Below are 54,449 nucleotides of genomic sequence, written 5' to 3' on the forward strand. Positions count from 1 at the left end.
GGGAGAGTAGGACACCGCCGGACAAACATTACGAAGAGCCGCCCACCACGTGGGCGGCTCTTCGACTTTAACAACCACACACCAACCCAAGCCGCTGCGGCGGAGCGGGAGTGCGTGGCACCGATGAGGGCCGCCTCGCGTGCGAGCGCCGGCCGCTCGTCCTGGGTGATCAGGTCCGCGGGGAGAGACCCGCAGTACGGTTGAGTCTGACGAGACTCCCAATGACAGGAACAGCGTGAGCGATTCGAGGCAGGACTCGGCCGACCAGAACCGACCCGATCGGGCCAAGCAGGGCGACAGCGCCCGGGGTGCATCAGGCGCCCGGAAGACGACGAGGTCTTCGGGCGAGCGGGCATCCGGCGGCGACCGGGGCGGGAAGCGCTCGTACGAGCAGCGTGACGACCGGAAGCCGTACGGGGACCGCGACCAGAAGCGTTCATACGGCTCGCGTGACGATCGCAAGCCCTACGGCGACAAGAAGCCGTACGGCGACCGCGATGCCCAGCGCTCGCACGGCTCGCGTGATGACCGCAAGCCGTACGGGGACCGCGACCAGAAGCGTTCGTACGGCTCGCGTGACGATCGCAGGCCCTACGGCGACAAGAAGCCGTACGGCGACCGCGATGCCCAGCGCTCGCACGGCTCGCGTGATGACCGCAAGCCGTACGGCGACAAGAAGCCGTACGGCGACCGCGACGCCCAGCGCTCGCACGGTTCCCGTGACGACCGGAAGTCCTACGGCGACCGGAAGCCGTACGGCGACCGCGACGCCCAGCGCTCGCACGGTTCCCGTGACGACCGGAAGTCCTACGGCGACCGGAAGCCTTACGGCGACCGCGACGCCCAGCGCTCGCACGGCTCGCGTGACGACCGCAAGCCCTACGGCGACCGGAAGCCTTACGGCGACAAGAAGCCGTACGGTGACCGCGACGGCCAGCGCTCCTACGGTGACCGGAAGCCCTACGGCGACCGTGGCGGACGTGACGACCGCAAGCCCTACGGCGACCGCCGGGATGCGTCGCGTTCGGGCGGTCGTCACGACGCTGAGGCGCCGCGGGAGCGGTACGGAGCGGCAGACCTGGCCGTTCGTCCGCGCCACGACGACCCCTTCGTTCCCGAGCGCATCGACGCGCGCGATCTCGACAAGGGCGCCCGCGCCGAGCTGAAGACGCTCAGCAAGGAGAACGCCGACTGGGTCGCACGGCACCTCGTCGCGGCATCCGAGCTGCTCGAGACCGACCCCGAACTGGCGCACCGTCACGCGACCTCTGCGGCCCGTCGTGCCGGCCGCATCGCCGTCGTGCGCGAGACGCTCGCGATCACCGCGTACGCGACGGGCGACTTCGCCCTGGCGCTTCGCGAGCTCCGCACGTACCGGCGCATCTCGGGCAGCAACGACCAGCTGCCGCTGATGGTCGACAGCGAACGCGGCGTCGGGCGGCCCGACCGGGCGCTCGAGGTCGGTCGTGCCGTCGACCGCAGCGAGCTGCCGGCCGCGGTGCAGGTCGGTCTCGCGATCGCCATGTCCGGTGCGCGCCTCGACCTCGAGCAGCCCGAGCTCGCGCTCTCCGAGCTCGAGATCCCGCAGCTCGACCCCGACCGCGCGTTCTCGTACAGCCCTGCCCTCTTCTCGGCGTACGCCGAGGTGCTGGAGGAGCTCGGCCGCGGGGCCGAGGCCGCCGACTGGCGCGCCCGCGCCGCCCGCGCCGAAGCGGCACTCGGCGGCCCGGCCGAGGCCGAGCTGATCGAGATCTTCGAGCTCGAGGACGACGAGGCGGAGTCGGCGGTCGCGGCGGACGAGCCGTCGACCGAGCGCCTGGACACGGCTCTCCCCGAAGGGGAGGGCGCGGCCGGGGAGCTCGAGGAGACGGCCGAGGCGCCCGAGCTCGCGGAGCTCGAGGATCCGGGCGCGGTGCTCGAGGACGACGTGGCCGCGGTGCTCGCCGAGGGCGAGGCGCTCGAAGCCGAGGCGAAGTCGGACGGGGGCGACGCCGGTGGCGCTGTTCCGCGCGAAGACTGAGCCGGTGACGCCGCTCGACGGCGTCGACGCGGTGTTCGCCGACCTCGACGGTGTCGTCTACGCGGGCGCCGGGGCGATCCCGCACGCGGTCGAGAGCCTCAATCGGGTCAAGCACGATCGCGCGCTCGGCTACATCACGAACAACGCCTCCCGCAGCGATGCCTCCGTCGCCGGGCACCTCGCCGAGCTCGGTCTCGACGTCGTGCCCGAGGAGGTCGTCACGTCGCCGCAGGCCGCGATGCAGCTGCTCGGCGGCCAGGTCGCCCCCGGTGCGCTCGTGATGGTCGTCGGCGGCGAGGGCATCGAGGTCGAGCTGCGCAAGCGCGGGTACCGGGTGACCCGGTCGGCCGATGACGCGCCCGACGCGGTCGTGCAGGGCTTCACGCCAGAGATCGGCTGGAAGGAGCTGGCGGAGGCGGCGTTCGCGCTCAACGCGCACGGCGGTCCGGATGCCGCGACGCCGGGCATCCCGTGGATCGCCACCAACATGGACTGGACGATCCCGGTCGCCCGTGGCATCGCTCCGGGCAACGGCACCCTCGTGTCGGCTGTGCACACCGCGGTGGGGCGCTTCCCGCTCGTCGCGGGCAAGCCCGAGACCCCGATCTTCGAGGAGGCCCGCCGGCGATTCGACGCAGCGACGCCGCTCGTGGTCGGCGATCGGCTCGACACCGACATCCTCGGTGCGAACCGCGCCGGCATGGCCAGCGCCATCGTGCTGACCGGCATCGACCGGGCGAAGCAACTGCTCGCGGCCGACGCCAAGAGCCGTCCCGACTTCATCCTCGCCGACCTCCGCGGACTGCACGAGCCGTACCCGGCGGTCGAGCAACGCCGGGGCGGTGCGATCCGCGTGCGCGAGGCGAAGGTCGTGGTCGAGGGCACCCGCGTCGAGATCCTGTCGGAGGGCGGCGACGCGCTCGACCTCCTGCGGGCAGCCTGCGCAGCGATCTGGGGCTCCGGAATCGCGATCCACGCACTCGACGTGCCGACGCGCCTGTACGCGTGATGATCGCCCCGGTGTGGGCGGCCCGGGGTACCGTGGACTCGTGAGCACTGACGACGACACCGACTTCGGCGCCGACGAGCCGGCCGTCGCCCTCGGCGAGGAGGCACGGGCGGCCCTGTCCGAGATCGACGACCTGCCGCTCGCCGAGCGGGCGCCCGCGTTCGACGCGCTCGCCGCGCGACTGCGCGAGGAGCTCGAGCAGTCCGACCCGTCGCGGGTCGCACCCCGGTGATGACCGAACAACGCCTCGACGCCGCACTCGCGAGCCGTGGCCTCGCCCGATCGCGCACGCACGCTGCGACGCTCATCGCCGGCGGGCTCGTCACGGTCGACGGCAGGCCGGTCGTGAAGCCCTCGGCGAAGGTCTCGCCCGAAGCCGCGCTCGAGGTCGCGGCATCCGACCACTACGTGAGCCGCGCCGCGCACAAGCTCATCGCCGCGCTCGACGGGTTCGGGGTCGAACCCGGGGGTCGGGTGGCACTCGACGCCGGTGCGTCGACCGGCGGGTTCAGCCAGGTGCTGCTCGAGCGCGGTGCGCGCACCGTGCTCGCGGTCGACGTCGGGCACGGTCAGCTCGCTCCCGAGCTCGCCGACGCCGCCGGCCTCGTCCTCGTCGAGGGGTGCAACGTGCGCCACCTGACCGCCGAGTCGCTCGCGTCGGCCACGGGTGTCGCCGAGCGTCCCTCGCTGGTCACGGCCGACCTCTCGTTCATCTCGCTCACGACCGTGCTGCCCGCGCTCCGCGAGACGGCGGCGCCCGACGCCGACTTCGTGCTCCTCGTGAAGCCGCAGTTCGAAGTCGGCCGCGGGGGAGTGCGCGAGGGCATCGTGCACGACGCCGCGCTCCGCTCCGAGGCGGTGATGAACGTGCTGTGGGCGGCGCACGACCTCGGACTGCGCACGGCGGGCGTCTCCTCCTCCCCAATCGCCGGGTCGCACGGCAATCGCGAGTTCCTCGTGCATCTCAGCGCTGCGGCCGGGTCCGATCCGTCAGAATGGTCGAGTCGGGTCGACGAGCTGACAGGAGGAGCGCACGGGTGAACGACGCACGCCATTTCCTCGTGGTCTCGCACACCGGCCGACAGGCTGCGCTCGAAGCGACGGGCGAGGTGTGCACCCAGTTGCTCGACGCCGGCGCGATCCCGGTGATCGCCGCCGAGCACTGGGACGACGTGCACAGCTTCGTCCCTGCGCTCAACGGCGGCGTGGTCCGCTTCGAGGACATCGACCCCGGTCTCATCGAACTCGTCATCGTCCTCGGGGGCGACGGCACCATCCTGCGGGCGGCCGAGCTGATCCGCGACTCGCCCGTCCCGCTGCTCGGGGTCAACCTCGGCCACGTCGGCTTCCTTGCCGAGAGCGAACGCGACGATCTCGGCTACACGGTCTCCCGCGCGCTGGCGCGCGACTACACGGTCGAGGAGCGCATGACGCTCTCGGTGCGCGCCAAGGTGGGCGAGGAGGTCGTGTACGAGAGCTGGGCGCTCAACGAGGCGACGGTCGAGAAGGCCGAGCGCGAGCGCATGCTCGAGGTGGTCATCGAGGTCGATCGTCGGCCGCTCTCCTCGTTCGGCTGCGACGGGGTGGTGATGTCGACGCCGACCGGCTCGACCGCGTACTCGTTCTCGGCGGGCGGCCCGGTCGTGTGGCCGAGCCTCGAGGCGCTGCTGCTCGTTCCGCTCAGCGCCCACGCGCTCTTCGCGCGCCCGCTCGTCGTGGGGGCCGACTCCTCCCTGGCCGTCGAGATCCTGCAGCGCACCGAGACCTCGGCGGTCATCTGGTGCGACGGGCGACGCACCTTCGACCTGCCGCCGGGGGCGCGGGTGATCGTCCGCAAGTCCGACGTGCCGGTGCGACTGGCGCGCCTCCACGAGGCACCCTTCACCGATCGGCTCGTCAACAAGTTCCAACTGCCCGTCACGGGCTGGAGGGGGCCCGCAGGCCGTGAATGAGGTTTCGATGAGCGAGGGTGCCCGATGATCGAAGAACTGGGCATCCGAGACCTCGGCGTGATCGCCGAGGCGACGCTGCCGCTCGGCGCGGGCTTCACCGCGGTCACGGGCGAGACGGGTGCCGGCAAGACGATGGTCGTGACCGCGCTCGGCCTCCTGCTCGGCGCCAGGTCCGATGCCGGCGCGGTGCGCTCCGGCGCGAAGCAGGCCTGGGTCGAAGGCCGCTGGCTCGTCGCCGACGAGGGCGCCATCGCCGAGCGCGTCGCCGACACCGGGGGCGAGATCGAGGCCGGCGAACTGCTGCTCGGCCGCTCGGTGTCGTCCGAGGGGCGCAGTCGCGCGGTGGTCGGCGGTCGCAGCGCCCCCGTCGGCGTACTGGCCGAGCTCGGCGACGAGCTCGTCGTGGTGCACGGCCAGGCCGACCAGCAGCGGCTGCGTTCAGCCGTCGCGCAGCGCGAGGCGCTCGACCGCTTCGCGGGGCCGAGCCTCGCGGCGACGCTCGACCAGTACCGCGCGGTGTTCGAGTCGTGGCGTGCCGACGCCGCCGAGCTCGCCCGGCTCCGCGACGAGCACGACGCCCGGGCGCGCGAGGCCGAAGCGCTGCGCGCCGACCTCGACGAGATCGAGGCGGCCGACCCGCAGCCCGGCGAGGACGCCGAGCTCTCCGGGCGCGCCGATCGGCTGTCGAATCTCGAAGAGCTCCGGCTCGAGGCCGCGCAGGCCCGCGTGCTGCTCTCCGCCGACGAGGTCGTCGACGACGCCCCCGACGCGGTGACGCTCGTCGAGGCGGCCAGGCGCCACCTCGACCGGGTCGTCGCCCATGACGCTGCGCTCGCACCGATCGCCGAGATCCTGGCGAACGCCGGGTTCCTGCTCGCCGATGCGTCCGCCGAGCTCGCGGGGTACCTCGCGGGCCTCGACGCCGACGGTGCTCGCGAGCTCGAGGTCGTGCAGGAGCGACGCGCCCTGCTCGGCGCGCTCATCCGCCGGCACGGGGGCGAACTCGACGAGGTCCTGGCGTTCCGCCGCGACGGCGGTCTGCGGCTCGTCGAGCTCGACGGCGACGACGACCGCATCGCCGTGCTCGAGGCCGCGGTCGAGGCGTCGGCCGCCGAGGTCGATCGGCTCGCCGGCCTGATCACCGAGCAGCGCACGGAGGCCGCGGCGCGGCTCGCCGAGGCGGTCACGCGCGAGCTCGCCGCCCTCGCCATGCCCGACGCCGTGCTCACGGTGAGCGTGGAGCCGGGGGTCGAGCCGACGGCGCACGGGCGCGACCAGGTCGCGATCCTGCTGAGCCCGCATCCCGGCGCCGAGCCGCGATCGGTCTCCCGCGGCGCGTCCGGCGGCGAGCTCTCGCGGGTCATGCTCGCGATCGAGGTCGTCATCGCCGGCACCGACCCGGTGCCGACCTTCGTGTTCGACGAGGTCGACGCGGGTGTGGGCGGTGCTGCGGCGATCGAGATCGGTCGGCGACTCGCCCGGCTCGCCGAGCGCTCCCAGGTCATCGTCGTCACGCACCTCGCGCAGGTCGCCGCGTTCGCGTCGAACCACCTGAGCGTCGTGAAGGGCACCGACGGCGCGGTGACCGCGTCCAGCGTGAAGCAGCTCGTCGGAGCAGAACGAGAAGCCGAGATGGCGCGCCTGCTCTCGGGTCTGGCCGATTCCGAGAGCGGGCTCGCGCACGCGCGCGAACTGCTCGAGATCGCCTCGGAGCGTGCGGCCTGAGCGGGCCGCCGTGCAGCGGCAAACGACGGAGCCGGAGCGGCTTCGAACGAACGAAGGGGGAACGCGTGGGGCAGTCCGGGTCGACGGGTCAGGAACGTGGGTTAGAATATAAGCCCGTGGTGGATGAACGCGGAACAGCGCAGAGCGCAGACAACAACGACACGACCAAGCACATCTTCGTGACCGGTGGTGTCGTTTCTTCATTGGGCAAGGGACTCACCGCCGCGAGCCTGGGCAATCTGCTGACGGCCCGGGGGCTCCGGGTGGTCATGCAGAAGCTCGACCCGTATCTCAACGTCGATCCCGGAACGATGAACCCGTTCCAGCACGGCGAGGTCTTCGTGACCGACGACGGCGCCGAGACCGACCTCGACATCGGGCACTACGAGCGATTCCTCGACATCGATCTGAGCCAGGCGGCGAACGTCACCACCGGTCAGATCTACTCGACGGTCATCGCGAAGGAGCGCCGCGGCGAGTACCTCGGCGACACGGTCCAGGTGATCCCGCACATCACCGACGAGATCAAGCGGCGCATGCGCCTGCAGGCGACCGAGACCCCGAAGCCCGACGTGATCATCACCGAGATCGGCGGCACGGTCGGCGACATCGAGTCGCAGCCGTTCATCGAGTCGGCCCGCCAGGTGCGTCACGAGCTCGGGCGCAAGAACGTGTTCTTCGTGCACGTCTCGCTGGTGCCCTTCATGGGCGCCTCGGGCGAGCAGAAGACGAAGCCGACGCAGCACTCGGTCGCCGCGCTCCGCTCCATCGGCATCCAGCCCGACGCGCTCGTGCTGCGCAGCGACCGCCCGGTCACCGAGGCGAACAAGCGCAAGATCGCGCTCATGTGCGACGTCGACGAGGGTGCCGTCGTGAACGCCGTCGACGTGCCGTCGATCTACGAGATCCCGACGATGCTGCACGAGCAGGGCCTCGACGCCTACATCATCGACGCCCTCGGCCTCGACGAGAAGTCGAACGCGGTCGACTGGTCGGGGTGGAGCGATCTCCTGCGCGTGGTGCACGACCCGAAGCACGAGGTCACGATCGGCCTCGTCGGCAAGTACATCGACCTGCCCGACGCGTACCTCTCGGTCACCGAGGCGCTGCGCGCCGGCGGCTTCGCGAACGACGCGAAGGTCAAGATCGAGTGGATCCCGTCCGACGAGTGCAAGACGCCCGAAGGGGCGCAGAAGCACCTCGCCCATCTCGACGGCATCTGCGTGCCCGGCGGCTTCGGCGTGCGCGGCATCGAGGGCAAGCTCGGCGCGCTCCACTTCGCGCGTGAGAACGGCCTTCCGGTGCTCGGCCTCTGCCTCGGCCTCCAGTGCATGGTGATCGAGTACTCGCGCAACATGGCAGGGCTGCCCGGCGCCTCGTCGAGCGAGTTCGACCCCGACACGCAGTTCCCCGTCATCGCGACGATGGAGGAGCAGGTCGAGATCATCGCCGGCGGTGACCTCGGCGGCACGATGCGCCTCGGGCTCTACCCGGCGACGCTCGGGGAAGGCACTATCGCCGCCGAGCTCTACGGCTCGACCGACGTCAGCGAGCGCCACCGTCACCGCTACGAGGTGAACAACGCGTACCGCGACCGCATCGCCGAGGCCGGCCTCGTGTTCTCGGGCCTCTCGCCCGACCGCAACCTCGTCGAGTTCGTCGAGCTGCCGCGCGAGGTGCACCCGTTCTACGTGGGCACCCAGGCGCACCCCGAGCTGCGCAGCCGTCCGAACGACGCGCACCCGCTCTTCCGCGGACTCGTGGGGGCGGCGATCGAGCGCCAGCAGGCGAGCCGGCTGTTCGACGTCAACAATGGCTGAATCCCCTGACACGGTCGTCGGCGAGCAGGGCGAGCTGCTGGCCGACGACCGCGTCGCCCTCCCGATCGTCTCGAGCGAGCGGGTCTTCGAAGGCCGGGTGTGGAACATCCGGCGCGAGGGCTTCGAGCTCGCCGGCGAGGAGATCGTCCGGGAGTTCATGAACCACACCGGCGCCGTCGGCGTGCTCGCCATCGACGAGCACGACCGAGTGCTGCTGATCAAGCAGTACCGCCATCCCATCCGCATGCGCGACTGGGAGATCCCCGCCGGGCTGCTCGACGTCGAGGGGGAGTCCCCGCTCGTCGGCGCGCAGCGCGAGCTGGCCGAAGAGGCCGACCTCGTGGCATCCGAGTGGGCGGTGCTCGCCGACTTCGCACCGTCGCCCGGAGGCAGCGATGAGGTGATCCGCGTGTACCTCGCCCGGGGACTGCGGGCCGCGCCCGAGGTGTTCGCACGCGAGGCCGAGGAGGCCGAGCTGGAGGTGCGCTGGGTGCCGCTCGACGACTGCGTCGACGCGGTGCTCGCCCGGCGCATCCACAACGGGCCCCTCTCGATCGCCGTGCTCGCGGCCCACGCGGCTCGCGCCCGCGGGTGGCGGGGGCTCGGCGAAGCCGAGGCGCCGTGGCCGAGCCGCACCGCCCCGGTGCGGGGCGCGACGGGGTCATGACGACGGCCGCGCTCGTCGACGGGTACCTGCGGCACCTGACCGTCGAGCGCGGACTCGCGCGGAACACGATCGCGTCGTACCGCCGCGACCTCGCGATCTACGCCGACTGGCTCGAAGCCCGCGGCGCGGAGCCGGGCCGGGTGAGCGAGGGAGACCTCGCCGACTTCGTCCGCTTCCTCGGCGCCGACCGCGAGCCCGTGCTCGCGACCTCGTCGATCGCCCGCGTGCTCTCGGCGGTTCGGGGGCTCCACCGCTTCCTCGCCGAGGAGGGCGAGATCCCGGCCGACGTGTCGAAGGAGCTCCGGCCGCCGAAGCTGCCGACGCGGCTGCCGAAGGCGATCCCCGTCGAGGACGTCGAGGCGCTCATCGCCGCCGCCGGCGGGGAGGAGCCGGTCGAGCTGCGCGACCAGGCGCTCCTGGAGCTGCTCTACGCGACGGGCGCCCGCGTCTCCGAGGCGGTGTCGCTGAACGTCGACGACCTCATCGACGACGAGGTCGTGCGACTGTTCGGCAAGGGCGGCAAGCAGCGCGTCGTCCCGCTCGGCAGCTACGCCCGGCGCGCGGTCGACGCGTACCTCGTGCGCGCGAGGCCGCTCTTCTCCGCGCGCGGGCAGGCGACGCCGGCGCTCTTCCTCGGCGTCCGAGGCCGTCGCATGTCGAGGCAGGCGGCGTGGGACGCGATCACCGCGGCCGCCGAGAAGGCCGGCCTCGAGGCATCCGTCTCGCCGCACACCCTGCGTCACTCGTTCGCGACCCACCTCCTCGAGGGGGGCGCCGACGTCCGCGTCGTGCAGGAGCTCCTGGGGCACTCCTCGGTCGCGACGACGCAGATCTACACGCTCGTCACAGCCGATACACTCCGGGAGATGTACACGGCAGCACACCCGCGTGCTCGCTAGAATCGACCAAGCCCGAATCGACCAGGCACCGCGCCGCCCCAGGAGAGAAGACGACACGTGACGCAGCACCAGCAGGACTCGGCGGTCGGAACCACCTCGCCCGGGCCCGAGCTCGGTCCGACCGGTCGACCTCATCGCGAGTTCCCCGATCCTGCGCCGCTCGCCTCGCACGGCCCCGCGCGCATCGTCGCACTCTGCAACCAGAAGGGCGGCGTCGGCAAGACCACGACCACGATCAACCTCGGCGCGACGCTCGCCGAGTACGGTCGCCGCGTGCTCGCGATCGACTTCGACCCCCAGGGTGCGCTCTCGGCCGGCCTCGGCGTGCAGACGCACGACGTGCCGACGATCTACGACCTCCTGCTCTCGCGCCAGTTCGAGCCGAAGGACGCGATCCAGCACACGAGCGTCGACGGGCTCGACGTCATCCCCGCGAACATCGACCTCTCGGCGGCCGAGGTACACCTCGTCACCGAGGTCGCCCGTGAGCAGATCCTGGCGAGCGTGCTCCGCCGCGTCTCCGCCGACTACGACGTCATCCTCATCGACTGCCAGCCCTCGCTCGGCCTGCTCACCGTCAACGCGCTGACGGCGAGCCACGGCGTCATCATCCCGCTCGAGTGCGAGTTCTTCGCGCTGCGCGGCGTGGCGCTGCTCATCGAGACCATCGACAAGGTGCGCGATCGCCTCAACCCGGCGATCGAGCTCGACGGCATCCTCGCCACGATGTACGACGCGCGAACGCTGCACTCGCGCGAGGTGCTCGAGCGCGTCGTCGACGCGTTCGGCGACAAGGTGCTCGAGACGGTGATCACGCGCACGGTGAAGTTCCCCGACGCGACGGTCGCGGCGACGCCCATCACCGAGTTCGCTCCCGAGCACCAGGCGTCGAAGGCGTACCGGCAGCTCGCCAGGGAGCTGGTGTTCCGTGGCGCGGTCGCCTGAGGCGTCGGCCTCAGCGCACGAGCCGGTGACGGATGCCCCGGAGGGCGGCTCGGAGCCTGGGTTCCGCGTCGCGCTCACCAACTTCGAGGGCCCGTTCGACCTGCTGCTCTCGCTCATCGCGAAGCACGAGCTCGACATCACCGAGGTGTCGCTGTCGAAGGTCACCGACGAGTTCATCTCGTACCTGAAGGGCCTCGACTCCGAGGAGGAGCTCGATCGGGCGAGCGAGTTCCTCGTGGTCGCGGCGACGCTGCTCGACCTCAAGGTCGCGGGGCTCCTGCCGCAGGGCGAGCTCGTCGACGCCGAGGACGTTGCGCTGCTCGAGGCCCGCGACCTGCTCTTCGCCCGCCTGCTCCAGTACCGCGCCTTCAAGGAGGCCGCCCGCTGGTTCAGCGTCAACCTCGAGGCCGAGTCGTCGCGCCACGCCCGCACGGTGCGACTCGAGGAGCAGTTCCGCCAGCGCGCGCCCGAGCTCGTGTGGTCGCTCTCGGCTGAAGACTTCGCCGCACTCGCGACATTCGCGTTGACGCCGCGCGAGATCCCCGTCGTGGGGCTCGACCACCTGCACGCGCCGCTCGTGTCGATCCGCGAGCAGGCGGCGCACGTCGTCGCCATCCTGCGCCGGGGCGAGCCGGTGACCTTCCGACAGCTGATCGCCGGAGTGGGGCAGCCGGGCGTCGTGGTCGCCCGCTTCCTCGCGGTGCTCGAACTGTACCGGCACGCCGCAATCGGCTTCGACCAGCTCGAGCCGCTCGGCGAGCTGACCCTGCACTGGGCCGCCGAGAGCTGGTCCGACGCGAACCTCGAGAGCCTGGGGGCCGACTATGACGAATGACGCCGACACCGTGGAGGCGTTCGAGCCGCTCGACGAGACCGTCGACGGCGTCGAGGCCGGCCACCCGGCGGAGGCCGCTGCGGACGCCGCGGGCACCGGCGACGACGCCGGCGGTCCCGAGCTCTCGGTCGCGACCCCGCTCGACGTGCCGGGGCAGCCCCGGCTCGACCTCGACCGGGCGATCGAGGCGATCCTCTTCATCGCCGACGAGCCCCAGAGCGTCGTGCACCTCGCGGCGGCGGTCGCACGCCCGGTCGCCGAGGTTCGGGCGTCGATCGCCCGCCTGCGCGCCGACTACGACGGCGACGCCGTCTCAGGAGAGCCGCGCACCGACGTGGCGGCCGACGAGGGAGCTGCACGCAGCATCCGTCGCGGGTTCGAGCTTCGCGAGGTGGGCGGCGGCTGGCGCTTCTACGTGCGCGCCGACTACGACGCGCTGGTGACCTCGTTCGTCGTCACGCAGTCGTCGACGAGGCTCTCCCAGGCGGCGCTCGAGACGCTGTCGGTGATCGCGTACAAGCAGCCGATCTCGCGTTCGCAGGTCGCGTCGATCCGCGCGGTGAACGTCGACTCCGTCGTCCGCACGCTGCTCGGCCGCGGGCTCGTCACCGAGGTGTCGAGCGACCCCGAGACCGGCGCCATCCTCTACGGGACCACCGAGCTGCTGCTCACGAACCTCGGCATCAACTCGCTCGACGAACTGCCGCCGATCTCGCCGTTGCTCGACGACGGCCAGGAGGGATTCGACCTTGACCGATGAACGAGGCGCCGTGAACGACGGCGCGGATGCCACGCGGCAGCGCCTGCAGAAGGTGCTCGCCGCGGCCGGCGTGGCCTCCCGCCGCGTCGTCGAGGAGTACATCGTGCAGGGGCGCATCGAGGTGAACGGCGAAGTCGTCACCGAGCTCGGCACGCGCGTCGACCCCGCGACCGACCTCGTCTCGGTCGACGGCGTCGCCGTGCAGCTCGACACGGCGAAGCGCTACTACATGCTGAACAAGCCGACCGGGGTGGTCTCGTCGATGCGCGACGAGCAGGGCCGGCCCGACCTGCGGCGCTTCACCGACGAGCTCGACGAGCGCGTCTACAACGTCGGGCGGCTCGACGCCGAGACGAGCGGGCTGCTCGTACTGACGAACGACGGCGAGCTCGCGCACGTGCTCGCGCACCCCTCGTTCGGCGTCGAGAAGACCTACATCGCGAAGGTGCGTGGGCGGGTGACGGCGCAGACCCTCCAGCAGCTGAAGAACGGCATCGTGCTCGACGACGGCCCGATCAAGGCCGACCGCGCCCGTCTGCTGCAGGCGCAGGGCGATTCGCGGCACTCGATGGTCGAGCTCACGCTGCACTCGGGAAAGAACCGCATCGTGCGCCGCATGCTGCAGGCCGTCGGCCACCCCGTCGTCGAGCTCGTCCGCCGTCAGTTCGGTCCGCTGCACCTCGGTACACTGAGGGCCGGCCAGCTGCGCGAGCTGACCAAGACCGAGCGAGGCCAGCTGCTCACCATCGCCCGCGATGCGAAGGCCCCCCGCGGCGAGTCCCGAGCCGACGAGGAGAACTGAGATGGTCGAGTCACGGCTGACCGGTCCCGTGCGCGTCGTCGGCGCGGGCCTGCTCGGCACGAGCGTCGCGCTCGGGCTGCGGGCGCGCGGCATCGACGTGGTCCTCGCCGACGCCTCGCCGACGCACGTGGCGCTCGCCGTCGACCTGGGCGCCGGTCGCCCGGCCGAGCCGGGCGACGCCCCCCAGCTCGTCGTCGTGGCCGTGCCGCCCGACGTGACCGCGCGCGTCGTCGCCGACGAGCTCGCCGCCTTCCCCGACGCCATCGTGACGGATGTCGCGAGCGTGAAGGGCGGGATCCTCGCGGAGCTCGAGGCCGCGGGCGCCGACGTCGGGCGCTACATCGGCTCGCACCCGCTCGCCGGGCGCGAGCGCGGCGGCCCGCTGGCCGCGCGCGCCGATCTCTTCGTCGGGCGGCCATGGGTCGTCGCCGCGCACGACGCGATCAGCTACCAGCGGGCGGGCGCCATCGACGACCTCATCCTCGATCTCGGCGCCACCCTCGTCGAGATGACCCCCGACGAGCACGACCGCGGCGTGGCGCTGATCTCGCACGTGCCCCAGGTCGTGTCGAGCGTGATGGCGCGCCGGTTCATCGACGCCCCGAACGCCGCGCTCGGCCTCGCCGGTCAGGGCGTGCGCGACGTCACCCGGATCGCGGCGAGCGACCCCGACCTCTGGGTGCAGATCCTCGGCGCGAACGCAGCCCCCGTGCGCGACATCCTCGTCGCCGTGCGCGACGACCTCGACCGCTTCATCGACGCACTCGGCGACCCCGTCGCGCCGGGAGCCCGGCGGCGCGTCGCCGAGGAGCTCACGGGCGGCAACACCGGCGTCGCCCGGCTTCCCGGCAAGCACGGCACCGACAAGCGCTTCACGACCGTCATCGTCATGGTCGACGACCGGCCCGGACAGCTCGCCCGGCTGCTCGCCGAGATCGGCGAGATCGGCGTCAACCTCGAAGACCTCCGGCTCGAGCACTCGCCCGGCCGCCAGGTCGGCCTCGCCGAGGTGCAGGTCGTGCCCGAAGCCGCCGAACGACTGACCAACGAGCTGGCCGAACGCGGCTGGCGCATCGCCGGCTGAGCCGGCCCGAGACGCACAACAATCTGGAGGCATTCCGTGCAGTTCCCCTTCGTCGTGGCCGTCGACGGCCCAGCAGGCAGCGGCAAGTCGAGCGTGTCGAAGGCCGTCGCCCGGCGCCTCGGCTACGGGTTCCTCGACACGGGCGCCGCCTATCGCGCCCTCGCGTGGCACGCCGAGGCCGGGGGAGTCGACCCCGAGGACGCGGCCTCCGTGATCTCGTGCCTCGCGAGCTTCGACTACCGGATCGGCACCGATCCCTCGGGCTACCGCGTGCACGTCGGCGCGACCGACGTCACCGACGCCATCCGCGACCCGCAGATCTCGTCGGTCGTGAGCCTCGTGGCCCGTGTGCCCGAGGTGCGCACCCACCTCATCGAGCTGTTCCGCTCGATCATCGCCGCCGAGGCGCGCCCCGGCATCGTCGTCGAGGGGCGCGACATCACGACGGTCGTCGCCCCCGATGCGCCGGTGCGCCTCCTGCTCACCGCCTCCGAAGAGGTGCGGATGTCGCGGCGCGCCGCCGAGCTCACCGGCCACGATGCCGGCAAGACCGGCGAGCAGCTGCGCGCACGCGACCGGGCCGACTCGAAGGTCGTCGACTTCACGAACGCCGCCGAGGGCGTCACCGTCGTGGACTCGACCGAGCTGGACTTCGAGCAGACGGTCGATGCGGTGATCGCGGTCGTCGAGGCGGGCGCCGCCGCCTGACCGCGGTGCTGCGGCCCGGGGCGGGCGTCGCGGCATCCGATCTTCACAGCATTCATACGGCAGACTGGGAGTCGCGCGCATTCGCGCCCACGACGTTCTGCAGGAGACAATTCATGACCGATCAGCGCGACGAGTACGACGACGTCGCCGACGACCTGGCCGAGCGACTCTCGGTCGTCGACGACGACCTCGCCGAGCAGCGGGCCGCAGCGCTCCGCTCCGGCCTCAGCGACTACGAGCTCGACGAGGACGACCTCGAGGTCCTCGAGATCTCCGAGGGCGGCGAGGAGGGCATCCGCTACCTCCCCGCGCTGCCGGTGATCGCGATCGTCGGCCGGCCGAACGTCGGCAAGTCGGCGCTCGTGAACCGCATCCTCGGCCGCCGCGAGGCCGTCGTCGAAGACACCCCCGGTGTGACGCGCGACCGCGTCTCGTACAAGGGCGAGTGGCTCGACCGTCGCTTCACGCTCGTCGACACCGGCGGCTGGGAGCCCGACGCGAAGGGCATCGACGCCTCGGTGGCCGCGCAGGCCGAGGTCGCGATCGACCTCAGCGACGTCGTGCTGTTCGTCGTCGACGCGATGGTCGGCGCCACCTCCACCGACGAGCACGTGGTCCGTCTGCTCCGCAAGACGAAGAAGCCGGTGTTCCTCGTCGCCAACAAGGTCGACGACGCCCGCCAGGAGGCGGAGGCGACGGCGCTCTGGAACCTCGGCCTCGGCGAGCCGTACCCGGTCTCGGCCCTGCACGGCCGCGGCGTCGCCGACATGCTCGAGGCGGTCTTCGAAGTGCTGCCGCAGGTCTCGGCCGTCGCGAAGGAGGAGTTCGGCGGGCCCCGCCGCGTCGCCATCCTCGGCCGCCCGAACGTCGGCAAGAGCTCGCTGCTCAACAAGGCCGCCGGTGAAGAGCGCGTCGTCGTGAACGAGCTCGCGGGCACCACCCGCGACCCGGTCGACGAGCAGATCGAGCTCGGCGGCAAGATCTGGCGCTTCGTCGACACCGCCGGCATCCGCCGTCGCGTGCACCTGCAGCAGGGCGCCGACTTCTACGCGTCCCTGCGCACCCAGGCGGCGCTCGAGAAGGCCGAGGTCGCGGTCGTGCTGCTGGACGTCTCGCAGCCGATCTCCGAGCAGGACGTGCGCATCATCGACCTCGTGCTCGAGTCGGGCCGCGCACTCGTGCTCGCGTACAACAAGTGGGACCTCCTCGACGACGACCGACGTCGCTACCTCGAGCGCGAGATCGAGCAGGACCTGCACCACGTCGCCTGGGCACCCCGCGTGAATATCTCGGCGCGCACCGGACGTCACCTCGAGAAGCTCGTGCCCGCCCTCGAGACGGCCCTCGAGTCGTGGGACACCCGCATCCCGACGGGCAAGTTCAACGCGTTCCTCACCGAGCTCACGCAGGAGCACCCGCACCCCGTGCGCGGCGGCAAGCAGCCCCGCATCCTGTTCGGCACGCAGGCGGCGAGCCGCCCGCCGACATTCGTGCTCTTCACCACCGGGTTCCTCGACCCGGGCTACCGCCGCTTCATCCAGCGGCGACTGCGCGAGATCTACGGCTTCGAGGGTTCGCCCATCGTCGTCAACATGCGCGTGCGCGAGAAGCGCCAGCGCTGACCGACCCGAGCGGGCGGGCGAGTGATCGCCCGCCCGCTCGCGTCTCCGCGTGGCGCGGTCTCGACCGAGGAGCTTGCAGTCGAGGCGAAGCTCCCAGCTGAACGGAGTCGGTGTTGGAGATCACGATCCGGGTGAAGCCCGGCAGCCGCAGAGGTCCGCACGTCGAGGCGACGCCCGACGATCCGGTCGCCTCGCTCACGGTGTTCGTCCGTGAGCGTGCGGTGGACGGCGCGGCGAACGCGGGCGTGGTCGCCGCGGTCGCAGCCCACTTCGGTGTGCCCCGTCGCGACGTCGAGATCGTGCGCGGCACGGCGTCGCGGGTGAAGCGCGTGCGAGTGGACGGCGTCGACGGCGACGGCGACGGTGAGACCGCGCGGAGCCCCGTCGCGGGGTGACGTCGAGTTCAGACGTCGCGGATGATCGCCTGGCGCTGCGCCTCGTGCTCGGCGGGGGTGATGAGCCCGCGATCGCGAAGCGAGTCGAGTTCGCGCAGGCGCGTCTCGACGGTGCGCGGCGCCGCCGGCGCGGCGGTGCCGTACCCGACGGCCGGCGTCGGGTCGTGCGGGGCCTGCGGCACGGCGGGCGGCGCGGTGCGCCGCGTGACGAGCACGATCGGCACGACGATCGCGGCGATGATGAGCGCGAACACCAGCAGCACGCCGATGACCATCAGGAAGTGCCAACCGCCGAAGCTGGAGTACATGAGGCGAGTGTAGCCCCGTCAGTCGACGAGGCGCCGCTGCATGATCGCGCGGTCGGCGTTGGGGCGTGCGACCTCGCTGAATCCCGCACCGACGAACATCGAGACCGTGCCGTGGAAGAGATCGGCGGCGGGGATCTTCGGATGCGCCGTCGGGTCGATGGCGTACCCCTCGACGAGTCGGGCGCCGTTGGCCCGTGCGAATTCGACGGCGGCCTCGGCGAGGGCCTTGCCCACGCCGCGCTTGCGATATGCGCGCGGTACGACGAAGCAGGACACAGCCCAGACGCCCGGGTCGGAGAGGTCGGGGTTCGGCATCGAGCCGGTGACGAGCCGGCTCTGCCGCAGCCGCGTGAGGTTGGCGCGCGGTTCGACGGCGCACCAGCCCACCGGCACCTCGCCGTCGTAGGCGAGCAGGCCGGGGCCCGAGCCGGGGGCGTCGATCTGCTCGTGCAGCCGGTCGCGCAACGCCTCGTCGCCGATGCCGCGCCAGTCTCTGCCCGGGATCTTGTACCACTGGCACCAGCAGTGGGCGGGGTCGCCCTTCGTGCCGAAGACCGCCTCGACGTCGGCGAACGGCGCGTCGGCCGCGGAGACGACGCGCAGGGGAGCGGGTTCGAGATCGTCGGTGAGCTCGGTGATCATGGGGCAACGGTACCGCTGGCCACCGACATCGGGGCGTTCGCGGGCGTGCGTCGCCCGGAGATCCGGGGATCGGGGCGGTGGATCATGAAGCAAGGTAACAATGAAGTATCATCATGATATGGATGTGACCCTGCTCGACCGCCTGCTCCAGATCGGCGAACTCTTCCAGCGCGACATGGCGCGCGCCTTCGCCGGCACCGGCTTCACGCCGGCCCGGCTCCGCGTGCTCTGGGTGCTCCAGCACGACGGGTCGATGACGCAGCAGGCGCTCGCGGCCGAACTCGACGTGACCCCCCGCAACGTCAGCGGGCTCGTCGACGCGCTCGAGACCTCGGGCCATGTGCGCCGCGCGCCGCACCCGAGCGACCGGCGCGCGGTGCTCGTCGAGCTCACGCCGCGCACCGCGCGCATCATGTCGCGCATGCAGCGCGAGCACGCCGAGCTCTCGGAGACCCTGCTCGACGCCGTCGCCCCCGCCGACCGCGCCGCGGTCGAGCGCGGCATCGGGGCGATCGCCGACCGGCTCGCCGTGCTCGTCGAGGACGCCGACGCATGAGCGCCACGACGACGATCACGCCCGAGGCATCCGTCTGGGTGCGCCTCGGTCGCGTCGCGAAGCGCGCGCTCGCGATGGAGCTCGCGGTCTACGCGAGCATCGGGCGGTTCGTCGCGCGAAGGCCCGCGGTCCCGCGCGGCGCCGTCGGCTTCGGCTACCACCGTCCGGTGCTCACGATCCTCATGATCTTCATCGTGCTGTCGGCCGTCGAGATCCCGATCTTCGACCTCATCGTGCACCGTTGGCCCGCGGTGCGCATCACGCTGCTCGTGCTCGGCATCTGGGGGCTCACATGGATGTTCGGCCTCCTCTGCGCCTACCTGATGCGCCCGCACACCGTCGGCCCCGACGGCATCCGCGTGCGCGCCGGCCTCGAGACCGACCTCGCGCTCAGTTGGGACGACATCGCCTCGGTTTCGCGCCGCCCGCAGGTCGACGAGCCGAAGTCGCCGAAGATCGTCGAGCAGGATGCCTCGCGCACGCTCTTCGTCCGCATGAACAACGAGACCGACATCGAGATCGAGCTCGAGGGGCCGACCGACGTTCGTCTGCCCGGTCACGGTGCCGCCGGGGGAGTCCAGGAGATCACGGCGGTGCGGATCTGGGTCGACGATCCGGCGGCCTTCATGGACGAGGTTCGGCGTCATCTCGCCCCGGTGCGCGAGTAGCGGAGCGTTTCGAGGGCCGGACGAGGCCGTGTGTGCAAAAGCACCCCTCCGGATACCGCTATGATGGTCAAGTTGCCTCGGAGAGTCACCGGAGCATCGGGCTGTGGCGCAGCTTGGTAGCGCACTTGACTGGGGGTCAAGGGGTCGCAGGTTCAAATCCTGTCAGCCCGACCAGAGAAAGCCCCGGTAGATCGCAAGATCTGCCGGGGCTTTCGTCATGCTTGGGCGCGAGGCGGGGTCACGCGACGCCGGCCACCGCCTCGAGCGCGGCCAGTCGCGAACCCCGGTCGCCGGTGAGCTCGACCACCCTGAGATGCTCGGGGACGACGTCGGGATCGTCGACGAGTTCGAGCAGCCACTGGTCCATGGCCTCGCGGAGTTCGAGGTCCTCGTCCGACCCGACCTGGATCGGGTCGGCGGTCGAGAGCGGCAGGACCACGAGCAGGTCGACCTCGCCGAGTGCGTCGAGCGTCTTCGCCGTCGCCCGTTCGATGAGTTCGTCGGACGCAGTGCCACCCGCCAGTTCGTCCAGCGCACGGAGATAGGCGAGGAAGTCGATGGGGCCCCGCTCGGCGATGAACCGATCGCCGTGCTCGTCGCCGTGGAGGCGGTCTGCCGCGATGCGCAGCTGGGCGGCGAGCATGGGGGCATTCGGGGCATCCCAGCTCTCGTCGATGAGTTCGAACGGGTCGGGCAGTGCCGCGAACTCGGAGTGTGCGAGCACGAAGTCCGAGATCAGGGTGCTCTTTCCGCTCGCGTGGGTCCCCGACACGACGATGCGCATGCTGCGAGTGTAGCCAGTACCGAATACTGCTCCCTCGATTCGGTGACGGTCATCCGGGCCTCTGGGATACTGCCGAGGTGAGGGGAATCGACGGAGGCGCGCTCGGCGCATGGAGCCTGCGCCTCGATGCGATCTACTGCGTACTCCTCGGGGCCGCCGTCGCGCTCGGCGCCGGCCCCATCGCGGAGGCCGTCGGGATTCCGGGGGTCCTGGTCTCCACTGCAGGGCTCATGGTCGTGCTGTGGGCCGGTCTGGTGCTCTGGATGCTCGCGAAGCTCCGCATCCGGACGGCGCTGCGGGTCGTGATGCGGGCGAACGTCCTCGCCGCGCTGCTGGTCGCCCTCTGCGCGGTCGCGGCCGGGACCCTGCTCGTCGTGGTGGCGGTGCTCTCGGTCGCCGTCGATGTCGCTGCCTTCGCCGTCAGCCAGGCGCTCGCGCTTCGCACGCTGCCGGGCCCGCAGTCCGCCTGAGATCCCGGAGCGGCGGCCGCCGGTAGGCTGTCCTGGTGGAACCCGGCCTGATCTTCGCCCTCGCGTGGGCCGTGCTCTCGCTCGTCGGAGGCGCCGTGCTCGTCGTGCGCCGCCGCTGGCTCGCCGCCGCCATCACGGCCGAGCGCCAGTCGGGTGCCGGGCGGGCCGGGGCCCGCGGCCCGAGTCCGAAGATGTTCCTCGCGATCGGACTCGTCTTCGTCGCGATGGGGCTGTTCATCATCATCTGGTGGGCGTCGGCCGCGTTCTGATCGGTGGCCGGCCCTCGGCATGACGGGCCCTCCGCGGCGATCGCCGATCAGGCCGTCGTCAGCAGCCCGTTCAGGGGCAGCGGTTCGATCGTGCTCTTGTATCGCGCAGCGGCGGCCGCCGGTGTTCACCGAGACGACTCGGGCGGATACCATCGCTCATCGGCAATCCCCACCGATGCACGCTTTCCCCACCCGACGGCCTCGGCCGGCAAGGAGCATCCCACCCATGAACATCGACGGCAAGGTCTTCGTCGTCACCGGCGCCGGCAACGGCATCGCCCGTGAAGTCACCCTCCAACTGCTCGCACGCGGCGCCTCGGTCGCCGGCGTCGACCTCAGCGAAGCCGGGCTCGCCGAGACCGCGCGCCTGGCCGACGCGGGCGACCGTTTCTCCCAGCACCTCGTGAACATCACCGACCGCGAGGCGGTCGCCGCCCTCCCCGCGGCGGTCGAGGAGGCCCACGGCCAGGTCGACGGCATCCTCAACATCGCCGGCGTCATCCAGAAGTTCGTGAAGGTGAACGAGCTGCCGTTCTCCGAGATCGACAAGGTCATGGCCGTCAACTTCGGCGGCGTCATGAACATGTGCAAGGCGTTCCTGCCGGTGCTGCTCACCCGCCCCGAGGCCGCGATCCTGAACGTTGCGAGCATGGGCGCGTACGCGCCGGTGCCCGGCCAGGCGGTCTACGGGGCGTCGAAGGCCGCGGTGAAGCTCGTCACCGAGGCGCTCTACGCCGAGCTCCTCGACACGAACGTGCAGGTGAGCGTCGTCTTCCCCGGGGCGATCGGCACCGACATCGCGGCGAACTCGGGCGTCACGCTCGCCGGCGGCGAGACGAAGGAGTCGGCCGCCGAGGCCTCCTCGTACAAGATGACGAGCCCCGACGTCGCGGGCAGGGTCGTCGTCGACGCGCTCGTGAAGGGCAGGTTCCGCGCCACGATCGGTTCGGACGCCGCGGCGATGGACCGGATCTCGCGCATCAACCCGAAGTACGCGACGACGCTCATCGCGAAGCAGATGGGCAGCCTGCTCGGCTGAGTCGCCGGCGGTCGGGCGGCGCCGAGGTCAGGCGGCGCCCGGCCCGTCGGGCCTCCGCCGGGAATCACGGACGCGGTAGATTCCGTCCCATGGAGCTCATCATCGTCATCGCGATCGTCATCGCGACCTTCACGATCACCGGCCGGCTGTGGCGGATCGCGGAGGCCACCGAGCGGACCGCGGCCGCGTCCGAGCGTGCCGCCGACGCCGCCGAACGCAGCGCAGCGGCGTCGGAGCAGCTGGTCGGCCTGGCGCAGGCGAAGCCCACCTCGGTCGACTGACGCCGCCGTCGCGCCCCGCGAGCTCAGATGCCGCTGCCGTCGCGACGGAGCACCCCGTTGAGGAAGCGGCGGAGCACCGCCGACACCTCGTCCGGGGCGTCGAGCGTCACGACGTGGCCCGCGCCCTCGACGACGACCTCGTCGACCCCCTCGGCGGCGGCCCAGCGCGGCATCGCCGTCGCGATGTTGCCGGTGCGGTCGGCGGCGCCGCGTACGAGGAGCAGCGGGATCGGCGTGCGGTAGTCGGGGTCGGGCTCGACGAACTCGGTCGTCGCCCGCCACACCGCGATGAACTCGGCCTTCGTCTGCTCCGCGAACACCCGGGCGAGCTCGTCGCGCGCCGTCTGGGCGACGGCCGAGGCATCCGCCATCATGCGTGGCAGCGAGCGCGCCGGGATGAGCCGCAGCACGGGAGCGGCGGATCGCAGCGCCGCCCGCTCGAGCCCCGTGAGCGGGCCGGCGTTCCAGGTCGAATCGAGCGCCGCGAGCGCCGCCCAGCGACCGGGATCCCGTCGTACGAGTCGCTGCGCGAGGTTGCCGCCGAGCGAGTGCCCGACCAACGCCGGCTGCTGCAGGCCGAGGTGCCCGACGAGTGCCTCGACGTCGCTCGTGAGCAGGTCCGCGGTGAGCCGCGCCGAGTTCGGTCGCGAACCGCCGTGCCCCCGCAGGTCGACGAGCACCGCCCGGTAGCCGGCCGCGACCAGCGCATCGCGCTGCGCCGAGAACATCGTGCGGTCGACCCCGGCGCCGTGCAGGAACACGATCGGATGGCCCTCGCCGCCGCTGTCGGCGTAGCGCAGGGAGACTCCGGGCAGGGGCAGTCGTGCGTCGAGCTTCGGCATCCTCCGAATCTAGGGCGAACGGTCGATGGATGCCTCGGGCCGCGCCCGCCGGCGGACGACCGCACCGGCTCGGGACATGCGAAAGGCGGGAGAACCTCCCGCCACGTCCATGATATCGCGGGGTGGGGGGCTTGCGGCAAGGGCCCCCGGGAGGCGCATGATTGACGCTTCCGTCGACCTGGAGCTGATCGTTTGACCTCACCGCACGCCACCGCCTTCGCCCTGCCCGAACGACTCGCCGCGAAGGCGGCGCCCGAGCTGATCGCCGACGACGAGCGGCACTTCGCCGCCATCGCCACGAGCCTCGAACGGCAGGTCGCCGAGCTGACCGCTCGGCTCGACGAGCAGCGCAGGGCGCGCGGCGGCGGCGGACAGGCGGCGCTCGAGCGCGACCTCGAGATCCACCGCATCACGGCCCGCCTGCGGCTGCTCCGCCGCTTCGGACTCGACCTCTGCCTCGGGCGGATGGTCGCCGCACCGGACGGCGAGGGCGAGGATCGCTCCACCCGGCCGGTCTACATCGGCCGCCTCGGGCTGAGCGACGGCGACGGAGAACCGCTGCTCATCGACTGGCGCGCCCCGGCGGCCGAACCCTTCTTCGGCGCCACCCACGCCGACCCGATGGGGATCGCCAGCCGGCGCCGCTACCGGTGGACGCGCGGCCGCATCACCGACTACTGGGACGAGGCGTTCACCGCGGACGCCGCGGTCGAAGGTCTTGCGCTCGACGACCAGTCGGCGTTCATCGCGAGCCTCGGCTCGAGTCGCTCGCCCCGCATGCGCGACGTGCTCGGCACGATCCAGTCCGACCAGGACGCGATCATCCGGGCGAGCTCGCGCGGCCAGCTCGTCGTCGACGGGGGGCCCGGCACCGGCAAGACGGTCGTCGCCCTGCACCGCGCGGCGTACCTCCTGTACTCCGATCGCCGGCTCGACGTGCGACGCGGCGGTGTGCTGTTCATCGGGCCGAGTCACGCCTACACCGCCTACGTCGACGACGTGTTGCCGAGCCTCGGCGAGGACGGCGTGCAGATGGCCACCCTGCGCGACCTCGTCGACGAGGGGGCCGAGGCGCTCCCCGAGACCGACCCCGCCGTCGCCAGGCTGAAGTCCTCCGCCGAACTCGTCGACGCCGTCGAGCGCGCCGTCGCGGCGTACGAAGTGCCCCCGCGCGCCGACCTCCTCGTCGAGACCGCGTCGGGCGAGCTCTGGCTCACCGCGGCCGACTGGGCCGAGGCCTTCCAGACGCCCGAGCCCGGCACGAGCCACAACGACGCCCGCGAGGAGGTGTGGGAGACGCTCCTCTCGATCCTCGTCGACCAGCACGAGGACGAGGAGGTGCCCGCCGCCCTGTTGCGGCGCGCCCTCGAGCAGCACGAGGGGCTCGTCAGCACGTTCAACCGGGCCTGGCCGCTGCTCGACCCGGCCGGTGTCGTCGCCGACCTCTGGTCGGTGCCGGCCTACCTGCGGCGATGCGCCCCGGCACTCGCGCCCGAGGAGGTCGACGCCCTGCAGCGTTCCGAGGCCCGCGCCTGGACCACGGCCGACCTGCCGATGCTCGATGCCGCGCACCGACGCATCGGCGACCCGGGGGCGACCCGGCGTCGCCGCAGACGACGACTGGAGGCCGCCGCCGAGCAGGAGCAGCGGGAGCGGGTCAGGGAGGAGCTCGTCGCGGCCGACGACTCGGAGATGGCCATCATGTCGATGCTCGGCGGCCAGGACTTCCGCAACGCCCTCGCCGAGGAGGTCGCAACGCCGCGCACCGATCCCGAGCTCTTGGCCGGCCCCTTCGCCCACGTGATCGTCGACGAGGCGCAGGAGCTCACCGACGCCGAGTGGCGGATGCTGCTCGCCCGTTGCCCCTCGCGGAGCTTCACGATCGTGGGCGACCGCGCCCAGGCGCGGCACGGCTTCGCCGAGTCGTGGCAGGAGCGGCTCGCCCGCATCGGCCTGCCGGACGCCCGGATCGCCTCGCTCGGCATCAACTACCGCACGCCCGAGGAGGTCATGGCGGTCGCCGAACCGGTGATCCGTGCGGCGCTGCCGGATGCCAACGTGCCGACCTCGATCAGGAGCAGCGGGGTGCCGGTGCGCCGCGGCACGCGCGAGGAGCTGCCGGCGATCCTCGAGGGCTGGCTCGCCGAGCACGCCGAGGGCACCGCGTGCGTGATCGGCGACCCCGGGTTCACGGGCACTCCGCGCGTCCGCTCGCTCACGCCCGAGCTCTCGAAGGGGCTCGAGTTCGACCTCGTCGTGCTCGTCGACCCCGAGCGATTCGGCGGGGACGCCGACGCCGGGGCCGGGACGGCGCCCGACGGCATCGCGGCCGCGGTCGACCGCTACGTCGCGATGACCCGCGCGACGCGAGAGCTCGTGATCCTGGTGAACGAGTCAACCGGTGAGGGTCGACCCGGTGGACGGTCGACCCCGTGAACGATCCCGACGAGGCCGCCGGTGAACGCCCGGAGCCTACCGGCGGGACTCCAGCGCCGCCTCGACCCGGTCGAAGATCGCCGCGTCGCGGGCGACGATCGCCGCCCGCTCGACGCGCGTGTCGGCATCCATGATGGTCTCGATCGCGACGGCGATCGCATCGTCGAGCGGCCACCCGTACACGCCCGCGCTCACGAGCGGGAAGGCGATGGTCCGCACCCCGAGCTCGTCGGCGACCGCGAGCGAGCGCCGGTAGCACGAGACGAGGAGCGATCGATCGCGCTCGCCGGCGGCGTGGTTCGGCCCGACGGTGTGGATGACCCAGGTGGCGGGCAGCTCGCCCGACACCGTCCACCCGGCGTCGCCGGTCGCGAGCCCGTACGGGAAGCGGGCGATGCAGTCGCCGAGGATCGCGGGGCCGCCCGCACGGTGGATCGCGCCGTCGACCCCGCCCCCGCCGCGCATGGCGTTGTTCGCGGCGTTGACGATCGCATCGACGCGCTGCTCGGTCAGGTCGCCGTGGACGGCGATGACATCGGCCATGCACTCCAGTGTGGCACCGAGGCATCCATTCGGCGGGGAAGCCGTGGTCCCGGGTCCGGCGCCGGAACGCGGCATCCGGCATTCACTCGGCCGGGCCGCGTACCCTTGGAAGGTGACGAACTCGACCGATCAGACCGCCGCCGACGCGGTGCGCCGCACGAAACCCCGCCAGGTCCGACCTGCGACCGAGGGCTGGGAGCAGAAGAAGGGCCCCGACGGCCGGCCCATGCTGCAGTTCGCCTCGCCGAAGCGCGGCAAGCCGCCCGTGCACCTCGCCGACATCGTGCCCGCCGACCGCAAGGCGCACGTCGCCGAGCTCGGGTTCCCCGGGTACCGGGCCGCACAGCTCGCCACCCACTACTTCGTGCACCACACCAACGACGCCGACGAGATGAGCGACCTGCCGGCCTCCTCCCGCGACGGGCTCGTCGCGGCGGTGCTGCCGCCGCTGCTCACCGAGGTGCGGCGCTTCACGACCGACAACGGCGACACGATCAAGTTCCTGTGGAAGCTGCACGACGGCGCGCTCGTCGAGTCGGTGCTCATGCGCTACCCGGGTCGTATCACCCTGTGCGTCTCGAGCCAGGCCGGCTGCGGCATGAACTGCCCGTTCTGCGCCACCGGCCAGGCCGGGCTCACGCGCAACATGTCGGCCGCCGAGATCGTCGAGCAGGTCGTCATGGCGAACGCGGCACTCGGCCGCGGCGAGCTCGGCGGGCGCAAGAAGGGCGACCACACGCCCGACCGCGTCTCGAACATCGTGTTCATGGGCATGGGCGAGCCGCTCGCCAACTACGCGCGCCTGATGTCGGCGGTGCGCACGATGCTCGCCCCGGCGCCCGACGGCCTCGGCATGTCGGCCCGCGGCATCACCGTGTCGACGGTCGGCCTCGTGCCCGCGATCAGGAAGCTGGCCGACGAAGACCTCCCGGTCACCTTCGCGCTCAGCCTGCACGCGCCCGACGACCAGCTGCGCGACGAGCTCATCCCGGTGAACTCGCGGTGGAAGGTCGACGAGGCGCTCGACGCGGCCCGGGCCTACTTCGACAAGACCGGCCGCCGGGTGTCGATCGAGTACGCACTGATCAAGGACATGAACGACCACGGCTGGCGCGCCGACCTCCTCGCCGAGAAGCTCAACGAGCGCGGCCACGGCTGGGTGCACGTGAACCCGATCCCGCTGAACCCGACGCCGGGCTCGATCTGGACGGCCTCCGAGAAGGACGTGCAGCAGGAGTTCGTGCGTCGCCTCGAGGCGGCGGGCATCCCCACCACGATCCGCGACACCCGCGGCAAGGAGATCGACGGCGCCTGCGGGCAGCTGGCCGCGGCCGACGCCTGAGCCCGCCGACGGCGCGCGCGCCGACGGCCAGCGTCAGCCGGTGTGGTCGGCGATCGCCCGGCGGGCGGCGGCGGCGGCCTCGGCCGGGCTCGCACCGCGCGCGACGGCGAGGCCGACGAGGTAGGTCGTGAGCGGCCCCGCCGGCCGGGTGACGCCGTGCGCCGCCTCGCGGGTGAGGTCGAGCAGCAGGGCGGTCGGCACGTCGGGCTCGCCGAGCCCGAGCGCGGCGGCGAGCTCGGCGACCCAGGTGTCGAGCCCTTCGGGGGTGTCGGTCATGCTCCGATAGTGCTCGATGGCCGGCCAGGTATCAAGGTCGATCGCAGCGCCGTCGGGGTCGGGCAGCGTCGCGATGCGCAGCGGGGCGAGCAGCGCGCGCATCGAGGCCCCGTCGACCGCGGGCAGCGCCGCGATCGCGGCGCGGAGGGCCGCGACGCGGTACCGCCCCGCGAGCCACTGGCTGCGCCCGTCGGCGTCGGAGAGCACGAGCCCGTCGGAGAGCACGAGCCCGTCGGCGTCGCCGGACGGGGCCGGGTCGCCGAGGAGCTCGACGATTCGTGCGGCGCGCGGCAGGTCGCAGGCGAGCAGCCAGGTCTCCCCGTCGGATGCCTCGAGCTCGCCGAGGGCCGCCGCGATCGCCGCGACGGGTCCGCCGAACGGCGGGTCCTCGCGCACGAGCACGACGCCGGAGCGCTCGAGCGCCGGCGGACCCACGAGCACGACCTCGTCGCATCCCTCGACCGCGGCGAGCACGTGGTCGACGAGCGCGCGCCCGTCGACGACGACGGCGGCCTTGTCGGCACCGCCCAGGCGGGAGGCGCGCCCGCCCGCGAGCACGATCGCCGCTCGCGGGCCGCCGGCCGGACGGCGGGCGTCGTTCAGTCGCACAGGAGCACCTCGAGCAGGTCGCCGGGCTCGACGACCACGACCTTGGGCGGCACGACGGCGAACGCCTTCGCGTCGGCGAGCGAGCGCACGCGGTGCGAGCCGCTCGCGCGCCCGGCGACCGGGGCGACGCCGTTGCGCTCGACGATGACGGGCACGACCTGGGTACGGCCCGCTGGCGAGCGCCACCCTGCGGCAGCCGGCAGACGCATCCGGGGCCGGTCGGGCTCGGCGTGCCCGGCCATCGCCCTGAGTGCCGGATGCACGAGCAGCTCGAGCGAGACGGCGACCGCCACCGGGTTGCCGGGCAGACAGAACACGGGCGTGCCGTCGACGACCCCGAAGCCCTGGTGCCGCCCGGGCTGCAGGGCGACCGCGTCGAACCGCACCGAGCCGACGGAGCCGAGCACCGCCCGCACCGGATCGAAGGCGCCGACGGCGGCACCGCCGGTGAGCACCACGGCGTCGACGCCGAGTCGCTCGCCGTCGCGCGCGGTCGCCGCCTCGCCGAGGGTGCGTTCGATCTCCACCCGCAGCGCATCCTCGTCGTCGGGCACGAGGCCTGCGCTCACGACGACCGCGCCCGCCGCGCGCAGGGCCGCGCCGACGAGCACCGAATTCGACTCGGGGATCTGGCCGCGCGCGGGATCGGCCCCGGGTGCGACGAGCTCGGACCCCGTCGAGAGCACGGCGACGCGGGGCATCCGCCTGGCGACGACGTGGTCGTACCCCGCCGAGGCGATCGCCGCGAGCTGCCATGGGCCGAGCTCGCGACCGGCCGCGACCGCGGTGTCGCCGGCCGCGGCATCCTCGCCGGCCTTGCGCACGTTCGCGCCGACGGCCGGTGCACGAGTGACGGTGACCGATGCCGGCGGCGCGCTGCCCGCGAGCGCCCCGGCGAGGCCGAGGTCGGTGTCTTCAAGGGGCACGACGGCGTCGGCCTGCGACGGCAGCGGTGCACCCGTCATGATGCGAACGGCCTCGCCTGGGGCGAGGGGCGGGTCGTCGGGGGAGCCGGCGGCGAGGTCGGCCACGACCCTGAGCGTCGCGCCGGCCTGCGACGCGGCGGCGTGCACCGCGTAGCCGTCCATCGCCGAGTTGTCGAACTGCGGGATGGGCCAGCGCGTCGCGACCGCCTCGGCGAGCACGGCGCCGAGCGCCTCGTCGAGCGGCAGGCGCACCGCGGGCAGCAGCGGGAGCCGCGCGGTGATCCGCTCGCGGTACTCGTCGAGGGGGATGGCGCGGATGCTCATCGCGCGGGTGCTTCCGGCGGGCGGGACATGCCCCCACGGTATCGCCGCGGACGCTCGCGCGAGCGGCGGCTCAGCGCTGCAGCGCGGCGATCACGGCGCCGACCGCGACGAGGGCGATGATCGCGACGAGACCCCAGCGGCGGATCCGCACCGCCAGGAGGGCGTGCGAGAGGCGCCGGCGCGGACGCCGGCGCCGCTTCGCACGCTCAGTGGACATACTCAGACGATACCGGGCACGATGAGGCCGCTCGTCGCCGTGCGGGCGCGCTCGAAGCGGGCGGCGACGTCGGCCCAGTTCACGACCTCCCAGAACGCCTTCACGTAGTCGGCGCGCACGTTCTTGTAGTCGAGGTAGTAGGCGTGCTCCCAGACGTCGAGCTGCAGCAGCGGCGTCACGCCGAGCGGGGCGTTGCCCTGCTGGTCGAAGAGCTGGAAGACGACGGGGCGGGCCCCCACCGAGTCCCACGCGAGCACCGACCAGCCCGAGCCCTGGACGCCGAGCGCCGTCGCACCGAAGTGGGCGCGGAACGCGTCGATCGAACCGAACGCGTCCTCCAGAGCGGCCGCGAGCTCGCCCTCGGGGGCGCCGCCGCCGTCGGGCGACATGTTCTGCCAGAACACGCTGTGGTTGATGTGGCCGCCGAGGTTGAAGGCGAGGTCCTTCTCCAGCTTGTTCACGTTCGCGAGGTCGCCAGTAGCGCGGGCCTCGGCGAGCTGCTCGAGCGCGGTGTTCGCCCCCGTCACGTACGCCTGGTGGTGCTTCGAGTGGTGCAGCTCCATGATCGTCGCCGAGATGTGCGGGGCGAGCGCCGCGTAGTCGTAGGGCAGGTCGGGCAGGGTGTACGTCGACATGTGGATGTCTCCTTCTCGCGGGGTGACCGCGCACGGGTGCGCGCGGCCGTCATTCAGAGTTCGGATGCCTCGGGGTCGAGGCTGAGGAATCGGCGGTCGTGGTACAGGAGCGGGGGAGCCGCGGGGCCCGGCACCACCTCGAGCACCTCGGCGACGACGAGCGTCGAGCTGCCCACCGGCACGAGCTGGAGCGCACGGCACCGGAACGCCGCCCGTGCCTCGGCGAGCACCGGCTCGCCCGTCGGCAGGCGGGTCCAGCCCTGCTCCGTGGTGAAGCGGGGGGCGCCCGAGCGGGCGAACGCCCGGGCGACGTCGACCTGGTGGTCGGCGAGCAGCTGCACGACGAAGGTGTCGGCGCCGAGCAGTGCCCCGGCGGATCCCGTGGCGCGGGTCACCGAGAACGAGAGGACCGGCGGGTCGGCCGCGACCGACGCCAGGCTCGAGGCGGTGAGGCCGACGGGGCCCGTCGCGCTCGCCGCGGAGACGAGGGCGACGCCGGCGGGGTGGACGCGGAACGCGGCCTTGAAGTCCTCGCCCCGTGCGGCGATCGCGGGATCGACCGGTTCGGTGAGCGCGGTGTGCCTCGCGGCGTTCACTCGTGGCCGCCCTGCGGCGCCAGCGCGGCCACGATCGGGTGGTCGTACGGCAGGGCGCCCGTCTTCGCGGCGCCGCCGGGCGAGCCGAGGGGAGCGCGGCCGTCGACGGAGATCTCGAAGAACTCGACGTTCGCCTTGTAGTAGTCGGCCCACTCGTCGGGCAGGTCGTCCTCGTAGTAGATCGCCTCGACGGGACAGACCGGCTCGCACGCCCCGCAGTCGACGCACTCGTCGGGGTGGATGTAGAGGGAGCGCTCGCCCTCGTAGATGCAGTCGACGGGACACTCGTCGATGCACGCCTTGTCCTTGAGGTCGACGCACGGGAGGGCGATCACGTAGGTCACAGGATCACTCCGGGGAAGCAACGCATGCGACCAGCCTAAAACCTCAAGTAGCCTTGAAGTCCAATCGAGGGGAACCACCGCATGACGGAGCACGAGGTCGAGGGCCCGCGCGAGGCATCCGCCGCGCTCGCCGCAGTCGCGACCGGGGCGATCGACCCGGTCGATCCCGCCCAGCCGAAGCACGCTCCAGACGAGCTCCTCACCGTCGGCGAGATGAGCCGGCGGACCGGCGTCGCACCGTCGGCGCTGCGCTTCTACGAGGACCTCGGGCTCATCGCCTCGCAGCGCACGGCCGGCAATCAGCGCCGCTACCCGCGGCACATGCTGCGCCGGGTCTCGCTCGTGGTCGTCGCGAAGCGGCTCGGCATTCCGCTCGGCGACGTGCAGCAGGCCTTCGAGCACGTCCCGCTCGATCGCACGCCGAGCCACGAGGACTGGCAGCGCGCCTCGCGCCGCTGGAAGCGGCGCCTCGAAGAGCGCCGGCTCGGCATCGAGCGGCTCGAGCGCGAGCTCACCGGCTGCATCGGCTGCGGATGCCTCTCGATGAAGGCCTGCGGCCTGCTCAATCCCGATGACGCGCTCGGTGACGGCGGGGCCGGTGCGCGGCGGCTCGACGTGCCCGACGGCGGCGAACCCGTCGGGTGATCCCGCTGCAGAGCCCCGGTTCGGTCCCGCCCGCTTCTCCGTGCTGGCGCAGATGCCGACGCGAGGCGGCGGGTTGAGGATTCCCAGCGAGTGCCCCGGTTCACGCCCGGGCGAGGAGCCCGGGGCCGGGGCGAGTCGAGGGGGATCTCATGGACGGACGACGGAAGCGGCTCATCGCCGCCGGAGCGGCTGCGGCGCTCGCGATCTCGGGAGCGGTGTTCGTCGGCACGCAGCTCGCGACTGCCGCGGAGACGCAGACGCTGGCGGCGTGCGTGGACGCGAAGGGCAAGATGCGAATGGTCGAACCGGCCACGACGTGCGCGAGCGGCGAGCGGATGGTGACCTGGGCGATCGAGGGGCCGCAGGGGCCGGAGGGTCCGGAGGGTCCCGAGGGTCCCGAGGGTCCCGAAGGCCCGCAGGGGCCGCAGGGTGAACCCGGGGACGGCGGTTCGGGCGGCGGCTCGTCAGCGATCGTCGGGTACCTCCAGATCCCGTCGATCCCGGGGGACTCCACCCGCGAGGGGTTCGAGGGCCAGATCGAGATCCGGTCCTTCACGTTCGGCGCGGTGCTCGCCGTGGGCGGCGGCGGTGGCGGCGGCAGCACTGCCGGGCTGCCGACGGTGAACGACGTGCTGGTGTCGAAGTCGACGGATCGCGCGTCCGCGCCCCTGCTGAAGGCGCTCCTCACGGGGGAGCACCTCGCCGCCGCGAAGATCACACTCTGCGGCGACCCCGAGTGCACGGCGGCGGGCCGGTCGGTCTACGACCTGCGCGACCTCTTCGTCAGCAGTGATCAGCATGCCTCGCCTGCCGGCATCGAGCAGCTCAGCCTCGCGTTCGACCGGATGACCTACACCGCCCGCGGATCGACTGTGCAGTGGGACGGTTCCATCGTCAGACAGTGAGGCGCGCGCGGCGCCGAGGTGTCTGATCGTGGCACGATCAGGCATTTCGGCGCCGCTATGACCGCCGGAAACGACGTGGACTGCGACCTTCCGATCAATACCGAACAATGCTCGCTTTCGGAGGGGTTTCACAGGAAGAAGTGAGGTTCCGTCCAGAACCTCTCGGCAGACTGGCCACTTCGCCCGGGCGCCCCCGCGTCCGAGGAACGTCGACCGAAGGTCGGGCCGCGCTCGCGCAGGCCGGCCGCCCATGTGAAAGTCATGCAGAACCAGCCTTCCTCCTCCAACACCCCCGAACTCCCCACCCCCGAAGCCCCCGGCGCCACCAGGCGCGAACGCCGCGCTCGCCGCAGCTGGCGCAAGGGCCCGATCATCGCCGCCGGTGCCGTCGTGGCCGTCGGTGCGCTGGTCGGCTCGGGCTTCGCCCTGCAGTCGGCCGTCGCCGCGCAGAACGAGAGCATCGCCGCGACGGCCGCGCTCAGCGCCGCCACCGACCTGCGGGTCGAACAGCTCGGCTCGCACTCGAACATCCTCGAGGCGCGCGCGGTCAAGGCCGCGGAAGACACCCTCAGCGGCGCGAAGGACACCATCTCCGCAGCCAAGGGCAAGGCCGATGCCACCGAGCTCGCCTCGTCCGTCGCGGCGCTCGAGGACTTCCGGCTCCTCGCGCCCGAGCGCGTGTTCGAGCTCGCCGAGACGACCGCCGCCCACACCGGCACGGTGAAGAAGGCCATCGCGACGGCCGACCGCATCGCGGCCGAGAAGAAGAAGGCCGCCGAGGCCGCCGCCCGCGCCGCGGCCGAGGCCGCCGCAGCCGAGCGCGCCGCCGCGAGCGGGTCGGAGTCGTCGGGCGGTTCGCGTCCGAGCGGCCCCGCCAACCCGAGCGGCGCCCAGGCCATCGCCCGCGACATGCTCGCGGCGCGCGGCTGGGGCGACGACCAGTTCGGATGCCTCGTGGCCCTCTGGGACCGCGAGTCGGGCTGGAACGTCTACGCCGAGAACCCCTCGAGCGGTGCCTACGGCATCCCGCAGGCCCTGCCCGGCTCGAAGATGGGCTCGGCCGGCTCGGATTGGGCGACCAACCCCGCCACGCAGATCGCGTGGGGCCTCGGCTACATCGCCGACCGCTACGGCAGCCCCTGCGGCGCGTGGGACCACTCGGAGTCGAACGGCTGGTACTGATCCCGACCGACCCGTCGCGATGAACGCGAGAAGGGCCGCGGCGGACTTCCGTCTGCCGCGGCCCTTCTGCGTCCGCTCCGGCTACGCCACGGACTCGGCGTCGCGCTTCGGCAGCTTCCAGCCGGGACGCACGAAGTGGCAGGTGTAGCCGTTCGGGTAGCGCTCGAGGTAGTCCTGGTGCTCGGGCTCGGCCTCCCAGAACGGCCCGGCGGGCGACACCTCGGTGGTCGCCGGCCCCGGCCAGAGCCCCGAGGCGTCGACGTCGGCGATCGTGTCGCGCGCGACGCGCTCCTGCTCGTCGCTCGTCGGGAAGATCGCCGACCGGTAGCTCGTGCCGATGTCGTTGCCCTGACGGTTCTTCGTCGACGGGTCGTGGATCTGGAAGAAGAACTCGAGCAGCTCGCGGTAGCTCACCGTCTCGGGGTCGAAGACGATCTCGATCGCCTCGGCGTGCGTGCCGTGGTTGCGGTACGTCGCGTTCGGCACGTCGCCGCCGGTGTAGCCGACCCGCGTGTCGAGCACGCCGGGGCGCTTGCGGATCAGATCCTCCATGCCCCAGAAGCACCCGCCGGCGAGGATGGCGGTCTCGGTACGTGCGCTCATGGTGTTGCTCCTGATTCTCGAGGGGACGGGCGTGCTCGACGCCCGATATCCACAACAACAAGGGGGTGGCTGCTGTTCCGCGCCACTCGATAGCCTGACACACGTGGTGCAGCGGGAGAGTTCGTTCTGGCGGTCGATGGTCCGTCGCGGTGAACGCGTGTGGGCGTGGGCGCAGGGCCTCGTCCCCGTGCAGGCGCTCATCCGGTACTTCACGCTCCACGGCCCGATGCTCGCCGACAGCGTCACCTACCGCGCCCTGTTCTCCGTGTTCGCGGGCGTCTTCCTCGGATTCGCCGTCGCCGGGGTCTGGCTCGCAGGTCAACCCGACGCGATGGAGGCGCTCGTCAGGGCGATCGACGCCGTGATCCCGGGGCTCGTCGGCGAGGACGCGCTGATCAGCCCCGAGCAGCTGGTCCAGCCCGTCGCGCTCAGCGTCGCCGGGGTGATCGCCCTGGTGGGGCTCGTCGGGGCCGCGATCGGTGTCGTCGGGTCGCTGCGCGTCGCCTTCCGGGACCTCGCCGAGCAACCCGACGATCCGCGGTTCTTCGGGTGGCTGATGTTCCGCGACTTCGTGTTCGCCCTCGTCTTCGGTGCGGCGTTCGCCGTCTCGGCCGTGATCATGGTGGGCAGCACCGCCGCCCTCGGCACGGTCTTCGACTGGCTGGGGGTCTCGACGAGATCCCCCTGGTTCGACGCGCTCACGCGCACGCTCTCGGTGGTCCTCGTGTTCGTGATCGACGCCGGCGCGATCGCGGGGATGTTCCGGCTCCTCTCCGGGATCCGGGTCCGGGCTCGCTCGCTCTGGCGGGGAGCCGTCATCGGCGGCATCGGACTCACCGGTCTGCAGGTGCTCTCCGGGCTGTTCGTCGGGGGAGCGATGGCGAACCCGTTGCTCGCCTCGTTCGCCGCCCTCATCGCCCTGCTCATCTGGCTCAATCTCTCGAGTCAGGTCATCCTCATCGCCGGCGCGTACATCGTGGCCGACCATCGTGCGACGGCGGTGCGAGCCGGGGCCGATCCCGACGATCTCGGGTAGCACCCGACCGGCCCTCGGCCGATCGGGTGCTCGCACCGCGTCCAGGCGGGGTTCAGAGCGGGAGCTGCCGCCCCGGCGGCACGATCGCATCGGGCGACACGATCTCGACCTCCACCTCGTCGTCCGCCTCGTCGACGTCGCGCTCGACCTCGTCGTCCGTCGCGCGCTCGTCGTCGGCTTGCTTCGGCAGCTCCGCGTCGAGCGGCAGCTCGGAATCGGTGTACTCGCCCTCGGCGGCTTCGCCCGGGAGGATCGGATCCGACATGGCCTCTCCGTTCTCTCGTCCGGCCGCCGTGCGGCGGCCCTGATCTCACGCTAGGTCGGTCGACGCGATCGGCAAGGGGGTTGACCGCAGCGGTCGGCGCTGCCCCAGCCGACGTCTCGACGCCCGCGCGGGCGCCCGGGCAGAATGGGGCGCATGCCGACCGTCCTGCACCTCGTCCGCTCGATCGTCTCGCCGCTGACCCGCACGAGGGCCTTCCGCTGGGCGGCGCCGCGACTGCTGCCGCCGATCGAGCGGGCGATCGCCGCCCTGAGCGGCGGCCGGGTGCAGCTGAGCGCCCTGCTGGTGCCCTCGCTCGTGCTGCACACCACGGGGGCGAAGTCCGGCGAACCGCGCGAGAGCGCACTCATGTACACCCCCGACGGCGCGGGCCGGGCGATCGTGGCCGGCACGAGCTTCGCGCGCGATCGGCACCCCGCATGGACGTACAACCTGCTCGCGCACCCCGACGCGTCGATCACGGTGCACGGGCGCCCGATGCGCGTTCGGGCGAGCCTCGTCGGCGACGAGGGCCGAGACGCCGCCTGGGCGCGCATCGAGGCGCAGTGGCCCGGCTATCGAGCCTATGAACGCGAGTCCGGGCGGGTCGTGCGGCTGTTCCTGCTGCAACCCGTGCGCGAACCGCGAAGCTGAGCGCGCCTCGAGATCCAGGCGTAGGCTCGGGGCATGTGCAGGAACATCCACACCCTCCACAACTTCGAACCGGCCGCGACCGATGACGAGGTGCATGCCGCCGCGCTGCAGTTCGTGCGCAAGGTGAGCGGCTCGACGAAGCCGTCGAAGGCGAACGCCGAGGCGTTCGACCGGGCGGTCGCCGAGATCGCGCACATCACGCAGCACCTGCTCGACGAACTCGTCACGAACGCGCCCCCGAAGGACCGCGAGGTCGAGGCGGCCAAGGCGCGGGCGAGGGCCGCGGTCAGATACCAGCGCGTGCCCGCCTGAGCGGCGCGCACCTCCGAGCGACGCGCGCGCCTGCTGCGCCGTCGGCGTCGACGGAGTAGCGTCGCAGCCATGGCCGGCGACGCGATCGAGCTCACTGTTCCAGGACCGCACGGCGACCGGGCGGTGCGACTCTCGAGTCCGACGCGCGTGATCTGGCCCGAAGCGGGCGTCACCAAACGCGAACTCGCCGAGTACCTCGTCGCCGTCGGGGCGGCGTTCATCGAGGCGAACGGCGACCGGCCCGTGTCGTTGCAGCGATTCCCCGGCGGTGTCGACGGCGAGCAGTTCTTCTCGAAGAACCCGCCGAAGGGGGCTCCCGAGTGGGTGCGGTCGGTGCCCGTCACCTACCCGAGCGGGCGCACGCATCCCCAACTCGTGCTCGACGAGCCCGCTGCGGCCGTCTGGGCCGCCCAGATGAACACGATCGTCTTCCATCCCTGGGCGTCTCGCGCCCATCGCTCCGATCTCCCCGACGAGCTCCGCATCGACCTCGACCCGCAGCCGGGCACCGGGTTCGCCGAGGCCGTCCCGGTGGCGCTCGCGCTGCGGGAACTGCTCGGGGAGGTGGGACTCACCGGCTACGTCAAGAGCTCGGGCAGCCGGGGCATCCACGTCTTCGCACCGATCGATCCCGAGCACGAGTTCCTCGACGTCCGCCACGCGGTGATCGCCCTCGGCCGCGAGCTCGAACGGCGCCTGCCCGACGAGGTGACGACGAACTGGTGGAAGGAGGAGCGCGGCGACCGCATCTTCATCGACTACAACCAGGCGAACCGCGACCGCACCATGGCCGGCGCCTACAGCCCGCGCCCGACGCCCGACGCGACCGTCTCCTGCCCGCTCGAGTGGAGCGAGCTCGAGCGCACCGATCCGGCCGAGCACACGATCCGCACCGTGCCCGCCCGGCTCGCCGAACTCGGCGACCCGTGGGCGGGCATGCACGACCGGCCCGGTCGCATCGACGCGCTGCTCGAGTGGTGGCGGCGCGACCTCGACGACGGACTGGGCGAGCTGCCGTTCCCGCCCGACTTCCCCAAGATGCCGGGGGAGCCGACGCGCGTGCAGCCGAGTCGGGCGAAGAAGGCCGACGACGACTCAGCCGGATGACGCCGGGCCGTCGCCGAGCGCGGCGGCCGCGGCGTAGCCCGGGATCGCGAGCGCCGTCGTCCCCGGCGGGGTTCCGCGACGGACCTCCTCGAGCACGGTGGCGACGGCGCCGAGCGCGGCGCGGAAGAGCAGCGATCCGGTGCTCACCCGGGCGACGCCGAGCTCGCCGAGCTCGCGGACGGCACGGCCCGGTTGCGCGAGCACGTTGAGCGGGGCGGGGATGCCTCCGGCGAGGGCCGCGACGGTGCGGTCGTCGAGCGCGCCCGGCACGAACACCCCGGATGCGCCCGCGTCGAGGTAGCGTCGTGCCCGCTCGAGCGACGCCGTCGTCCGCGCGGCGATCGCGCGGGGGTCGTCCGCCGGGGGAGGATCCGCCCAGAACGCGTCGGTGCGCGCGTTGAGGTACAGCTCGGGCGCGGCTGCGGCGACCGCCGCCAGCTTCGCGGCGAAGGTCGCGGCATCGACCAGCCGGCCGTCGGCCGCCGAATCCTCGAGGTTGATGCCGACCACCCCGTACCGGGCGAGCTCCGCCGCGAGCTCGCCGACCGCGACCGGATCGTCGGAGAAGCCCGACTCGAGGTCGACGGTGACGGTGATCCCCGCCGAGGTGAGGCGGCGAGCGAGGGCGAGCGTCGGAACGAGTGCTGCGCCGGTCCCGTCCGCCATGCCCGCGGCGACCGCGACGCCGAGGCTCGTCGTGCCGACGACCCGGGCCCCCTGCTCGACGAGCCAGCACGCCGAGGCCGCGTCCCACGCGTTCGGCAGGAGCAGCGGATCGCCCGCACGGTGCATGGCACGGAACCGGGCCGCGGTCAGCACGCGGGCTCCCGGAGCACGTCGACGACGGCGGCGGCGATCGCGACGGCGTGCTCCGACGCCGGACACCGACGCGGGCCGGCCCCGAAGGCGAGCACGCGCGGCGGAGCGCCGCCGGTCGCATCCCCGTCCGGGCCGTCGAGGCGGAGCTCGACGAGGCGATCGGCGGGCTCGGCGGGGTCGGCGTGCTCGGCGGCGGCCCGGGCGCTGCCGCCGAGCGGTGCGACGCGACGGGTGGACCTCACGGGCGGCGCATCGCGGAGCACGGTCTCGATCAACTGCCGGGTGGACGCGCCCGGCGAGCCGGCCGCCCGACGCAGCACCTCGACGACGAGTCCGCCCGTCGCGGCATGGGCCTGCACGAGCAGCTGGGCGTCGAGGACGGCGACCGCGCGGGGTTGATCGGCGGGATCCGCACCGAGCCGTCGCGCCGCCGCACGATCCACGGCGTCCGCGTCGGCGACCGGGCCGACGACGCCGGTCGCGTAGGGCGTCGCCAGCGCCGCCGCATCGACGGGCGCGGAGACCGGGTCCGGGGCGCCCAGCGCGGCGGCGAGCACCTGGACCGGAACCCGTCGTGCGGCCTCCGACGGGTCGACGCCCGCGGCGAGCATCTCGCGGATCAGGGCCGATGCCGCGCGCGAGCGGCTCGGGACCGAGTGAAGGCTCGGCGAGCCGGGACTCGAGCCGGGCCCGTCGCTCGTCGTGGGCCGGGCCGTTGACGAAGCGGGACGCCCCGCTGCGGAGGCGCTCGAAGGGGGAGGCGCCCGGCACGGCCTCGGGCACGAGCCAGGCGGGGTCGTCGAGGATCCGGGCGACGTCTGATCGATCGTGGATGACGGACATGCTCCGACGCTACGTCGCCGATCCTTCGTCGGGCGGCGAAGCATCCTCGTCGTATCGTGAAGGCATGGACGGTGATGCCGATCTCTCGATCCCGGCCCGGCTGATGGGCGAACCGGCGCGCGCGGCGATGCTCGTGGCGCTCCTGGACGGCCGCGCCCTGCCCGCCGGCGAGCTCGCGGCGATCGCGCGAGTCTCCGCCGCGACCGCGAGCGCCCATCTCGCGCGGCTCGTCGAGGGCGGACTGCTCCGGGCGAGGCCGCTCGGGCGGCACCGCTACTTCGAGCTCGCCGGGTCCGAGGTCGCCGACGCCGTCGAAGCGCTGCAGCGGCTCGGCCCGCGCCGGCCGGTCACCTCGTACGCCCAGTCCGCGACCGCCAGACGGCTCGCCGAGGCGAGATCGTGCTACGACCACTTGGCCGGCCGATACGCGCTCGAACTCGCCGACCGCCTCGTCGCGGAACGGGCGATCGCGCCGCTCGAGGCCGGCGCGCCCGGCGCGATCCTCTCGACCGACGGCCCGCTCGCCCGGCGGCTGCGCCTCCACGAGGCGCCGGCGCCCGGCCGTCGCCCCGCCGTGCGGGGCTGTCTCGACTGGACCGAACGACGACCCCATCTCGCCGGCGCCCTCGGGGCGCATGTGCTGGCGGTGCTGATCGGCGAGGGATGGGTCGCGCGAGTGCCCGGCGATCGATCGCTCCGCGTCGGCGACGAGCTGCGCGCCGCGCTCGGCGGCTGAAGCCGGACGCCGCCCCGGCCGGTCGGCCTCACCCGGACCCGGGACCGGCGTCGGCTCAGGCCTCGATGTCGCGCTGGACGCGCGGCGGTCGCGGCGCGCCGTGCACCTCGCGGTGCAGCCGCTCCATCCGGGCATCGAGCTCGGCCGCGGTGTGCGCCGCGTCGGTGAGCCCGTCGAGGAGCTCCTGCGGCACCTGGCGGTGGTACTTGTAGTAGATCTTGTGCTCGAGGCTCGCCCAGAAGTCCATCGCGATCGTGCGGATCTGCACCTCGACCGCGACGGGGTGCGGCCCCGTCGAGAGGAACACCGGCACCTCGACGATCACGTGCAGGCTCTGGTAGCCGTTCGGCTTCGGCTCCTTGATGTAGTCCTTGACCTTCAGCACCCGGATGTCGCGCTGCGCGGTGAGCAGCTCGAAGATGCGGTACGCGTCCGAGACGAAGCTGCAGGTGACCCGCACCCCGGCGATGTCGGTCACCGTCTCCCGGATCGTGTCGAAGCTCGGCTCGACGCCCTTCCTGGCCATCTTCTCGATCACGCTGTCGAGGCTCTTGAGCCGGCTCGAGATGTGCTCGATCGGGTTGTAGTCGTGCGTCTGGTTGAACTCCTCGCGCAGGATGGAGAGCTTCGTGATCACCTCGTCCATGCCGAACTTGTAGCGCAGCATGAAGCGCTCCGTCTCATCGCGGAGGGCGCGCATCTCGTCGAGCGTCTGGCCGTCGATCGTCTCGAGCGTGCGCTGGGCGCGAGCGGTCAGCATGGTGGGGGTGTCGGGATGCCTCGTGGGACGAGTGCCGTCGAGCGGAGTCACAAGCCTCACCGTAGGCGCCGAATCTCTGCATTCGCTTTGATTCGCGGCCGCGTTCGCCCCGAGCGGAGTCCGCGGCCGATCAGCTCGCGGCGTCGACGTACCGCCAGCCGCCCGCGTCCCGGACGAAGCGGCTCACCTCGCGCTGCTCGCCGCGCTCGCCGTCGTGGCGGTGGAACGCCGCGAACTCGACGATGCCGTCGCGGTCGAGCGGCCCGCCGCGCTCGGTGCGCAGGATGTCGAGTCGAAGCCAGCGGATCGACGGGTCGAGCTCGAGCTCCGACGGTCGCGTCGACGGATGCCACGTGGCGAGCAGGTACTCGGCGTCGCCCGTCACGAAGGCGGTGTACCGGGAGCGCATCAGCTGCACCGCAGTCGGGGCCGGCGACTCGCCCGACAGGTGGCGACGGCAGCATTCGCCGAACGTCAGGCCGCTGAGGCAGGGGCAGCGTTCGCCCGGATCGGGGGAGGGGAAACGAGCGGGAGACGCCTCGGACATCCACCCAGTATCCCGCTCGCGGGCGGCGCGCTCGCCGCGTCCCACCCATGAAGCGCACAGGTGGAAATGAGGATCTGTACAGATTCAGCAGGCAGAGTGGCTGACTTGTGCCGTGCTCGGGGCCGTCCCCCAAGACCGAAAGCCAGATGCCGAGCAGCTTCAGACCCTTATGCGAAACCAGACTTCCCCCACTTCCGAGACCACCGCCACCGAACTCCCCGAGCACGCCCGCCGTGCGAACCGTCGCCGCCGCGTCACCCGCCGCCGGCTCCTCGCCGCAGGCGCCGTCACCGGCATCGCCCTGATCGTCGGCACCGGATTCACCGTCCAGTCCGCCGTCGCGACGCAGGCGAGCATCGACGCGACGACCGCCCTCACCGAGGGCAGCGGAGTGCACTCCGAGCAGCTCGGCGCCTACAGCGCGATCGCCGAGGCGCGCACCCGCGCCAACGCGGAGGACACGATCTCCGCGGCCAACGCGACGCTCGTCGCCGTCGACGGCAAGGCCGACACCGCAGGCCTCGCCGCCTCAGTGGCCTCGCTCGGCGACTACGAGCTGCTCGGCGTCGACGAGATCGTCGACCTCGCCAAGCAGACCCGCGCCGAGGCCGCGAAGGCCACCGCCGCGGCCGCCGAGTACGACCGCATCCAGGCCGTGAAGGCGAAGGAGGCCGCCGAGGCGCTCGCTCGGGCCAACACGCCCGACGGCGCGAAGGCCACCGCACGCGAGATGGCCGCGAGCAAGTACGGCTGGGGCGAGGGCGAGTTCCAGTGCCTCGTGCAGCTGTGGCAGAAGGAGTCGGGCTGGTCCTACACCGCCTACAACGCGTCGAGCGGCGCGACCGGTATCCCGCAGTCGCTGCCCGGCAGCAAGATGGCGACCGCCGGTGCCGACTGGCAGACCAACGCCGCGACCCAGATCGCGTGGGGCCTCGACTACATCGCGCGGGGCTATGGCAGCCCCTGCGGGGCGTGGGGCCACTCCCAGTCGGTCAACTGGTACTGAGCCGCCGACCCCGCTCCGAGGCGAGCCCGACGACGCGAGCCCGACGCCCGTGCGTCGGGCTCGCGTCGTCCGAGGGCCGCGGTCGCGGCTCGACCTCAGGCGAGCCGCGGATCGAGCAGCGCCCGCCGATCGGGGTGGCGGTCGAACCACTCGCCGACGTACCAGCAGCTGGGCACGATGTGCCGCTCGGAGTTCGCCTCGACGTCGTCGACCGCGAACCGCACGACCTCGGCCGCCAGCCCGCCGCCGCGGTAGCTCGGGTTCGTGAACGTGCGGGTGAAGGCGACGGCGTCGCCGAGCACGCGGTAGTCGAGCACGCTCGCGATCGTGCCGTCGATGCGGAGCACGTAGCGTCGGGCGTCGGGTTCGTGGCTGAGTTCCTGCTGCACGACCTCAGGCTACGCCCGGTGCGCGAACGCTCGCCGCAGCCCGGCCGCGCCGCGCGACGAAGGCCTCACCTGCCGCGGAGGCGCTCGATGTCGCGCCGCTCTCGCTTGGTCGGCCGGCCCGCGCCGCGATCGCGCACGACGACCGCCGCGACCTCCTCGCGCGGGGGCGGGGCGGGGGTGCGGTCCTCCGCGGCCTCGGCGGCCAGCGTCGCCGAGACGCGCTTGGCGATCGTGCGTCGCACGACCAGCTGCTGGTCGAACCCCGAGATGCGCACGCGGACCTCGTCACCGGGTCGCACGGGCTGCGCCGCCTTGACCCGCTCGCCGTTGACGCGGACATGCCCGGCGCGGCATGCCGCCGTCGCGGCCGACCGCGTCTTGAAGCGCCGGACCGCCCACAGCCACGCGTCGATCCGCACCGGGGCCTGCTCCTCCATGCGCCAAGCCTACGACCGTGCCGGGCACGGCGCCGGGTGCGTCATGCTGGAGTCATGGTCGGTGCGAACGGTGACGCCTGGGTCGAGGGCCCCGGCGGGGAGCGGTACTGGGGTCGGTTCGGTGCGGCGGGGCTGCTCGCGATCAGCCCCGCCGCAGAGGTCCTGCTGCAGCATCGCGCCGTGTGGAGCCACTTCGGCGGCACTTGGGGCCTCCCGGGCGGCGCACGGCACGAGGGGGAGTCGGCGGTCGACGCCGCCGTGCGCGAGGCGGGCGAGGAGGCGGGAGTGCCGCCCGAGTCGCTCGCGGTGCGGTTCACGAGCGTGCTCGACCTCGGCTACTGGTCGTACACGACGGTCGTCGCCGACGCGCTCGTCAGGTTCGAGCCGGTGGTGAGCGACCCCGAGAGCATCGAACTGCGCTGGGTGCCCGTCGACGAGGTCGGGCGGATGCCGCTCCACCCGAGATTCGCCGAGTCCTGGCCCCGACTGGCCGAACGGCTGCGACCCCGAGGCATCCCGGCCGACGGATAGGATCGGGAGCGTGGCTGGGGAGCGCGCTGGGGGCGGCGGTTCGGAGATCTGGACGATCCCGAACATCCTCAGCATGCTCCGCCTGGCGCTCGTGCCGGTCTTCCTCGTGCTCATCGTCGCGGGCGACTACGTCTCCGCGCTCGTGGTGCTCATCGTGGCGAGCCTCACCGACCTGCTCGACGGCTACCTCGCGAGGCGGCTCGACCAGATCACGCGGCTCGGGCAGCTCCTCGACCCCGCGGCGGATCGGCTCTACATCTTCGCCGCGCTCGTCGGGCTCGCCGCCCAGCAGCTCGTCCCGTGGTGGATCGTCGTGGTCATCGTCGCGCGCGACGTGTACCTCCTGGCGCTCGGCGTCGTGCTCGCGAACCACGGGTTCGGCCCGCTCCCGGTGCACCAGCTCGGCAAGGTCGCGACGTTCGCGCTCTTCTTCGGGCTGCCCGTGATCATGCTGGGGCTCGCGTTCCCGGCCGTCGCCCCGGTGAGCGAGCCCGTGGGTTGGGCGATCACCCTGTGGGGCGCGTTCCTCTACTGGTGGGCGGGCGTCATCTACGCCATCGAGACGGCCCGGGTGATTCGTATGCCGCGGGTGGCAGGCGACGCGCGATCCGATACGCTTGAAGAGGGAGGTTAGCCGTGGTTGATTCCGACAACACTCAGGCCGACGGGGCGAGCGAGGTGCCCGAAGCGGCGCACACGTCGTCGCAACCGGTCGTCGACGGCGTCGGCGACGCGACCATCGGGTTCAGCCGCGAGGCGGCTGCGCAGCTCGGCGCGATCGACGCCGACATCACGGCCGAGGAGCACGAGGCGATCGCCGCGCTGCCCTCGGGTTCAGCCCTGCTGATCGTCCGCCGCGGGCCGAACACCGGCGCCCGGTTCCTGCTCGACACCGACGTCACCGTCGTCGGCCGGCACCCCGACGCCGAGATCTTCCTCGACGACGTCACCGTGTCGCGCAAGCACGCCGAGTTCGTGCGTCACCGCACCGCGTTCGAGGTCAAGGACCTGAGCTCGCTCAACGGCACCTACTTCGACGGGGTCCGCATCGAGACGGCGCTCCTGTCCGACGGCGCCGAGGTGCAGATCGGCAAGTTCCGGCTCACCTTCTACGCCTCACGGCGCGACCTGGCTCCGGTGGCGAGCGACTAGTGGCGAGCACCGCTGCGTCGTCGCGCGCGAGCGGCCAGACACCACTTCTCGGCATCGGTCAGGTCCTCGCCAGACTTCAGCCCGAGTTCCCCGAGCTGACGCCGTCGAAGCTGCGGTTCCTCGAAGAGCAGCGGCTCGTGGCCCCGGCACGCACGGCGGCGGGGTACCGCAAGTTCTCGCCCGCCGACGTCGAGCGCATCACGGTCGTGCTCTCGATGCAGCGCGACCACTACCTGCCGCTCAAGGTGATCCGCACCCACCTCGAGGCGATCGACGCGGGCGAGACGCCGGCGCTGCCCGGGGCGACGAGGGCGAGCGCCTTCCTCGGTGCGGCGAAGCGGTACGGGCGCACCGAGCTGGTCGCCGAGGCGGGGGCGACCGCGGGGCTGCTCGACGACGCCGTCTCCGCCTCCCTGCTTCCCGCGGCCGACCACTACGGCGACGAGGCGCTCGGCGTGCTGAGGTCGCTCGTGGCGCTGCGCGCGGTGGGCATCGAGCCCCGGCACCTGCGCGGACTCCGTGCCGCGGCCGAGCGCGAGGCGGCGCTCGTCGAGCGCGCGATCGCGCCGTCGCGGCGCGCCGACGCCGCCGACAAGGCCCGTGCCGCCGAGCGCGGGCGCGAACTCGCCGGTCACCTCGCGGCGGTGCACTCGAGCGTCGTGCGCGCGACGCTCGACCGGCTCGGTCGCTGATCGCGCGACACGCCGTGCCGATCGGCCCGATATGTTTGGCGGTCGCCCTCGGCGTGGGTAGCGTGGAACTCGCGTCGTCGGGGTGACGGAGCAGAAGAGGGGCGATTCGATGAGTGAGACCGTGCGCTCGCGTTACGACCTCGGCCTGCTGTTCACCGACGGGATGCCCGAGCACGACGACGGCACCGGCTACCGCGGCGCGGTCGCCGCCCGCGCGGCCGGCATCAGCTACCGCCAACTCGACTACTGGGCGCGAACCCAGCTCGTCGAGCCCACCGTCCGCGGCGCAGCGGGCTCGGGTTCGCAGCGGCTCTACGGCTTCCGCGACATCCTCGTCCTGAAGCTCGTCAAGCGGCTGCTCGACACGGGCATCTCGCTCCAGCAGATCCGCACGGCGGTGACGCAGCTCCGCGAGGCCGGCGTCGAGGACCTCGCCCAGACCACGCTCATGAGCGACGGTGCGAGCGTCTACCTCTGCACCTCCGACGACGAGGTCATCGACCTCGTGAACCGGGGCCAGGGCGTCTTCGGCATCGCCGTGGGCAAGGTGCTGCGCGAGGTCGAGTCGACGCTCGTCGAGCTCGACACGCAGCCGGCCGATCCGATGGACGAGCTGGCCGCGCGCCGCGGCGCGAAGTCGCGCAAGATCTCCTGAAGGCCCCAGGCCCGGCTCGATCGTCACACGGCGTCACATTCGACCGCCGATTCCCCGGCCGGTTCCGGCGCCGATTCCGGCTGCCGTGGAGTGGCGGCCGGAGGCTCAGATCGCGTGCGACTCGATCTCGGCGGGCAGCCCGGCGTAGTCGCCGATGCGCGCCGTGCGGAGCACCCGGTCGAGCAGCTGGTCGAAGTTGGCCGACATCTCCTCGGCGCTCTCGCCGGGCCACATGTGGAGCGGCTTCGCGGCGCCCTGCGCCTGCTGCAGCGAGGTGCGCTCGGGCAGCTGGGGCGAGAGCACCAGCGGGCCGAACATGTCGCGCAGCTCCTTGATGCGGAACTGGTGCTCGAGCGACTGCACGCGCGCACGGTTCACGATGATGCCGAGCGGCTGGAGCCTGGGGGAGAGGCCGCGGCGGATCTCCTCGATGGCGCGGAGCGCCCGGTCGGCGGCGGCCACGGAGAACAGGCCGGGCTCGGTGACGACGGCCACGCGGTCGCTCGCAGCCCACGCGGTGCGGGTGAGCGCGTTGAGCGAGGGGGCGCAGTCGATGAGCACGAGCTCGTAGTCGGCCTCGACGTTGGCGAGCGCCTCCTCGAGCTTCCAGATGTCGCGGATCGACGGGTGCGGCCCGTCGAAGTTGATCGCCGACGGGCTGCCGATCATGACGTCGATCGTCGACTGCGGGTTCTGCCGCGACCACCCGCTCGGGGCGATCGCCGAACGGACGATCTTCTCCTTCGGCGAGGCCAGCACATCGGCGACGTTGAGGTGGCCCGCCACCTGGATGTCCATGCCGGTGGAGACATCGGACTGCGGATCGAGGTCGACGACCAGGGTCCGGACGCCGCGGGCGAAGGCCGCCGACGCGAGTCCGAGCGTGACGGTGGTCTTGCCGACGCCGCCTTTCAGGGAGCTGACGGAGAGAACGTGCACGACCGATACGTTACCTTTAGTGCTCGGGCGATACCTAAACGTTCGCTGTGCGGATTCCGTTCGGAAAGGCTTGCATGTTCACGAAGATCCTGGTTGCCAATCGCGGTGAGATCGCCATCCGTGCGTTCCGTGCCGCAGTCGAGCTCGGTGCGAAGACGGTCGCGGTCTACCCGTTCGAAGACCGCAACTCCCTGCACCGCCTGAAGGCCGATGAGGCGTACCAGATCGGCGAACCCGGGCACCCGGTGCGCGCCTACCTCGACGTGTCGGAGATCATCCGCGTCGCGAAGGAGTCGGGCGCCGACGCGATCTACCCGGGCTACGGGTTCCTCTCGGAGAACCCCGAGCTCGCACAGGCGGCGGCCGAGGCGGGGATCGCGTTCATCGGCCCGCCCAAGCACGTGCTCGAGATGGCCGGCAACAAGGTGACGGCGAAGGAGCACGCGATCGCGGCCGGCGTCCCCGTCCTGAAGTCGACCCCGCCCTCGCGGGACATCGAGGCCCTCCTCGCCCAGGCCGACGAGATCGGGTTCCCGATCTTCGCGAAGGCCGTCGCCGGAGGCGGCGGGCGCGGCATGCGCCGCGTCGACGCCGCACCCGAGCTGCGTGCGGCGCTCGAAGAGGCGATGCGCGAGGCCGACAGCGCCTTCGGCGACCCGACGATGTTCCTCGAGCAGGCCGTGCTGCGCCCGCGTCACATCGAGGTGCAGGTGCTCGCCGACGCGAACGGCGAGACCGTCCACCTCTTCGAGCGCGACTGCTCGGTGCAGCGCCGCCATCAGAAGGTCATCGAGATCGCGCCGGCGCCGAACCTCTCCGACGAGATCCGCCAGTCGCTCTACCGCGACGCCATCGCCTTCGCGCGCTCGATCGGCTACGTCAACGCGGGCACCGTCGAGTTCCTGCTCGACACCGCGGGCGACCGCGCAGGCCAGCACGTCTTCATCGAGATGAACCCGCGCATCCAGGTCGAGCACACCGTCACCGAAGAGGTGACCGACGTCGACCTCGTCGTCGCGCAGATGCGCATCGCCGCAGGGGCCTCGCTCGCCGAGCTCGGCCTCGAGCAGGAGCAGATCCGCCTGCGCGGCGCGGCGCTCCAGTGCCGCATCACCACCGAGGACCCGACGGCGGGCTTCCGCCCCGACACGGGCAAGATCACGACCTACCGTTCGCCCGGCGGCGCCGGCATCCGGCTCGACGGCGGAACGATCAACCCGGGTGCGCAGATCAGCCCGCACTTCGACTCGATGCTCGCGAAGCTGACCTGCCGCGGCCGCGACCACGTCGCCGCCGTCGCGCGGGCCAAGCGCGCCCTCGCCGAGTTCCGCATCCGCGGCGTCTCGACGAACATCCCGTTCCTGCAGGCCGTCCTCGAGGACCCGGCGTTCGTCGCGGGCGACCTCAGCACCTCGTTCATCGACGAGCGGCCGCAGCTGCTGCGCGGCCGTGTGTCGAAGGACCGCGGCACGAAGATCCTCAACTGGCTCGCCGACGTGACCGTGAACCAGCCGAACGGGCCCGCCCCGATCAGCGTCAGCCCGGTCGAGAAGCTGCCCCCGCTCGACCTCGCGACGCCCGCTCCCGACGGCTCGCGCCAGCGCCTCCTCGAGCTCGGGCCCGCCGGCTTCGCCGCAGCGCTGCGCGCCCAGACGCCGCTCGCGGTGACCGAGACGACCTTCCGCGACGCCCACCAGTCGCTGCTCGCGACCCGTGTGCGCACGAAGGACCTGGTCGCCGTCGCGCCCTACGTCGCCCGTCTGACCCCCGAGCTCCTCTCGGTCGAGGCGTGGGGCGGAGCCACGTACGACGTCGCGCTGCGATTCCTCGGCGAGGACCCGTGGGACCGTCTCGCCGCCCTGCGCGAGGCGCTGCCGAACGTGAACATCCAGATGCTCCTCCGCGGGCGCAACACGGTCGGCTACACGCCGTACCCGACCGAGGTGACCGACGCGTTCGTGCGCGAGGCCGCGGCGACGGGCGTCGACATCTTCCGCATCTTCGACGCACTGAACGACGTCTCCCAGATGCGTCCGGCGATCGACTCCGTCCTCGCGACGGGTCACAGCGTCGCCGAGGTCGCGCTCTGCTACACCGGCGACCTGCTCGACCCGGCCGAAGACCTCTACACGCTCGACTACTACCTGCGACTCGCCGACCAGATCGTCGGTGCGGGTGCGCACGTCCTCGCGATCAAGGACATGGCGGGCCTGCTCCGTCCGGCCGCGGCCGCGAAGCTCGTGAGCGCCCTCCGCGAGCGCTTCGACGTCCCCGTGCACCTGCACACCCACGACACCGCGGGCGGCCAGCTCGCGACGCTGCTCGCCGCGAGCGCCGCCGGCGTCGACGCCGTCGACGTCGCGAGCGCCCCGATGGCGGGCACGACCAGCCAGCCCTCGGCCTCCTCGCTCGTGGCCGCGCTCGCGCACACCGAGCGCGACACCGGCATCTCGCTCGACGCGGTCAGCGACCTCGAGCCCTACTGGGAGGCGGTGCGTCGCCTCTACAAGCCGTTCGAGTCCGGGCTGCCGGGCCCCACCGGGCGCGTCTACCACCACGAGATCCCGGGCGGCCAGCTCTCGAACCTGCGTCAGCAGGCGATCGCCCTCGGCCTCGCCGACGACTTCGAGCTCATCGAGGACATGTACGCCGCCGCCGACTCGATCCTCGGCCGCGTGCCGAAGGTCACGCCCTCGTCGAAGGTCGTCGGCGACCTGGCCCTGCACCTCGCGGCCGTCAAGGCCGATCCGGCCGACTTCGCCGCGAACCCCGAGAAGTACGACGTGCCCGACTCGGTGATCGGCTTCATGGCCGGCGAGCTCGGCGACCTGCCGGGCGGCTGGCCGGAGCCCTTCCGCACGAAGGTGCTCGCCGGCAAGGACGTGCGCATCGGCGTCACCGAGCTCACGACCGAGCAGCGCGCCGCGCTCGAGGCCGACAGCGCGACCCGCCGTGCGACGCTCAACGCACTGCTCTTCCCGGCGCCCACCCGCCAGTTCGAGCAGATCCGCGAGCTCTTCGGCGACCTCTCGGTCGTCGACACCGCCGACTACCTGTACGGTCTGCGCCCCGGCGCGGAGCACGTCGTCGAGATCGCGAAGGGCGTCAAGCTCTACGCGGGCCTCGAGGCGATCGGCGAGGCCGACGACAAGGGCATGCGCACCGTGATGACGATCCTGAACGGCCAGCTCCGCCCGGTCTTCGTGCGCGACCGCAGCATCACGGTCGACACCCGAGCAGCAGAGAAGGCGGATGCCTCGCAGCCCGGCCAGATCGCCGCGCCCTTCTCGGGAGTGGTCACGCTGCAGGTCGAAGCGGGTACCGAGATCGCAGCCGGACAGAGCGTCGCGTCGATCGAGGCGATGAAGATGGAGGCCGCGATCACCTCGCCCGTCGCGGGCGTCGTGGAGCGCGTCGCCATCCCGAAGACCCAGCAGGTGGAGGCGGGTGATCTGCTCGTCGTCGTGCGTCCGCGCTAGGCTTGGCGTGGATGGGCACTGATGAGGAGGGGATTCGGTGGCTGAAGAGACGCATGAAACGGGCCCGGTGACGCGGCGCGGAGTCGGGGTCCGCACGGGCCCGGTCGACCGGGTCGGCCCGTCGACCTCGACCGGCGCCCACGCCGCGGTGCCCACGCCCGACCTCGATCTCCGGGTCGACCTTCCGCCCGCACCGGTGCGAGAGGTTCCCGAAGACGAGGTGGCCGTCGCGATCGACGATGTCTCGGTGAACCCCGGAGCGATCAGCGGCGGCGGCGACACGAGCACCCGCTCGGTCGACGTGCTCGCCGGGGGCCTGCCCAGCAGCTCCTACCGCAGCGCGGCCCGCCGCGAGGCGTCGCCCTACAGCGCGCTCCTCGCCGCGGATGCGACGAAGGCGGCCCGCGAGGTCGATCGAGTCGAGACGGCGTCGCCGAGCGGCGCGTCCCAGGTCGCCCTCGCCTCCGACGGCGGCCACGACGTCGCACTGCCGGCCGAGGTGCCCGAGGCGCCCGAGTCGCTGACGGCCGATCGGCTGATCGACCTCAACCGCACGACGCGGCCCGCCCCGCAGGGCGGGTTCAACCGGTTCCTCTACGAGGCGTCCCTGCATCTCGTGAACCTCGGCGACTCGGCGAAGGCTCGCGCCCACAAGGCGATGAACCAGCGCATCCAGAAGCGGTTCGAGGGCGGCGCGAGGTTCGTCCCCGTGCTCACCCGCAAGGGCGGCGTCGGCAAGACCACGATCACCGCCCTGCTCGGCATGGCCCTGGCCGACGCCCGCGACGACCGTGTCATCGCGATCGACGCGAACCCCGATCGCGGCACGCTCGCCGAACGGGTCGACCGCCAGACCCGCGAGACCGTGCGCGACGTGGTCGCCAAGGCGTCGTCGATCGGCGGCTACACCGACTTCTCCCGATTCGTGTCGCGCGACGAGACGCGACTCGACATCCTGGCCTCCGACACCGATCCGACGCTCTCCGAGGCGTTCGACGACAACGACTACAACGTCGTCGCCGGGCTCGCGGCGCGGTACTACTCGCTCGTGCTGACCGACTGCGGCACCGGCATCGTCCACTCCGTGATGCGTGCGACGCTGCAGCGCGCCGACTCGATCGTGATCGTCTCGGGCGGCAGCGTCGACGAGGCCCGACTGGCCTCGGAGACGCTCACGTGGCTCGAGGCGAACGGCTACGGCGAGCTCGTCCGCAACGCGGTCGTGGCGATCAACCTCGCGACCCAGGGAACGCACCTCGTGAAGGTCGACGAGATCGAGGCGCACTTCCAGTCGCGCGTCCGCGAGATCGTGCGCATCCCCTACGACCCCCAACTCGCGGCCGGTTCCGTGGTCAACTGGCACGAGCTGCGCCCGGTGACCCAGCACGCGGCCCGCGAACTCGCCGCCCTCGTGGTGGAAGGCCTGCCCGCCGAGCGCGGGCACTGATCGGAGAACATTGCCAGAGCGTCCCATTCGCCTGTTCGGCGACCCCGTCTTGAAGACCGTCTCAGCCCCCGTCGAACAGGTCGATGATCGCGTGCGCGCGCTCGTCGCCGACTTGCTCGACAGTGTTCGGCTGCCGGGTCGCGCCGGGGTCGCCGCATCGCAGATCGGCGTGAACCTCCGCGCCTTCAGCTACAACATCGACGGCGAGGTCGGGTACGTGCTGAACCCCGAACTCGTCGAGGTGTCGGGCGAGAAGGAGGCCATCGACGAGGGCTGCCTGTCGGTGCCGGGGCTGTGGCGGAAGACGCCCCGCTTTCCGTTCGCGCGCGTGCGCGGCATCGACCTCGACGGCAACGAGATCGAGGTCTCGGGCACGGGTCTCATGGCGCAGGCGCTGCAGCACGAGACCGACCACCTCGACGGCCTGCTCTACCTCGACCGTCTCGAGAACGACGAGCGTCGCTCGGCGATGAAGGAGATCCGCGAGTCCGACTGGTTCTGACGCCCGCGCCCGGTCGACCGCCGACGGCGGCGTCGCGAGCGGAGCGGCGAACGAGAAGCGCCCCACGGGAATCCCGTGGGGCGCTTCGTCGTCGCAGCGGCGTCAGCTGACGATCGAGTGGCCCTCGGTCGCCGGCGCGCCCGAGTACATCGCCTCGATGAGCGGGGCGAAGTCCTGCAGGATGATGTTGCGCTTGATGCTGAGCTTGGGCGTGAGGTGCCCGCTCTCCTCGGTGAGCTCGCTCGTGAGGATGGTGAACTTGCGGATCGACTCGGCACGCGAGACGTTCTCGTTGGCCGCGTCGACGGCGCGCTGCACCTCGGCGAGCACCGCCGCGTTCGTGGAGGCCTCCTCGAGCGTCATGCCGGCGTCCTCGCCGTTGTTGTTGAGCCAGACCGGCAGCATCTCGGAGTCGAGCGTGACGAGCGCCGAGATGAACGGCTTCTGGTCGCCGACCACGACGACCTGGCCGACGAGCGGGTTCGCGCGGATCGGGTCTTCGAGGGCGGCCGGGGCGACGTTCTTGCCGCCGGCGGTGACGATGATCTCCTTCTTGCGGCCCGTGATCGTGAGGAACCCGTCGGCGTCGAAGGAGCCGATGTCGCCGGTCTTGAACCACTCGCCGTCGAAGGTGTCGGCCGTCGCCTCGGGGTTCTTCCAGTACTCCTTGAACACGGCGACGCCCTTGACCTGGATCTCGCCGTCCTCTCCGAGGCGGATCGCGTTGCCGGGCAGCGCGGGGCCGACGGTGCCGATCTTCGACTTCGACGGCAGGTTGACGCTCGCCGGCGCGGTCGTCTCGGTGAGACCGTAGCCCTCGAGGATGGTGATGCCGAGGGCGTGGTAGAAGTGGCCGAGGCGCGGCCCGAGCGGTGCGGAGCCCGAGACGGCGTACTTGACGTTGCCGCCCATCGCCTCGCGCAGCTTCGAGAAGACGAGCGCGTCGAACAGCTTGAACTTGAGCTTCAGGCCGAGCGGCACCTTGCCCTGCTCGAGCGCGATCGAGTACGCGACGGCGGTGTCGGCCGCGGCGCGGAAGATCTTGCCCTTGCCGCCGGCCTCGGCCTTCTGCTCGGAGACGTTGTAGACCTTCTCGAAGACCCGCGGGACGGCGAGGAGGAACGTCGGCTTGAAGCTGCCGAGCGAGGGGAGGAGCTGCTTCGTGTCGGGCTGGTGGCCGACTCGCACGCCCGCGTGCACGCAGAGCACCGCGATGAACCGCGCGAAGACGTGCGCGAGCGTGATGAAGAGGAGCGTGGAGGCGCCGTTCGGGTCGAGCACGACCTCGTCGAGGGCCACGGCCGAGTTGCGCGAGAGCTCGACGAAGTTCGAGTGGGTGAGCACGCAGCCCTTGGGCTTGCCGGTCGAGCCCGAGGTGTAGATGAGCGTCGCGATGTCGTCGCCGTTGGCGAGCTTGCGACGACGCTCGATCTCGTCGTCGGGCACCTCGGTGCCGCTG

Annotated in this window: 63 protein-coding genes and 1 tRNA gene (1 of these 64 running past the window's edge); 43 read left to right on the forward strand and 21 right to left on the reverse strand. The window is 72.2% G+C overall.

Annotated features, from left to right (window positions below; all coding sequences use genetic code 11):
- Positions 1–235 precede the first annotated feature (235 nt).
- From ACFVSL_RS13760 to ACFVSL_RS13840, 17 genes are all read left to right on the forward strand, one after another.
- On the forward strand, positions 236–2,020 hold the full coding sequence (locus tag ACFVSL_RS13760) for a primosomal protein (RefSeq protein ID WP_386941547.1): 1,785 nt from the start codon (positions 236–238) through the stop codon (positions 2,018–2,020).
- Entirely contained in the window at positions 1,995–3,029 is a 1,035-nt protein-coding gene (locus ACFVSL_RS13765) for an HAD-IIA family hydrolase (RefSeq protein WP_386941548.1), read from the forward strand. Before ACFVSL_RS13760 ends, ACFVSL_RS13765 begins: the two co-directional genes overlap by 26 nt.
- A gap of 40 nt (positions 3,030–3,069) precedes the next feature.
- A complete protein-coding gene (locus ACFVSL_RS13770) occupies positions 3,070–3,261 on the forward strand; it encodes a hypothetical protein (RefSeq protein ID WP_386941549.1) in 192 nt (63 codons plus the stop codon).
- Complete coding sequence (locus ACFVSL_RS13775) at positions 3,261–4,070, forward strand: TlyA family RNA methyltransferase (protein ID WP_386941550.1); 810 nt, start codon at positions 3,261–3,263, stop codon at positions 4,068–4,070. The genes ACFVSL_RS13770 and ACFVSL_RS13775 overlap by 1 nt, the downstream gene beginning before the upstream one ends.
- Entirely contained in the window at positions 4,067–4,981 is a 915-nt protein-coding gene (locus ACFVSL_RS13780; RefSeq protein ID WP_386941551.1) for an NAD kinase, read from the forward strand. The genes ACFVSL_RS13775 and ACFVSL_RS13780 overlap by 4 nt, the downstream gene beginning before the upstream one ends.
- A 24-nt stretch (positions 4,982–5,005) precedes the next feature.
- Entirely contained in the window at positions 5,006–6,706 is a 1,701-nt protein-coding gene (gene recN / locus ACFVSL_RS13785) for a DNA repair protein RecN (RefSeq protein WP_386941552.1), read from the forward strand.
- 119 nt (positions 6,707–6,825) lie between these two features.
- On the forward strand, positions 6,826–8,526 hold the full coding sequence (locus ACFVSL_RS13790) for a CTP synthase (RefSeq protein WP_386941868.1): 1,701 nt from the start codon (positions 6,826–6,828) through the stop codon (positions 8,524–8,526).
- On the forward strand, positions 8,519–9,193 hold the full coding sequence (locus ACFVSL_RS13795) for an NUDIX domain-containing protein (protein ID WP_386941553.1): 675 nt from the start codon (positions 8,519–8,521) through the stop codon (positions 9,191–9,193). Before ACFVSL_RS13790 ends, ACFVSL_RS13795 begins: the two co-directional genes overlap by 8 nt.
- Positions 9,190–10,092: a site-specific tyrosine recombinase XerD gene (gene xerD / locus ACFVSL_RS13800; protein ID WP_386941869.1), complete on the forward strand. Its 903-nt coding sequence runs from the start codon at positions 9,190–9,192 to the stop codon at positions 10,090–10,092. The genes ACFVSL_RS13795 and xerD overlap by 4 nt, the downstream gene beginning before the upstream one ends.
- A gap of 57 nt (positions 10,093–10,149) precedes the next feature.
- Complete coding sequence (locus ACFVSL_RS13805) at positions 10,150–11,037, forward strand: ParA family protein (protein WP_386941554.1); 888 nt, start codon at positions 10,150–10,152, stop codon at positions 11,035–11,037.
- On the forward strand, positions 11,021–11,872 hold the full coding sequence (locus ACFVSL_RS13810) for a segregation and condensation protein A (protein WP_386941555.1): 852 nt from the start codon (positions 11,021–11,023) through the stop codon (positions 11,870–11,872). The genes ACFVSL_RS13805 and ACFVSL_RS13810 overlap by 17 nt, the downstream gene beginning before the upstream one ends.
- Positions 11,862–12,632, forward strand: a complete 771-nt coding sequence (scpB, locus tag ACFVSL_RS13815; protein WP_386941556.1) for an SMC-Scp complex subunit ScpB — start codon at positions 11,862–11,864, stop codon at positions 12,630–12,632. Before ACFVSL_RS13810 ends, scpB begins: the two co-directional genes overlap by 11 nt.
- A gap of 10 nt (positions 12,633–12,642) precedes the next feature.
- Entirely contained in the window at positions 12,643–13,434 is a 792-nt protein-coding gene (locus ACFVSL_RS13820; protein WP_386941870.1) for a pseudouridine synthase, read from the forward strand.
- A 1-nt stretch (position 13,435) separates the two neighbouring features.
- Positions 13,436–14,518: a prephenate dehydrogenase gene (locus tag ACFVSL_RS13825; protein ID WP_386941557.1), complete on the forward strand. Its 1,083-nt coding sequence runs from the start codon at positions 13,436–13,438 to the stop codon at positions 14,516–14,518.
- 36 nt (positions 14,519–14,554) lie between these two features.
- Positions 14,555–15,226: a (d)CMP kinase gene (cmk, locus tag ACFVSL_RS13830; protein WP_386941558.1), complete on the forward strand. Its 672-nt coding sequence runs from the start codon at positions 14,555–14,557 to the stop codon at positions 15,224–15,226.
- A gap of 113 nt (positions 15,227–15,339) precedes the next feature.
- Entirely contained in the window at positions 15,340–16,848 is a 1,509-nt protein-coding gene (gene der, locus ACFVSL_RS13835; protein ID WP_386941559.1) for a ribosome biogenesis GTPase Der, read from the forward strand.
- Between the two features lie 113 nt (positions 16,849–16,961).
- Positions 16,962–17,243, forward strand: a complete 282-nt coding sequence (locus tag ACFVSL_RS13840) for a DUF167 domain-containing protein (protein ID WP_386941560.1) — start codon at positions 16,962–16,964, stop codon at positions 17,241–17,243.
- 8 nt (positions 17,244–17,251) lie between these two features.
- On the opposite strand, the gene ACFVSL_RS13845 is transcribed toward ACFVSL_RS13840, so the two are convergent.
- Positions 17,252–17,551 carry an SHOCT domain-containing protein gene (locus tag ACFVSL_RS13845; protein ID WP_386941561.1) on the reverse strand — a complete coding sequence of 100 codons (300 nt, stop codon included), beginning with the start codon at positions 17,549–17,551 and terminating at the stop codon, positions 17,252–17,254.
- Positions 17,552–17,569: 18 nt separating this feature from the next.
- The gene (locus ACFVSL_RS13850; RefSeq protein WP_386941562.1) at positions 17,570–18,193 is read right to left on the reverse strand and encodes a GNAT family N-acetyltransferase; all 624 of its coding nucleotides are present in this window, start codon (positions 18,191–18,193) and stop codon (positions 17,570–17,572) included.
- Positions 18,194–18,311: 118 nt separating this feature from the next.
- On the opposite strand from ACFVSL_RS13850, the gene ACFVSL_RS13855 reads away from it, so the two are divergent.
- The 3 genes from ACFVSL_RS13855 to ACFVSL_RS13865 all read left to right on the forward strand — a co-directional run bounded on the left by ACFVSL_RS13855 (position 18,312) and on the right by ACFVSL_RS13865 (position 19,591).
- Positions 18,312–18,749 (forward strand): MarR family winged helix-turn-helix transcriptional regulator, encoded by a 438-nt coding sequence (locus ACFVSL_RS13855; protein ID WP_386941563.1) that lies wholly within the window; start codon positions 18,312–18,314, stop codon positions 18,747–18,749.
- Positions 18,746–19,417: a hypothetical protein gene (locus tag ACFVSL_RS13860; protein WP_386941564.1), complete on the forward strand. Its 672-nt coding sequence runs from the start codon at positions 18,746–18,748 to the stop codon at positions 19,415–19,417. Before ACFVSL_RS13855 ends, ACFVSL_RS13860 begins: the two co-directional genes overlap by 4 nt.
- A gap of 97 nt (positions 19,418–19,514) precedes the next feature.
- Positions 19,515–19,591, forward strand: a tRNA-Pro gene (locus ACFVSL_RS13865).
- 64 nt (positions 19,592–19,655) lie between these two features.
- On the opposite strand, the gene ACFVSL_RS13870 is transcribed toward ACFVSL_RS13865, so the two are convergent.
- Positions 19,656–20,201 (reverse strand): AAA family ATPase, encoded by a 546-nt coding sequence (locus tag ACFVSL_RS13870; protein ID WP_386941565.1) that lies wholly within the window; start codon positions 20,199–20,201, stop codon positions 19,656–19,658.
- Positions 20,202–20,278: 77 nt separating this feature from the next.
- Here ACFVSL_RS13870 and ACFVSL_RS13875 point away from each other — a divergent pair, with 77 nt between their 5' ends.
- The 4 genes from ACFVSL_RS13875 (at position 20,279) to ACFVSL_RS13890 (ending at position 22,260) form a co-directional block, all read left to right on the forward strand.
- Entirely contained in the window at positions 20,279–20,671 is a 393-nt protein-coding gene (locus ACFVSL_RS13875) for a hypothetical protein (RefSeq protein WP_386941566.1), read from the forward strand.
- A 35-nt stretch (positions 20,672–20,706) separates the two neighbouring features.
- A complete protein-coding gene (locus ACFVSL_RS13880) occupies positions 20,707–20,940 on the forward strand; it encodes a hypothetical protein (protein WP_386941567.1) in 234 nt (77 codons plus the stop codon).
- Positions 20,941–21,166: 226 nt separating this feature from the next.
- The gene (locus ACFVSL_RS13885; RefSeq protein ID WP_386941568.1) at positions 21,167–21,979 is read left to right on the forward strand and encodes an SDR family NAD(P)-dependent oxidoreductase; all 813 of its coding nucleotides are present in this window, start codon (positions 21,167–21,169) and stop codon (positions 21,977–21,979) included.
- Between the two features lie 89 nt (positions 21,980–22,068).
- A complete protein-coding gene (locus ACFVSL_RS13890; protein WP_386941569.1) occupies positions 22,069–22,260 on the forward strand; it encodes a hypothetical protein in 192 nt (63 codons plus the stop codon).
- Positions 22,261–22,283: 23 nt separating this feature from the next.
- Here ACFVSL_RS13890 and ACFVSL_RS13895 read toward each other — a convergent pair whose 3' ends face one another.
- A complete protein-coding gene (locus ACFVSL_RS13895) occupies positions 22,284–23,102 on the reverse strand; it encodes an alpha/beta fold hydrolase (RefSeq protein ID WP_386941570.1) in 819 nt (272 codons plus the stop codon).
- A gap of 192 nt (positions 23,103–23,294) precedes the next feature.
- On the opposite strand from ACFVSL_RS13895, the gene helR reads away from it, so the two are divergent.
- Positions 23,295–25,538 (forward strand): RNA polymerase recycling motor ATPase HelR, encoded by a 2,244-nt coding sequence (gene helR, locus ACFVSL_RS13900; RefSeq protein ID WP_386941571.1) that lies wholly within the window; start codon positions 23,295–23,297, stop codon positions 25,536–25,538.
- A 36-nt stretch (positions 25,539–25,574) separates the two neighbouring features.
- Here the strand turns inward: helR and ACFVSL_RS13905 are convergent, their stop codons facing one another.
- Positions 25,575–26,081, reverse strand: a complete 507-nt coding sequence (locus ACFVSL_RS13905; RefSeq protein ID WP_386941572.1) for an O-acetyl-ADP-ribose deacetylase — start codon at positions 26,079–26,081, stop codon at positions 25,575–25,577.
- Here ACFVSL_RS13905 and rlmN point away from each other — a divergent pair.
- Positions 26,080–27,423 carry a 23S rRNA (adenine(2503)-C(2))-methyltransferase RlmN gene (rlmN, locus tag ACFVSL_RS13910; protein ID WP_386941573.1) on the forward strand — a complete coding sequence of 448 codons (1,344 nt, stop codon included), beginning with the start codon at positions 26,080–26,082 and terminating at the stop codon, positions 27,421–27,423. The two genes, ACFVSL_RS13905 and rlmN, sit on opposite strands and share 2 nt — an antisense overlap.
- 33 nt (positions 27,424–27,456) lie before the next feature.
- On the opposite strand, the gene ACFVSL_RS13915 is transcribed toward rlmN, so the two are convergent.
- The 6 genes from ACFVSL_RS13915 to fdxA all read right to left on the reverse strand — a co-directional run bounded on the left by ACFVSL_RS13915 (position 27,457) and on the right by fdxA (position 31,350).
- A complete protein-coding gene (locus ACFVSL_RS13915; RefSeq protein ID WP_386941574.1) occupies positions 27,457–28,308 on the reverse strand; it encodes an NTP transferase domain-containing protein in 852 nt (283 codons plus the stop codon).
- A complete protein-coding gene (gene glp / locus ACFVSL_RS13920; protein WP_386941575.1) occupies positions 28,299–29,558 on the reverse strand; it encodes a gephyrin-like molybdotransferase Glp in 1,260 nt (419 codons plus the stop codon). The genes ACFVSL_RS13915 and glp overlap by 10 nt, the downstream gene beginning before the upstream one ends.
- A 70-nt stretch (positions 29,559–29,628) precedes the next feature.
- Positions 29,629–29,775: a hypothetical protein gene (locus ACFVSL_RS13925; protein ID WP_386941576.1), complete on the reverse strand. Its 147-nt coding sequence runs from the start codon at positions 29,773–29,775 to the stop codon at positions 29,629–29,631.
- Between the two features lie 2 nt (positions 29,776–29,777).
- Complete coding sequence (locus ACFVSL_RS13930) at positions 29,778–30,410, reverse strand: superoxide dismutase (protein WP_386941577.1); 633 nt, start codon at positions 30,408–30,410, stop codon at positions 29,778–29,780.
- 53 nt (positions 30,411–30,463) lie between these two features.
- Positions 30,464–30,958, reverse strand: a complete 495-nt coding sequence (locus ACFVSL_RS13935; protein WP_386941871.1) for a flavin reductase family protein — start codon at positions 30,956–30,958, stop codon at positions 30,464–30,466.
- A gap of 44 nt (positions 30,959–31,002) precedes the next feature.
- Positions 31,003–31,350, reverse strand: coding sequence for a ferredoxin (gene fdxA, locus ACFVSL_RS13940; RefSeq protein WP_386941578.1), 348 nt, complete (start codon positions 31,348–31,350; stop codon positions 31,003–31,005).
- An 81-nt stretch (positions 31,351–31,431) separates the two neighbouring features.
- Here fdxA and soxR point away from each other — a divergent pair, with 81 nt between their 5' ends.
- The 3 genes from soxR to ACFVSL_RS13955 all read left to right on the forward strand — a co-directional run bounded on the left by soxR (position 31,432) and on the right by ACFVSL_RS13955 (position 34,082).
- Complete coding sequence (soxR, locus tag ACFVSL_RS13945) at positions 31,432–31,995, forward strand: redox-sensitive transcriptional activator SoxR (RefSeq protein ID WP_386941579.1); 564 nt, start codon at positions 31,432–31,434, stop codon at positions 31,993–31,995.
- Positions 31,996–32,210: 215 nt separating this feature from the next.
- Positions 32,211–32,900: a type VI secretion system tube protein Hcp gene (locus ACFVSL_RS13950; RefSeq protein WP_386941580.1), complete on the forward strand. Its 690-nt coding sequence runs from the start codon at positions 32,211–32,213 to the stop codon at positions 32,898–32,900.
- Between the two features lie 261 nt (positions 32,901–33,161).
- Positions 33,162–34,082: a lytic transglycosylase domain-containing protein gene (locus tag ACFVSL_RS13955; protein WP_386941581.1), complete on the forward strand. Its 921-nt coding sequence runs from the start codon at positions 33,162–33,164 to the stop codon at positions 34,080–34,082.
- Between the two features lie 81 nt (positions 34,083–34,163).
- On the opposite strand, the gene msrA is transcribed toward ACFVSL_RS13955, so the two are convergent.
- Complete coding sequence (gene msrA, locus ACFVSL_RS13960) at positions 34,164–34,685, reverse strand: peptide-methionine (S)-S-oxide reductase MsrA (RefSeq protein WP_386941582.1); 522 nt, start codon at positions 34,683–34,685, stop codon at positions 34,164–34,166.
- Positions 34,686–34,788: 103 nt separating this feature from the next.
- On the opposite strand from msrA, the gene ACFVSL_RS13965 reads away from it, so the two are divergent.
- The gene (locus ACFVSL_RS13965) at positions 34,789–35,721 is read left to right on the forward strand and encodes a YihY/virulence factor BrkB family protein (RefSeq protein WP_386941583.1); all 933 of its coding nucleotides are present in this window, start codon (positions 34,789–34,791) and stop codon (positions 35,719–35,721) included.
- A 52-nt stretch (positions 35,722–35,773) separates the two neighbouring features.
- Here ACFVSL_RS13965 and ACFVSL_RS13970 read toward each other — a convergent pair whose 3' ends face one another.
- Positions 35,774–35,986 (reverse strand): hypothetical protein, encoded by a 213-nt coding sequence (locus tag ACFVSL_RS13970; protein WP_386941584.1) that lies wholly within the window; start codon positions 35,984–35,986, stop codon positions 35,774–35,776.
- A gap of 153 nt (positions 35,987–36,139) precedes the next feature.
- Between ACFVSL_RS13970 and ACFVSL_RS13975 the strand changes: the two genes are divergently transcribed.
- The 3 genes from ACFVSL_RS13975 to ligD all read left to right on the forward strand — a co-directional run bounded on the left by ACFVSL_RS13975 (position 36,140) and on the right by ligD (position 38,056).
- Positions 36,140–36,637 carry a nitroreductase family deazaflavin-dependent oxidoreductase gene (locus tag ACFVSL_RS13975; protein ID WP_386941585.1) on the forward strand — a complete coding sequence of 166 codons (498 nt, stop codon included), beginning with the start codon at positions 36,140–36,142 and terminating at the stop codon, positions 36,635–36,637.
- Positions 36,638–36,670: 33 nt separating this feature from the next.
- Positions 36,671–36,949, forward strand: coding sequence for a DUF2277 domain-containing protein (locus ACFVSL_RS13980; protein WP_386941586.1), 279 nt, complete (start codon positions 36,671–36,673; stop codon positions 36,947–36,949).
- A 69-nt stretch (positions 36,950–37,018) separates the two neighbouring features.
- Positions 37,019–38,056 (forward strand): non-homologous end-joining DNA ligase, encoded by a 1,038-nt coding sequence (gene ligD / locus ACFVSL_RS13985; protein ID WP_386941587.1) that lies wholly within the window; start codon positions 37,019–37,021, stop codon positions 38,054–38,056.
- On the opposite strand, the gene ACFVSL_RS13990 is transcribed toward ligD, so the two are convergent.
- Together ACFVSL_RS13990 and ACFVSL_RS13995 are read right to left on the reverse strand one after the other, a co-directional pair.
- Entirely contained in the window at positions 38,045–38,875 is an 831-nt protein-coding gene (locus ACFVSL_RS13990; protein WP_386941588.1) for an isocitrate lyase/phosphoenolpyruvate mutase family protein, read from the reverse strand. The genes ligD and ACFVSL_RS13990 overlap by 12 nt on opposite strands.
- Positions 38,869–39,486 (reverse strand): hypothetical protein, encoded by a 618-nt coding sequence (locus ACFVSL_RS13995; RefSeq protein WP_386941589.1) that lies wholly within the window; start codon positions 39,484–39,486, stop codon positions 38,869–38,871. Before ACFVSL_RS13995 ends, ACFVSL_RS13990 begins: the two co-directional genes overlap by 7 nt.
- Before the next feature lie 296 nt (positions 39,487–39,782).
- Here ACFVSL_RS13995 and ACFVSL_RS14000 point away from each other — a divergent pair, with 296 nt between their 5' ends.
- Positions 39,783–40,454 carry an ArsR/SmtB family transcription factor gene (locus tag ACFVSL_RS14000; protein WP_386941590.1) on the forward strand — a complete coding sequence of 224 codons (672 nt, stop codon included), beginning with the start codon at positions 39,783–39,785 and terminating at the stop codon, positions 40,452–40,454.
- Positions 40,455–40,509: 55 nt separating this feature from the next.
- On the opposite strand, the gene ACFVSL_RS14005 is transcribed toward ACFVSL_RS14000, so the two are convergent.
- Entirely contained in the window at positions 40,510–41,154 is a 645-nt protein-coding gene (locus ACFVSL_RS14005; RefSeq protein ID WP_386941872.1) for a GTP pyrophosphokinase family protein, read from the reverse strand.
- 190 nt (positions 41,155–41,344) lie between these two features.
- Positions 41,345–41,761 carry a YchJ family protein gene (locus ACFVSL_RS14010; protein WP_386941591.1) on the reverse strand — a complete coding sequence of 139 codons (417 nt, stop codon included), beginning with the start codon at positions 41,759–41,761 and terminating at the stop codon, positions 41,345–41,347.
- Positions 41,762–41,930: 169 nt separating this feature from the next.
- On the opposite strand from ACFVSL_RS14010, the gene ACFVSL_RS14015 reads away from it, so the two are divergent.
- A complete protein-coding gene (locus tag ACFVSL_RS14015) occupies positions 41,931–42,767 on the forward strand; it encodes a hypothetical protein (RefSeq protein ID WP_386941592.1) in 837 nt (278 codons plus the stop codon).
- A gap of 95 nt (positions 42,768–42,862) precedes the next feature.
- Here the strand turns inward: ACFVSL_RS14015 and ACFVSL_RS14020 are convergent, their stop codons facing one another.
- Positions 42,863–43,156, reverse strand: a complete 294-nt coding sequence (locus ACFVSL_RS14020) for a GNAT family N-acetyltransferase (RefSeq protein WP_386941593.1) — start codon at positions 43,154–43,156, stop codon at positions 42,863–42,865.
- A gap of 65 nt (positions 43,157–43,221) precedes the next feature.
- Entirely contained in the window at positions 43,222–43,593 is a 372-nt protein-coding gene (locus tag ACFVSL_RS14025; RefSeq protein WP_386941594.1) for an RNA-binding S4 domain-containing protein, read from the reverse strand.
- Positions 43,594–43,647: 54 nt separating this feature from the next.
- Between ACFVSL_RS14025 and ACFVSL_RS14030 the strand changes: the two genes are divergently transcribed.
- The 5 genes from ACFVSL_RS14030 (at position 43,648) to ACFVSL_RS14050 (ending at position 46,623) form a co-directional block, all read left to right on the forward strand.
- Positions 43,648–44,124: an NUDIX domain-containing protein gene (locus ACFVSL_RS14030; protein WP_386941595.1), complete on the forward strand. Its 477-nt coding sequence runs from the start codon at positions 43,648–43,650 to the stop codon at positions 44,122–44,124.
- A gap of 10 nt (positions 44,125–44,134) precedes the next feature.
- Complete coding sequence (locus ACFVSL_RS14035; RefSeq protein WP_386941596.1) at positions 44,135–44,758, forward strand: CDP-alcohol phosphatidyltransferase family protein; 624 nt, start codon at positions 44,135–44,137, stop codon at positions 44,756–44,758.
- A 2-nt stretch (positions 44,759–44,760) separates the two neighbouring features.
- A complete protein-coding gene (locus tag ACFVSL_RS14040; RefSeq protein ID WP_386941597.1) occupies positions 44,761–45,276 on the forward strand; it encodes an FHA domain-containing protein in 516 nt (171 codons plus the stop codon).
- Entirely contained in the window at positions 45,276–45,968 is a 693-nt protein-coding gene (locus ACFVSL_RS14045) for a MerR family transcriptional regulator (protein WP_386941598.1), read from the forward strand. Before ACFVSL_RS14040 ends, ACFVSL_RS14045 begins: the two co-directional genes overlap by 1 nt.
- Before the next feature lie 109 nt (positions 45,969–46,077).
- Positions 46,078–46,623 (forward strand): MerR family transcriptional regulator, encoded by a 546-nt coding sequence (locus ACFVSL_RS14050; RefSeq protein WP_157424316.1) that lies wholly within the window; start codon positions 46,078–46,080, stop codon positions 46,621–46,623.
- A 105-nt stretch (positions 46,624–46,728) separates the two neighbouring features.
- Here ACFVSL_RS14050 and ACFVSL_RS14055 read toward each other — a convergent pair whose 3' ends face one another.
- A complete protein-coding gene (locus ACFVSL_RS14055; RefSeq protein WP_386902045.1) occupies positions 46,729–47,562 on the reverse strand; it encodes a ParA family protein in 834 nt (277 codons plus the stop codon).
- 74 nt (positions 47,563–47,636) lie between these two features.
- Here ACFVSL_RS14055 and ACFVSL_RS14060 point away from each other — a divergent pair, with 74 nt between their 5' ends.
- Genes ACFVSL_RS14060 through def form a run of 3 tightly spaced genes read left to right on the forward strand, consistent with a single transcriptional unit; the run spans position 47,637 to position 52,990 of the window.
- Positions 47,637–51,041 (forward strand): pyruvate carboxylase, encoded by a 3,405-nt coding sequence (locus ACFVSL_RS14060; RefSeq protein ID WP_386941599.1) that lies wholly within the window; start codon positions 47,637–47,639, stop codon positions 51,039–51,041.
- A gap of 37 nt (positions 51,042–51,078) precedes the next feature.
- Entirely contained in the window at positions 51,079–52,488 is a 1,410-nt protein-coding gene (locus ACFVSL_RS14065) for a MinD/ParA family protein (protein WP_386941600.1), read from the forward strand.
- A 10-nt stretch (positions 52,489–52,498) separates the two neighbouring features.
- On the forward strand, positions 52,499–52,990 hold the full coding sequence (gene def / locus ACFVSL_RS14070) for a peptide deformylase (protein ID WP_386941601.1): 492 nt from the start codon (positions 52,499–52,501) through the stop codon (positions 52,988–52,990).
- A gap of 102 nt (positions 52,991–53,092) precedes the next feature.
- Here the strand turns inward: def and ACFVSL_RS14075 are convergent, their stop codons facing one another.
- Positions 53,093–54,449, reverse strand: partial view of an AMP-dependent synthetase/ligase gene (locus ACFVSL_RS14075; protein WP_386941602.1) — the 3' portion only. The gene runs 476 nt beyond the window's last position; the window shows 1,357 of its 1,833 coding nt (coding positions 477–1,833); the start codon falls outside the window, past its right edge — the gene reads right to left on this strand; its stop codon occupies positions 53,093–53,095.

Origin of the sequence: Agromyces sp. NPDC058064, assembly GCF_042885275.1 — a bacterium.
Lineage (GTDB): Bacteria > Actinomycetota > Actinomycetes > Actinomycetales > Microbacteriaceae > Agromyces.

What these genes read in the sequence shown, in the direction of transcription:
- ACFVSL_RS13775 (WP_386941550.1), top strand. Translation starts at nt 3,261, where the DNA reads ATGACCGAACAACGCCTCGACGCCGCACTCGCGAGCCGTGGCCTCGCC.
- recN (WP_386941552.1), top strand. Translation starts at nt 5,006, where the DNA reads ATGATCGAAGAACTGGGCATCCGAGACCTCGGCGTGATCGCCGAGGCG.
- ACFVSL_RS13795 (WP_386941553.1), top strand. Translation starts at nt 8,519, where the DNA reads ATGGCTGAATCCCCTGACACGGTCGTCGGCGAGCAGGGCGAGCTGCTG.
- xerD (WP_386941869.1), top strand. Translation starts at nt 9,190, where the DNA reads ATGACGACGGCCGCGCTCGTCGACGGGTACCTGCGGCACCTGACCGTC.
- scpB (WP_386941556.1), top strand. Translation starts at nt 11,862, where the DNA reads ATGACGAATGACGCCGACACCGTGGAGGCGTTCGAGCCGCTCGACGAG.
- ACFVSL_RS13825 (WP_386941557.1), top strand. Translation starts at nt 13,436, where the DNA reads ATGGTCGAGTCACGGCTGACCGGTCCCGTGCGCGTCGTCGGCGCGGGC.
- der (WP_386941559.1), top strand. Translation starts at nt 15,340, where the DNA reads ATGACCGATCAGCGCGACGAGTACGACGACGTCGCCGACGACCTGGCC.
- ACFVSL_RS13845 (WP_386941561.1), bottom strand. Translation starts at nt 17,551, where the DNA reads ATGTACTCCAGCTTCGGCGGTTGGCACTTCCTGATGGTCATCGGCGTG.
- ACFVSL_RS13850 (WP_386941562.1), bottom strand. Translation starts at nt 18,193, where the DNA reads ATGATCACCGAGCTCACCGACGATCTCGAACCCGCTCCCCTGCGCGTC.
- ACFVSL_RS13855 (WP_386941563.1), top strand. Translation starts at nt 18,312, where the DNA reads ATGGATGTGACCCTGCTCGACCGCCTGCTCCAGATCGGCGAACTCTTC.
- ACFVSL_RS13860 (WP_386941564.1), top strand. Translation starts at nt 18,746, where the DNA reads ATGAGCGCCACGACGACGATCACGCCCGAGGCATCCGTCTGGGTGCGC.
- ACFVSL_RS13870 (WP_386941565.1), bottom strand. Translation starts at nt 20,201, where the DNA reads ATGCGCATCGTCGTGTCGGGGACCCACGCGAGCGGAAAGAGCACCCTG.
- ACFVSL_RS13885 (WP_386941568.1), top strand. Translation starts at nt 21,167, where the DNA reads ATGAACATCGACGGCAAGGTCTTCGTCGTCACCGGCGCCGGCAACGGC.
- ACFVSL_RS13890 (WP_386941569.1), top strand. Translation starts at nt 22,069, where the DNA reads ATGGAGCTCATCATCGTCATCGCGATCGTCATCGCGACCTTCACGATC.
- ACFVSL_RS13895 (WP_386941570.1), bottom strand. Translation starts at nt 23,102, where the DNA reads ATGCCGAAGCTCGACGCACGACTGCCCCTGCCCGGAGTCTCCCTGCGC.
- rlmN (WP_386941573.1), top strand. Translation starts at nt 26,080, where the DNA reads ATGCACTCCAGTGTGGCACCGAGGCATCCATTCGGCGGGGAAGCCGTG.
- ACFVSL_RS13905 (WP_386941572.1), bottom strand. Translation starts at nt 26,081, where the DNA reads ATGGCCGATGTCATCGCCGTCCACGGCGACCTGACCGAGCAGCGCGTC.
- glp (WP_386941575.1), bottom strand. Translation starts at nt 29,558, where the DNA reads ATGAGCATCCGCGCCATCCCCCTCGACGAGTACCGCGAGCGGATCACC.
- ACFVSL_RS13925 (WP_386941576.1), bottom strand. Translation starts at nt 29,775, where the DNA reads ATGTCCACTGAGCGTGCGAAGCGGCGCCGGCGTCCGCGCCGGCGCCTC.
- ACFVSL_RS13930 (WP_386941577.1), bottom strand. Translation starts at nt 30,410, where the DNA reads ATGTCGACGTACACCCTGCCCGACCTGCCCTACGACTACGCGGCGCTC.
- soxR (WP_386941579.1), top strand. Translation starts at nt 31,432, where the DNA reads ATGACGGAGCACGAGGTCGAGGGCCCGCGCGAGGCATCCGCCGCGCTC.
- ACFVSL_RS13955 (WP_386941581.1), top strand. Translation starts at nt 33,162, where the DNA reads ATGCAGAACCAGCCTTCCTCCTCCAACACCCCCGAACTCCCCACCCCC.
- msrA (WP_386941582.1), bottom strand. Translation starts at nt 34,685, where the DNA reads ATGAGCGCACGTACCGAGACCGCCATCCTCGCCGGCGGGTGCTTCTGG.
- ACFVSL_RS13970 (WP_386941584.1), bottom strand. Translation starts at nt 35,986, where the DNA reads ATGTCGGATCCGATCCTCCCGGGCGAAGCCGCCGAGGGCGAGTACACC.
- ACFVSL_RS13975 (WP_386941585.1), top strand. Translation starts at nt 36,140, where the DNA reads ATGCCGACCGTCCTGCACCTCGTCCGCTCGATCGTCTCGCCGCTGACC.
- ACFVSL_RS13980 (WP_386941586.1), top strand. Translation starts at nt 36,671, where the DNA reads ATGTGCAGGAACATCCACACCCTCCACAACTTCGAACCGGCCGCGACC.
- ligD (WP_386941587.1), top strand. Translation starts at nt 37,019, where the DNA reads ATGGCCGGCGACGCGATCGAGCTCACTGTTCCAGGACCGCACGGCGAC.
- ACFVSL_RS13995 (WP_386941589.1), bottom strand. Translation starts at nt 39,486, where the DNA reads ATGCTCGCCGCGGGCGTCGACCCGTCGGAGGCCGCACGACGGGTTCCG.
- ACFVSL_RS14000 (WP_386941590.1), top strand. Translation starts at nt 39,783, where the DNA reads ATGGACGGTGATGCCGATCTCTCGATCCCGGCCCGGCTGATGGGCGAA.
- ACFVSL_RS14005 (WP_386941872.1), bottom strand. Translation starts at nt 41,154, where the DNA reads ATGCGCGCCCTCCGCGATGAGACGGAGCGCTTCATGCTGCGCTACAAG.
- ACFVSL_RS14010 (WP_386941591.1), bottom strand. Translation starts at nt 41,761, where the DNA reads ATGTCCGAGGCGTCTCCCGCTCGTTTCCCCTCCCCCGATCCGGGCGAA.
- ACFVSL_RS14015 (WP_386941592.1), top strand. Translation starts at nt 41,931, where the DNA reads ATGCGAAACCAGACTTCCCCCACTTCCGAGACCACCGCCACCGAACTC.
- ACFVSL_RS14025 (WP_386941594.1), bottom strand. Translation starts at nt 43,593, where the DNA reads ATGGAGGAGCAGGCCCCGGTGCGGATCGACGCGTGGCTGTGGGCGGTC.
- ACFVSL_RS14030 (WP_386941595.1), top strand. Translation starts at nt 43,648, where the DNA reads ATGGTCGGTGCGAACGGTGACGCCTGGGTCGAGGGCCCCGGCGGGGAG.
- ACFVSL_RS14050 (WP_157424316.1), top strand. Translation starts at nt 46,078, where the DNA reads ATGAGTGAGACCGTGCGCTCGCGTTACGACCTCGGCCTGCTGTTCACC.
- ACFVSL_RS14060 (WP_386941599.1), top strand. Translation starts at nt 47,637, where the DNA reads ATGTTCACGAAGATCCTGGTTGCCAATCGCGGTGAGATCGCCATCCGT.